This window comes from Arthrobacter sp. H-02-3 (assembly GCF_003097355.1).
GTDB lineage: Bacteria > Actinomycetota > Actinomycetes > Actinomycetales > Micrococcaceae > Arthrobacter > Arthrobacter humicola.
On the sequence record NZ_PYUI01000002.1, the window covers coordinates 1 to 56761 of the forward strand.

General features: G+C 67.5%; 56 protein-coding genes (1 of these 56 cut by a window edge). 29 read left to right on the plus strand and 27 right to left on the minus strand.

Annotation, left to right across the window (positions count from 1 at the left end; all coding sequences use genetic code 11):
• Positions 1 to 158: 158 nt before the first annotated feature.
• The 4 genes from C9424_RS02395 (at position 159) to C9424_RS02410 (ending at position 5212) form a co-directional block, all read left to right on the plus strand.
• Positions 159 to 962, plus strand: a complete 804-nt coding sequence (locus C9424_RS02395) for a creatininase (protein ID WP_116765360.1) — start codon at positions 159 to 161, stop codon at positions 960 to 962.
• Between the two features lie 598 nt (positions 963 to 1560).
• Positions 1561 to 2985, plus strand: a complete 1425-nt coding sequence (locus tag C9424_RS02400; RefSeq protein WP_202615747.1) for an MFS transporter — start codon at positions 1561 to 1563, stop codon at positions 2983 to 2985.
• A 60-nt stretch (positions 2986 to 3045) separates the two neighbouring features.
• Entirely contained in the window at positions 3046 to 4302 is a 1257-nt protein-coding gene (locus C9424_RS02405) for an aminopeptidase P family protein (protein ID WP_116765361.1), read from the plus strand.
• A 97-nt stretch (positions 4303 to 4399) separates the two neighbouring features.
• Positions 4400 to 5212, plus strand: coding sequence for an IclR family transcriptional regulator (locus C9424_RS02410; protein WP_237563255.1), 813 nt, complete (start codon positions 4400 to 4402; stop codon positions 5210 to 5212).
• Positions 5213 to 5248: 36 nt separating this feature from the next.
• Here C9424_RS02410 and C9424_RS02415 read toward each other — a convergent pair whose 3' ends face one another.
• A complete protein-coding gene (locus C9424_RS02415; RefSeq protein ID WP_116765363.1) occupies positions 5249 to 6790 on the minus strand; it encodes a PucR family transcriptional regulator in 1542 nt (513 codons plus the stop codon).
• A 106-nt stretch (positions 6791 to 6896) separates the two neighbouring features.
• Between C9424_RS02415 and C9424_RS02420 the strand changes: the two genes are divergently transcribed.
• Complete coding sequence (locus C9424_RS02420) at positions 6897 to 8432, plus strand: purine-cytosine permease family protein (RefSeq protein ID WP_116765364.1); 1536 nt, start codon at positions 6897 to 6899, stop codon at positions 8430 to 8432.
• Positions 8433 to 8564: 132 nt separating this feature from the next.
• Here the strand turns inward: C9424_RS02420 and C9424_RS02425 are convergent, their stop codons facing one another.
• The 4 genes from C9424_RS02425 to uriH form a co-directional block, all read right to left on the minus strand.
• Entirely contained in the window at positions 8565 to 9692 is a 1128-nt protein-coding gene (locus C9424_RS02425) for a M20/M25/M40 family metallo-hydrolase (RefSeq protein WP_237563256.1), read from the minus strand.
• Between the two features lie 281 nt (positions 9693 to 9973).
• Positions 9974 to 10930: a ribokinase gene (locus C9424_RS02430; RefSeq protein WP_116765366.1), complete on the minus strand. Its 957-nt coding sequence runs from the start codon at positions 10928 to 10930 to the stop codon at positions 9974 to 9976.
• Positions 10927 to 12351 carry a uridine transporter UriT gene (gene uriT, locus C9424_RS02435; protein WP_116765367.1) on the minus strand — a complete coding sequence of 475 codons (1425 nt, stop codon included), beginning with the start codon at positions 12349 to 12351 and terminating at the stop codon, positions 10927 to 10929. The genes C9424_RS02430 and uriT overlap by 4 nt, the downstream gene beginning before the upstream one ends.
• On the minus strand, positions 12348 to 13370 hold the full coding sequence (gene uriH / locus C9424_RS02440; RefSeq protein WP_116765368.1) for a uridine-preferring nucleoside hydrolase UriH: 1023 nt from the start codon (positions 13368 to 13370) through the stop codon (positions 12348 to 12350). Before uriH ends, uriT begins: the two co-directional genes overlap by 4 nt.
• A 152-nt stretch (positions 13371 to 13522) precedes the next feature.
• Here uriH and C9424_RS02445 point away from each other — a divergent pair, with 152 nt between their 5' ends.
• Complete coding sequence (locus C9424_RS02445; RefSeq protein WP_442862007.1) at positions 13523 to 14572, plus strand: LacI family DNA-binding transcriptional regulator; 1050 nt, start codon at positions 13523 to 13525, stop codon at positions 14570 to 14572.
• Between the two features lie 57 nt (positions 14573 to 14629).
• On the plus strand, positions 14630 to 15829 hold the full coding sequence (locus C9424_RS02450) for a metal-dependent hydrolase family protein (RefSeq protein WP_116765369.1): 1200 nt from the start codon (positions 14630 to 14632) through the stop codon (positions 15827 to 15829).
• 36 nt (positions 15830 to 15865) lie between these two features.
• Here C9424_RS02450 and C9424_RS02455 read toward each other — a convergent pair whose 3' ends face one another.
• From C9424_RS02455 to C9424_RS02480, 7 genes are all read right to left on the minus strand, one after another.
• Positions 15866 to 16357, minus strand: a complete 492-nt coding sequence (locus C9424_RS02455) for a universal stress protein (protein WP_237563258.1) — start codon at positions 16355 to 16357, stop codon at positions 15866 to 15868.
• 82 nt (positions 16358 to 16439) lie between these two features.
• Complete coding sequence (locus C9424_RS02460; RefSeq protein ID WP_116765371.1) at positions 16440 to 16862, minus strand: arsenate-mycothiol transferase ArsC; 423 nt, start codon at positions 16860 to 16862, stop codon at positions 16440 to 16442.
• Between the two features lie 4 nt (positions 16863 to 16866).
• Positions 16867 to 17031: a hypothetical protein gene (locus tag C9424_RS21390; protein ID WP_161958187.1), complete on the minus strand. Its 165-nt coding sequence runs from the start codon at positions 17029 to 17031 to the stop codon at positions 16867 to 16869.
• Positions 17032 to 17041: 10 nt separating this feature from the next.
• Positions 17042 to 18424, minus strand: coding sequence for an FAD-dependent oxidoreductase (locus tag C9424_RS02465; RefSeq protein ID WP_116765372.1), 1383 nt, complete (start codon positions 18422 to 18424; stop codon positions 17042 to 17044).
• Positions 18425 to 18559: 135 nt separating this feature from the next.
• Positions 18560 to 19567: a thioredoxin-disulfide reductase gene (gene trxB, locus C9424_RS02470; protein WP_116765373.1), complete on the minus strand. Its 1008-nt coding sequence runs from the start codon at positions 19565 to 19567 to the stop codon at positions 18560 to 18562.
• Between the two features lie 22 nt (positions 19568 to 19589).
• Positions 19590 to 20009: an arsenate reductase ArsC gene (locus C9424_RS02475; RefSeq protein WP_116765374.1), complete on the minus strand. Its 420-nt coding sequence runs from the start codon at positions 20007 to 20009 to the stop codon at positions 19590 to 19592.
• Between the two features lie 254 nt (positions 20010 to 20263).
• Positions 20264 to 20938, minus strand: a complete 675-nt coding sequence (locus C9424_RS02480; protein ID WP_116765375.1) for an arsenate reductase/protein-tyrosine-phosphatase family protein — start codon at positions 20936 to 20938, stop codon at positions 20264 to 20266.
• Positions 20939 to 20983: 45 nt separating this feature from the next.
• Between C9424_RS02480 and C9424_RS02485 the strand changes: the two genes are divergently transcribed.
• The 4 genes from C9424_RS02485 to C9424_RS02500 all read left to right on the plus strand — a co-directional run bounded on the left by C9424_RS02485 (position 20984) and on the right by C9424_RS02500 (position 23032).
• On the plus strand, positions 20984 to 21724 hold the full coding sequence (locus C9424_RS02485) for an aquaporin (protein WP_116765376.1): 741 nt from the start codon (positions 20984 to 20986) through the stop codon (positions 21722 to 21724).
• A 126-nt stretch (positions 21725 to 21850) separates the two neighbouring features.
• Positions 21851 to 22201, plus strand: a complete 351-nt coding sequence (locus tag C9424_RS02490; RefSeq protein WP_116765377.1) for an ArsR/SmtB family transcription factor — start codon at positions 21851 to 21853, stop codon at positions 22199 to 22201.
• A 35-nt stretch (positions 22202 to 22236) separates the two neighbouring features.
• Positions 22237 to 22722 (plus strand): GNAT family N-acetyltransferase, encoded by a 486-nt coding sequence (locus tag C9424_RS02495; protein WP_116765378.1) that lies wholly within the window; start codon positions 22237 to 22239, stop codon positions 22720 to 22722.
• Between the two features lie 76 nt (positions 22723 to 22798).
• Positions 22799 to 23032 (plus strand): hypothetical protein, encoded by a 234-nt coding sequence (locus tag C9424_RS02500; RefSeq protein WP_116765379.1) that lies wholly within the window; start codon positions 22799 to 22801, stop codon positions 23030 to 23032.
• A gap of 53 nt (positions 23033 to 23085) precedes the next feature.
• Here C9424_RS02500 and arsA read toward each other — a convergent pair whose 3' ends face one another.
• A complete protein-coding gene (gene arsA, locus C9424_RS02505; RefSeq protein ID WP_116765380.1) occupies positions 23086 to 24846 on the minus strand; it encodes an arsenical pump-driving ATPase in 1761 nt (586 codons plus the stop codon).
• 8 nt (positions 24847 to 24854) lie between these two features.
• Entirely contained in the window at positions 24855 to 25250 is a 396-nt protein-coding gene (gene arsD / locus C9424_RS02510; protein ID WP_116765381.1) for an arsenite efflux transporter metallochaperone ArsD, read from the minus strand.
• Between the two features lie 242 nt (positions 25251 to 25492).
• Here arsD and C9424_RS02515 point away from each other — a divergent pair, with 242 nt between their 5' ends.
• From C9424_RS02515 to C9424_RS02560, 10 genes are all read left to right on the plus strand, one after another.
• Entirely contained in the window at positions 25493 to 26287 is a 795-nt protein-coding gene (locus tag C9424_RS02515) for an IclR family transcriptional regulator (RefSeq protein WP_116765382.1), read from the plus strand.
• A 155-nt stretch (positions 26288 to 26442) separates the two neighbouring features.
• Positions 26443 to 27720, plus strand: coding sequence for a cytochrome P450 (locus tag C9424_RS02520; protein ID WP_116765383.1), 1278 nt, complete (start codon positions 26443 to 26445; stop codon positions 27718 to 27720).
• 5 nt (positions 27721 to 27725) lie between these two features.
• Positions 27726 to 28901: a PEP/pyruvate-binding domain-containing protein gene (locus C9424_RS02525; protein WP_116765384.1), complete on the plus strand. Its 1176-nt coding sequence runs from the start codon at positions 27726 to 27728 to the stop codon at positions 28899 to 28901.
• A gap of 67 nt (positions 28902 to 28968) precedes the next feature.
• Positions 28969 to 30855: a PEP-utilizing enzyme gene (locus C9424_RS02530; protein ID WP_116765385.1), complete on the plus strand. Its 1887-nt coding sequence runs from the start codon at positions 28969 to 28971 to the stop codon at positions 30853 to 30855.
• A gap of 22 nt (positions 30856 to 30877) precedes the next feature.
• The gene (locus C9424_RS02535; protein ID WP_091255243.1) at positions 30878 to 31651 is read left to right on the plus strand and encodes an SDR family NAD(P)-dependent oxidoreductase; all 774 of its coding nucleotides are present in this window, start codon (positions 30878 to 30880) and stop codon (positions 31649 to 31651) included.
• A gap of 59 nt (positions 31652 to 31710) precedes the next feature.
• Positions 31711 to 32031, plus strand: coding sequence for a 2Fe-2S iron-sulfur cluster-binding protein (locus C9424_RS02540; protein ID WP_116765386.1), 321 nt, complete (start codon positions 31711 to 31713; stop codon positions 32029 to 32031).
• Between the two features lie 2 nt (positions 32032 to 32033).
• On the plus strand, positions 32034 to 33371 hold the full coding sequence (locus C9424_RS02545; protein WP_116765387.1) for an NAD(P)/FAD-dependent oxidoreductase: 1338 nt from the start codon (positions 32034 to 32036) through the stop codon (positions 33369 to 33371).
• Positions 33372 to 33402: 31 nt separating this feature from the next.
• Positions 33403 to 34188, plus strand: coding sequence for an HD domain-containing protein (locus C9424_RS02550; protein WP_116765388.1), 786 nt, complete (start codon positions 33403 to 33405; stop codon positions 34186 to 34188).
• Positions 34185 to 35795 (plus strand): aldehyde dehydrogenase family protein, encoded by a 1611-nt coding sequence (locus C9424_RS02555; RefSeq protein ID WP_237563259.1) that lies wholly within the window; start codon positions 34185 to 34187, stop codon positions 35793 to 35795. Before C9424_RS02550 ends, C9424_RS02555 begins: the two co-directional genes overlap by 4 nt.
• Before the next feature lie 334 nt (positions 35796 to 36129).
• Complete coding sequence (locus C9424_RS02560) at positions 36130 to 36549, plus strand: DUF7793 family protein (protein ID WP_202615748.1); 420 nt, start codon at positions 36130 to 36132, stop codon at positions 36547 to 36549.
• Positions 36550 to 36614: 65 nt separating this feature from the next.
• On the opposite strand, the gene C9424_RS02565 is transcribed toward C9424_RS02560, so the two are convergent.
• A complete protein-coding gene (locus C9424_RS02565; protein ID WP_116765390.1) occupies positions 36615 to 37508 on the minus strand; it encodes a helix-turn-helix transcriptional regulator in 894 nt (297 codons plus the stop codon).
• A 163-nt stretch (positions 37509 to 37671) separates the two neighbouring features.
• Between C9424_RS02565 and C9424_RS02570 the strand changes: the two genes are divergently transcribed.
• Complete coding sequence (locus C9424_RS02570; RefSeq protein WP_116765391.1) at positions 37672 to 38715, plus strand: NAD(P)-dependent alcohol dehydrogenase; 1044 nt, start codon at positions 37672 to 37674, stop codon at positions 38713 to 38715.
• A gap of 11 nt (positions 38716 to 38726) precedes the next feature.
• Entirely contained in the window at positions 38727 to 39137 is a 411-nt protein-coding gene (locus C9424_RS02575; RefSeq protein WP_116765392.1) for a (R)-mandelonitrile lyase, read from the plus strand.
• A gap of 161 nt (positions 39138 to 39298) precedes the next feature.
• Here the strand turns inward: C9424_RS02575 and C9424_RS21275 are convergent, their stop codons facing one another.
• The gene (locus C9424_RS21275) at positions 39299 to 39874 is read right to left on the minus strand and encodes a hypothetical protein (RefSeq protein WP_133247471.1); all 576 of its coding nucleotides are present in this window, start codon (positions 39872 to 39874) and stop codon (positions 39299 to 39301) included.
• A 79-nt stretch (positions 39875 to 39953) separates the two neighbouring features.
• A complete protein-coding gene (locus C9424_RS02585; RefSeq protein WP_116765394.1) occupies positions 39954 to 40274 on the minus strand; it encodes a GYD domain-containing protein in 321 nt (106 codons plus the stop codon).
• Between the two features lie 246 nt (positions 40275 to 40520).
• Here C9424_RS02585 and C9424_RS02590 point away from each other — a divergent pair, with 246 nt between their 5' ends.
• Positions 40521 to 40835 (plus strand): antibiotic biosynthesis monooxygenase, encoded by a 315-nt coding sequence (locus tag C9424_RS02590; protein WP_237563260.1) that lies wholly within the window; start codon positions 40521 to 40523, stop codon positions 40833 to 40835.
• A 50-nt stretch (positions 40836 to 40885) separates the two neighbouring features.
• Here C9424_RS02590 and C9424_RS02595 read toward each other — a convergent pair whose 3' ends face one another.
• Both C9424_RS02595 and C9424_RS02600 read right to left on the minus strand, forming a co-directional pair.
• Positions 40886 to 41488 carry a DUF6919 domain-containing protein gene (locus C9424_RS02595; RefSeq protein ID WP_116765396.1) on the minus strand — a complete coding sequence of 201 codons (603 nt, stop codon included), beginning with the start codon at positions 41486 to 41488 and terminating at the stop codon, positions 40886 to 40888.
• Positions 41489 to 42016, minus strand: a complete 528-nt coding sequence (locus C9424_RS02600; protein ID WP_116765397.1) for an SRPBCC family protein — start codon at positions 42014 to 42016, stop codon at positions 41489 to 41491. It abuts the gene before it with no gap.
• A 283-nt stretch (positions 42017 to 42299) separates the two neighbouring features.
• Here C9424_RS02600 and C9424_RS02605 point away from each other — a divergent pair, with 283 nt between their 5' ends.
• On the plus strand, positions 42300 to 43283 hold the full coding sequence (locus tag C9424_RS02605) for an ABC transporter substrate-binding protein (protein WP_116765398.1): 984 nt from the start codon (positions 42300 to 42302) through the stop codon (positions 43281 to 43283).
• Between the two features lie 222 nt (positions 43284 to 43505).
• On the opposite strand, the gene C9424_RS02610 is transcribed toward C9424_RS02605, so the two are convergent.
• Genes C9424_RS02610 through C9424_RS02640 form a run of 7 tightly spaced genes read right to left on the minus strand, consistent with a single transcriptional unit; the run spans position 43506 to position 51213 of the window.
• Positions 43506 to 44912, minus strand: coding sequence for an NtaA/DmoA family FMN-dependent monooxygenase (locus tag C9424_RS02610; protein WP_116765399.1), 1407 nt, complete (start codon positions 44910 to 44912; stop codon positions 43506 to 43508).
• A gap of 10 nt (positions 44913 to 44922) precedes the next feature.
• Positions 44923 to 46131 (minus strand): LLM class flavin-dependent oxidoreductase, encoded by a 1209-nt coding sequence (locus C9424_RS02615; RefSeq protein ID WP_116765400.1) that lies wholly within the window; start codon positions 46129 to 46131, stop codon positions 44923 to 44925.
• Entirely contained in the window at positions 46128 to 47024 is an 897-nt protein-coding gene (locus C9424_RS02620; protein ID WP_116765401.1) for a DUF1684 domain-containing protein, read from the minus strand. Before C9424_RS02620 ends, C9424_RS02615 begins: the two co-directional genes overlap by 4 nt.
• Positions 47008 to 48180, minus strand: a complete 1173-nt coding sequence (locus C9424_RS02625; RefSeq protein WP_116765402.1) for an LLM class flavin-dependent oxidoreductase — start codon at positions 48178 to 48180, stop codon at positions 47008 to 47010. Before C9424_RS02625 ends, C9424_RS02620 begins: the two co-directional genes overlap by 17 nt.
• Positions 48177 to 49226, minus strand: coding sequence for an ABC transporter substrate-binding protein (locus C9424_RS02630; protein ID WP_116765403.1), 1050 nt, complete (start codon positions 49224 to 49226; stop codon positions 48177 to 48179). Before C9424_RS02630 ends, C9424_RS02625 begins: the two co-directional genes overlap by 4 nt.
• A gap of 8 nt (positions 49227 to 49234) precedes the next feature.
• A complete protein-coding gene (locus C9424_RS02635) occupies positions 49235 to 50098 on the minus strand; it encodes an amino acid ABC transporter ATP-binding protein (protein ID WP_237563261.1) in 864 nt (287 codons plus the stop codon).
• Entirely contained in the window at positions 50095 to 51213 is a 1119-nt protein-coding gene (locus tag C9424_RS02640; protein ID WP_116765404.1) for an amino acid ABC transporter permease, read from the minus strand. Before C9424_RS02640 ends, C9424_RS02635 begins: the two co-directional genes overlap by 4 nt.
• 243 nt (positions 51214 to 51456) lie before the next feature.
• Here C9424_RS02640 and C9424_RS02645 point away from each other — a divergent pair, with 243 nt between their 5' ends.
• The 3 genes from C9424_RS02645 (at position 51457) to C9424_RS02655 (ending at position 54867) form a co-directional block, all read left to right on the plus strand.
• Positions 51457 to 53472 (plus strand): FAD/NAD(P)-binding protein, encoded by a 2016-nt coding sequence (locus tag C9424_RS02645; protein ID WP_116765405.1) that lies wholly within the window; start codon positions 51457 to 51459, stop codon positions 53470 to 53472.
• A 125-nt stretch (positions 53473 to 53597) separates the two neighbouring features.
• Entirely contained in the window at positions 53598 to 54122 is a 525-nt protein-coding gene (locus C9424_RS02650; RefSeq protein WP_116765635.1) for a GNAT family N-acetyltransferase, read from the plus strand.
• Positions 54123 to 54267: 145 nt separating this feature from the next.
• Positions 54268 to 54867 (plus strand): LacI family DNA-binding transcriptional regulator, encoded by a 600-nt coding sequence (locus tag C9424_RS02655; protein ID WP_116765406.1) that lies wholly within the window; start codon positions 54268 to 54270, stop codon positions 54865 to 54867.
• Between the two features lie 20 nt (positions 54868 to 54887).
• Here C9424_RS02655 and C9424_RS02660 read toward each other — a convergent pair whose 3' ends face one another.
• Complete coding sequence (locus tag C9424_RS02660; RefSeq protein ID WP_116765407.1) at positions 54888 to 55943, minus strand: bile acid:sodium symporter family protein; 1056 nt, start codon at positions 55941 to 55943, stop codon at positions 54888 to 54890.
• 231 nt (positions 55944 to 56174) lie between these two features.
• Here C9424_RS02660 and C9424_RS02665 point away from each other — a divergent pair, with 231 nt between their 5' ends.
• Positions 56175 to 56761, plus strand: partial view of a SulP family inorganic anion transporter gene (locus C9424_RS02665; protein WP_116765408.1) — the start only. The gene runs 937 nt beyond the window's last position; only the first 587 of its 1524 coding nucleotides appear in the window; its start codon is at positions 56175 to 56177; the stop codon falls past the right edge of the window.

Here is a 56761-nt window from a genome sequence, read left to right on the forward strand (position 1 = left end):
GGAGCCGAGAACATCACGAAGTTCCCCTTCGGCCCCGAATACAACATCATCGGCGCCTAACCGCACCACACCCCCTGAAAGGGACCGGCAGCAAAAGCGGCGCCACATCCACCGTGGCGCCGCTTCCCGGCACACCATGAACGAGGAGCACCACCAACATGGACAAGTCAGTATTTCTCGAAGACCTGGACGCCTTCGCATACCGGGGAGCGCTGGCCTCCGGGGACGCGGTCGTCCTCATCCCTGTCGGGTCCCTGGAGCAGCACGGGCCGCACCTGCCGCTGGGAACTGACACCCTTCTGTCGTCACACTTCGCGGAGGGGGTCGCCAGGCGGCTGGATGCACTCGTTGCCCAGCCCATCGCGTACGGGTACAAGTCGCAGCAGAAATCCGGGGGCGGCAACCACCTCTCCGGTACCACCAGCCTGGATGGTGCCACGCTCATCGGGGTGGCGCGCAACCTGGTCAAGTCCTTCCTCAACCAGGGCGTCAGGCACGTGGTCTTCGTCAACGGCCACTTCGAAAACTACCAGTTCCTGTATGAGGGGATCGACCTGGCCCTGGAAGATCTGGGGCTAGGGCCCGGAGCAGAGCAGAGCGTGCTGCTGCTCTCCTACTGGGACTTTGTCAGCCAGGACACGTTGACTGAGGTCTACCCGGACGGATTCCCGGGGTGGGACATCGAACACGGGGGGGTCCTGGAAACATCGCTCATGCTCCACCTCGAACCGGCCCGGGTTGCCATGGACCGCTTGGTGGACGGCCCGGCCGCCGTCCTGCCGCGCTTCGACAGGCTCCCTGTGGTGCCGGAGCGCACGCCGGCCACCGGCTGCCTTTCCTCAGCCGCCGGATCCAGCGCCGCCAAGGGCGAACTGCTGTACGGGCAGGTGGTCGAAGACCTGGCCGCCGACCTCGCCCCCGAGTTGGTCCGCGAACCCGTCGGGGCGGCCGTTTCAGGGTAGCGGGACATCGGCCGCCCGGCCGGGCGCGATCCGATGCAGAATCATGAATGCACCGCAGTGCGACACGTCGCCGCGGTGCTTTCGTGTGTCGGGACGGACTTGGGGAACTTTAGCCGTTCTTCTTCCAGCGCTTCGGCCACTTCAGGTTCAGCAGGAGCAATCCCAGTAGGAGCGAGTCGACTGTCATGATTGCCGCCATGAGGTAGGCCCATCCGGCCATCATGGCGTGGCCTCCGGCCGCCGCCCCGCAGTGTGCATGTGTAACCGGATGCCCATGACGATCTCCTGACGTGGATCCCCCCAGTCACTCGATAGTCCACCCAGTCTGCCACCGCGTCGCCCCGGAGGGAACGGCGTTGCCGCAGGGCTCAAGCTTTTCCCAAGCTGGCACCTGACTTGCGCTTTCAATGCAACTACGTCTCATTGAGCGCAACTGTGATTCGCACTCGGGCAGGGCGCTCAGAGGGGTGGTCAATAAGTCTGTCTTGAATTAATTCACGCGCTCGAAACAAAAACCCATTGACTGTGTCATAGGTCACGCCTAATCTGATGCAACAGCGTTGCACTGATTGCAACTCCAAAACCCTTTGGTGGACACATGAGTAACGAATCTTCCTCCCCCGCCACTCTTGCGGGAGCGACCAGCCCGGAGTCGAATAACGGGCATGGCAGTACTTCCTCCGGACACAACGCGTTGAGCGGCGGAACCGCCCCGGGCGGTCAAGCCGCATCCGGCAACGGTGACGGAGTCAGCCGGGACACCCGACGGCGCGTGGTCGCCGCCAGCTTCATCGGCAACTTCGTCGAATGGTTTGACTACGCCGTCTACGGCTACCTGGCCGCAACCATCGCGGCGGTCTTCTTCCCCGAATCCAGTCCCCAGACCGCGCTCTTGCTGACGTTCGCCCTGTTCGCGATCTCGTTCCTGGTCCGGCCGCTCGGCGGCTTCGTTTGGGGCCATATCGGCGACCGCGTGGGGCGCAAGACAGCGCTTTCGCTGTCAATCCTGATCATGTCCGGAGCGACGTTCTGCATCGCCCTCATCCCGGGGTTCAACTCCATCGGGATCTGGGCCCCGATCCTGCTCCTGGTGGTGCGCGTCGTCCAGGGCTTCTCCGCCTCGGGCGAATACGCCGGCGCATCCGCCTTCCTGGTGGAGTACGCCCCGGCCAACAAGCGCGGCCTGTACGCCGCGGTGGTCCCGGCCAGCACGGCCGCAGGCCTGCTGCTTGGCTCCCTGCTCGCGGGCCTGCTGACCGTCCTGCTCAGCGCCGAGGCCATGCAGAGCTGGGGGTGGCGCCTGCCGTTCCTGCTCGCAGCCCCGATGGGCCTGATCGGACGCTACATCCGCACCAAGCTCGAAGACACCCCGGTGTTCCGCGAACTGGCGGAAGAGGACCACGCCATCAAGGCGCCGGTCTCCAGCCTGTTCCGGAAGCACTGGCGGCTGCTACTCAAGGCGGTCGGAGCCGTGCTGCTCAACGCCGTCGGCTTCTACGTGATCCTCAGCTACATGCCCACATACCTGTCCTCGGAACTGGGCCTCGGCGCAGCCGAATCCTTCCTGGCCACCACCATCGCGCTGGTGACTTACATCGGGTTCATCTTCCTGACCGGAATGCTCTCGGACCGCTACGGCCGGAAGAAGGTCCTCATTTCAGCATCCCTGAGCTTCATGGTGCTGACCGTTCCGGCCTTCGCCCTGCTGGGCACGGGGAACTTCCTGGTGATCGTCCTGGTCCAGATCCTGCTGGGCGGCATGCTCACACTCAATGACGGCACACTCCCGAGCTTCCTGGCCGAAATGTTCCCCACCCGCGTCCGCTACAGCGGCTTCGCCGTCAGCTTCAATCTCTCCAACGCCCTCTTCGGCGGCACCGCACCCTTCATGGCGACCCTCCTGATCGCCGCGACGGCCAACGCCCTGGCTCCGGCCTGGTACCTGGCCGGCGCCGCGGCAGTCTCCCTGATTGCCGTCGTGCTCTCCCGTGAAACCAGCAAGGAACCGCTGCGCCACGAGTAGCCCCGGCCGGCCTCTAAATTTCCCCTCTAAAGAACAGCACTGCAGAAAGGCACCACCATAATGAGCATCACCACGTCCGACAACGCTTCGTCCATCGCCGAGCTGGAGCGTCTGAAAGTTCTGCACAACGGGCAGAAGGAAAAGCTGACCTTCTCCAACGCTGAATTTGAGCGCCGGCTCGGCGGATTGCGCCGGATCATGGCAGAGAAGGACCTGGACGCCGTCGTCCTGACCAGCTACCACTCCATCAAGTACTACTCCGATTTCCTCTTCACGTACTTCGGCCGCTCCTACGCCATGGTGGTCACCAAGGACGACACCGTGACCGTCACGGCCAACATCGACGCCGGCATGCCGTGGCGCCGCAGCTACGGTGACAACGTGGTCTACACGGACTGGCGCCGGGACAACTACATCTTCGCCATTCAGGAGGCCCTGCGCACCCGCGGCATCAACCCCCGCCGGCTCGGCGTCGAAGACGATTCGCTCCCGCTGGACAACCGCAACAAGATCCAGGCGGCCTTCGCCGGGGCCACCCTGGTGGACGTGGCGCAGGCCGCCATGCGCCAGCGGATGATCAAGTCGGCCGAGGAAATCGAGGTCATCAAGCACGGTGCCCGGATCGGCGACCTGGGCGGCGAAGCCATCCGCAACGCCATCACCGCCGGCATCACGGAGTACGAGGTCGCCCTGATCGGCACCGAGGCCATGGTCCACGAAATCGCCCGGACCTTCCCGGATTCGGAAATCCGTGACACCTGGGTATGGTTCCAGTCCGGCATCAACACCGACGGCGCCCACAACTGGGCCACCACCCGGAAGATCCAGGAACACGACATCCTGTCCCTGAACTGCTTCCCGATGACCTCCGGCTACTACACCGCACTGGAGCGCACCCTGTTCTACGGCGAACCCGACGCCCGCTCCCTCGAGCTCTGGAACATCAACGTGGAAGTCCACAAGCGCGGCCTTGAGCTCATCAAGCCGGGAGCTGTCTGCAAGGACATCGCCGCCGAGCTGAACGAGATCTACGTCGGCCACGGCCTGCTGGCCAACCGGACGTTCGGCTACGGCCACTCCTTCGGCGTCCTGAGCCACTACTACGGCCGGGAAGCCGGACTGGAACTCCGCGAGGACATCGACACCGTCCTGGAGCCCGGCATGGTGGTCTCCATGGAGCCCATGATCACCGTCCTGGACGGCCAGCCCGGCGCCGGCGGCTACCGCGAGCACGACATCCTGGTGGTCGGCCAGGACGGAGCCGAGAACATCACGAAGTTCCCCTTCGGCCCCGAATACAACATCATCGGCGCCTAACCGCACCACACCCCCTGAAAGGGACCGGCAGCAAAAGCGGCGCCACATCCACCGTGGCGCCGCTTCCGGGCCCTCATGCGGAATGATGGTAGACACCATGACCCCAGCAGAATCTCCCGAAACCACCGGCAACGGCGACACCAAGGGCACCTCCGTCATAGTCAACGCCATCGCCGTGCTGCGAACATTCACCGCCGACGAGCCACTGCTCGGCGTCACCGAGATCGCCAACCGGGTCGGCCTGCACAAGAGCACCGTTTCCCGGATTCTGGCCACCTTCGAACAGGAACACCTGGTGGAACGGGACCCGGAGAGCCGCCGCTTCCGGCTGGGGCTGGGACTGATCGCCGTCGCCGGACCGCTGCTGGCCGAGCTGGAAGAACGGCGCGTGGCCTACCCGGTCCTGCGCGAACTCACCGAACAGACCGGCGAAACCAGCGCCCTCATGGTGTGGAACGGCGCCGAATCGATGTGCGTGGAACAGATCGCCAGCCACCACCAGATCAAACACACCACCCCGCTGGGTGCCCGGTACACGGACGCCATGAGCGCCTCCGTTCAAGTCTTCCTGTCCGCCGAGCAGTCAGAACGTGTCCGGACGCTGCTGCGCAGCGGAGCGATCAGCTATCCGGGACTCGACGACGCCGGCCTGGACGGCTACCAGATCAAGCTCAACGATGTGACGGGCCGCGGGTGGGCCATCAACTACGGCGAATCATCGATCGACGAAGTGGGCGTCGCGGCCCCCGTCTACGACCACCGCGGTGACATCGTGGCGGCCGTCCTGATCTCGGCACCCCGGTTCCGCGTTTCACGGGAAAGGCTGCAGAGCCTGGGGGAAGCATGCGCCGCCGCGGCCCACAAGGTCACCACACGCCTGGGCGGACGCGCGCCCCAGAGCAAGAACTAACGCGACCGCACAACCGCACCCGCTTCCGCACCAGCCTCAACTGAGCCGGGCCAGCCTGGCCGCCAGATGCAGTGCAGCCAGCCGGCCCGTGGTGCGGGGGTCGCCGCCGCATAGATCGAAGATCCGCCGCAGCCGCTGGTGCATGGACTGCCGCTCCACGTGCAGCTCCCGGGCTGCGTGGGCCGTGTTGCACCCGGAATCCATCCACACCGCCAGTGTGTCGAGAAGTCGCGAATGGCGTTGCGCATCATGATCCAGGAGCGCGCCCAGTTGCTGGCGCACGAAGGTGCGCCGCTGATCGGGATCCAGAGACTGGACGGAGAGACGTTCCACTGCGAATGCCTCCGCGTCGACCACCGGATGGTGCCCGCCGCCGGGACCGGATTTTTCCCGCGAGGCGGCCAATTCCAGGGTGAGCTTGGCTTCGGACAGCGACCAGGGAGCGTCCGAGATTCCGGTCGCCAGTGGTCCCACTGCGGCCTGCATTCCATCTATGGCCGGAAGCTCCAGCAGGGCGGCCAGGAGCCTCTGCCGGCTCTCTTCCGGGGCATCCCCTGCCAGGCCGACTACTGCGAGAAGCTCGGCGTTGTCGACATAGCTCGCATGGAACCGTGCCGCCCGGGCCAGAAGCTGCTCCACCGACGAACGCAACTGTTGCGAGAGATCCGAGCGGACCACCACAGCCGCTAGCGGCGCGGAGGCCGGAATTCCTGCTGCCGAGGCCAGCTGTTGAAGCCTCCACGGCTGGCTGCCGGAATCCACCGCCCGGATCAAGGCAGCTCCTGCAACCTCCCGCAGCCCGGGCGACATCCGCTGCAGCATGGCCAGGGCCAGGATATCCACGGAACGTTTGCCGGCAGTCCGCGCGAGGTTCTCATCCTCGTCCGCCGGAACCCGGAGCACCAGCTGAGCCGCAAGGATTCCGCGCACGGGCACATCGATCCGGATCAGACGAGCATGTTCTTGCGGCGCGGGGATAGAGCCGCCGACTGTGTCGCCGACAACGGTGTTCTCTGGCGCTGCACTGGCCAGGGTCACACCTGTAAGGGAAGCGAGGGCCACCTCGGCGTGCGTGATTCCGGCGAGCACGGCCAGAATCCGGTCCAGGCTGCCGCCATGTGCCAGCTCAACGGCCATCGCGTGACTGGCTTCGTCTGCCCGCCGCAATTGGGACACCGACTCGCTGACCAGGGACGAGTTGATGGCCTGCATAACACTGACAAACGGCACCACCTTGCGGAGCTCGATCAGAGGAAGCCCGGCCGCCTCGGCGGCTGACACCATCAAGGACGGGAGCGAAGGAAGAGCGACGCCGGTTTCGATGGCCAAGGCCGCCACTCCCCGCTCTGCCAGCTGGTGGATGTAAGCGACCCGCCGGTCCTCAGAGGCGAGAGCGAGGGCCTCGCCTCCCGTCAGCAGAAGCTCACCGCCGTCGAGCAGGGGAGCGATGTCCAGAATCTCGCTCGAGTGCACCCATCGGAGCTGGGTCCGGGCAGCTCTGCTGCTGGCCGCCCGGACGACGGGATCGGCGGCCGCCAGCGTCGGGTGGTGCAGGACATCTTGAAGACGTATTGACATGACACTCCGTCGCGTAAAGCAACCATTAACTAGACACATCATATATAGGCGGATGTGGCATGTGCCACATAATGTTGAAGCACCCCAATCGCTCACGGAGGCTCCAATGCGTGAAAAATCCCCCTTGGTTTCGGCCGGCACCGCACCAGCGGCCAGCGAAGACCACGAAGCGTGGCTTCACCCCATCCCCGAATCAGAGCGCACCCGCAAGGTGTCCGGCCAGTTCTGGATCTGGGCCGGCGCCAACCTCGCCCCGATCAACTGGGTGCTCGGTGCGCTCGGCATCCAGCTCGGGCTGGGGTTCGCGGACACCGTCACCGTTCTTGTCCTTGGAAACCTGATCGGCATGCTGCTCTTCGGGTGCTTTGTCCTTCTGGGCCAAAAGACGGGAGCGACCGGCATGGTGCTGGCCCGCGCGGCCTTCGGGCGGCGCGGAAACTACCTGCCGGCGGCCATCCAGGCCCTTCTGGTGATCGGCTGGTGCGCAGTCAACACCTGGATCATCCTGGATCTGGTCATGGCGCTGTTCGGAACCTTGGGCTGGGTTGACCCGGAGGCCCACAACTATGCGTGGAAGATCGGCATCGCCACCTTCATCATGGCGGCCCAGGTGGCCATTGCCTGGTTCGGCTACAAGGCGATCGCCGCGTTCGAGAAATGGACCGTCCCGCCGACCATCATCATCCTGACCGTGATGTCGGCAGTGGCCTGGTTCGGCATGCAGATCAACTGGACCTACGCCGGCCCGGCAGGTCACATCCTGGAAGGCTCCGAACGCATCGCCGCGATGAGCGCCGTCATGACGGCCATCGGCATCGGCTGGGGCATCACCTGGTTCACCTACGCCGCAGATTACTCCCGCTTCGTCAGCACCTCGGTGCCCAAGCGCAAGGTCTACCTCGCCTCGGTGCTGGGCCAGTTCATCCCCGTCGTCTGGCTGGGCATCCTGGGGGCCAGCCTGGCCACCAACACCGGCGAAATCGACCCCGGAAAACTCATCGTGCTGAACTTCGGCGCGCTGGCCCTGCCTGTGCTGCTCATGGTGCTGCACGGCCCCATCGCGACCAACATCCTGAACATCTACACCTTCTCCGTGGCCACTCAGGCACTGGACATCTCCATCAGCAGGCGCAAGTTGAACCTGTTCGTCGGCGTCTTCTCACTTGCCGCCGTAATCTTCTTCATCTTCCAGGAAGATTTTGCCTCCGTACTGGATGCCTGGCTGATCGGGCTGGTCGCCTGGGTGGCCGCCTGGGGCGGAGTCATGCTGGTCCACTACTTCTGGATCGAAAAGCGCTGGCCCGGCAACCCTGACAGGCTCTTCGACGCCGTCGGCACCAAGCGCCTGCCGGGCGTGAATCCGGCCGGCATCGCCTCCCTGCTCATCGGCATCTACGCCACGTGGCTGTTCATGTACGGGCTGGTGCCGGCAATGCAGGGACCCATCGCCGTCGCCCTGGGCGGATGGGACCTGTCCTGGCTCGCCGGGGGACTGGCCAGCGCCGCGTCCTACGCCATCCTTGGCCCGCGGTTCCACCGCAAGTTCCTCGACGTTCCCGCCGTCAGCGAATTGACCATAGAGGTTGTCATGCCCCAGGCGACCGACCTTCCGGTCCCGAACACCACCCGCGCGGCCCTCTAGCGCGACAGGCAGGCGGAGGGAACGCCAGCGCGACCCGGAGCCGAAACCTAAGGAACTTATCGCAGCCAGGAAGCACAGGTCCCCGGCGCGGCCCCTCATCACGAGGTGGCCGTGCCGGGGACCTCTTTGCGCTTACGCGGGCTTGGCCATCGCGTAGGCCGCGGTGGCGTAGGCGAGGGCGCCGGACATGTCCTTGAGCAGGTCCGGGTTGGTGTTCGCGATGGTGTCGCAGGCCTCGTGGTAGCAGGGATCCAGATGCTTGCCGGCCTCGCCGCCGTAGGCCTGGACCTGGGCCTGGGTTTTCTTCTTCTCATCACCGGTGAACAGCCCGCCGCCCGGAATGCCGGCCGTCAGGAAGGCGTCGTAGTCGGAACCGCCATCGAAGGGCGTGGTTTCGGCGGGGAGCGAGTTCTCCTTGAAGAAGCGGAAGAAGATGTCCTCGATCCCCTTGGACCCGGCCGGCCCGGCGTGGCCGAAATCCGTACCGTCGCCGTCGTGCACGGACCGCACACCGTTGGGCGAGGCCACCATGTCCACATTCAGGTATGCCGGGGTCTGGCTGCGCTCCTCCGTGCTCAGCGAATCGACATAGTGCTGGGACCCGTAGAGGCCGTCCTCCTCCCCACCCCAGAACGCAAACCGGACCCTATTGGCCGGCGTAATCCCGGACTCCTTCATCCACCGGGCGGTCTCAAGGACCGCTGCCACCCCGCTGCCGTTATCGTCAATTCCCGGACCGTCCTTCACGGAATCCAGATGCGCGCCCACCACCACGGTGCGCTCGGCGCTGCCCTCCGTGTCGGCCAGGATGTTGAACGACTCCACCTTCGGCTTGCCCCGTCCCTCCCCTTTGAAGCTGAAGGTCTGCCGGACCGGTGAGTACCCGGCAGCCCGCAACTGCTCCTCGATGTAGCGGGCCGATTCCTCATACCCGGAGGTGCCCGAGGCACGGTTGCCGCCATTGGCATCAGCAACCTGCTGCAGGGCCTTCAGGTGGTCCACCATGCCCCGGGACTTGAACGCGGCCAGCACCGTACGCGCGTCCACAGGACTCACCGGATCCAGCGGCGGAACAGCGGGCCGGGAAGGCGCAGCACTGGCGGATTTGGCGGGCTTGCTGCTCGCGCTGCCGGTCGGGGTGCCGGCCGCGGTCTCGGAGGTGCAGGCCGACGTCGAGAGCAGAACCACCGCGAGGACCGAGGGGAGGACGTGTTTGCGCAAAGTGATCATGCCGAGGAGCCCCATCATTAGTCGGTACAAGTTCGCTTGCTTTCCGGCCGAAAAGGTCAAGACGCTCGCCACTGACGCTCCAGTAAGTCGCGGCCGCCATCGCCCGGCAGATACTCCTATCCGATCGAACCATTGTGGGCCTTTCTGGGGTAAGTGCAACAGCGCCCTAGTTTGAAAGGGCTGTGCTGTGCAGGCGCTTGTTGCTCGGCCAAGCGGCCCCGGCCCTGCTTGCGTGCTTAACCAGGGCCGGGCGCCGCAGACATGATCTGCGGCGCCCGGCCCGGTGGCGCTCCCAGCCAGCTGGGCGGCCGCTACGCCAGCATTGCCTCGACGTCCGCCACTTCCGGGTAGGCCGTTTGCGTCCCTTTCCTGGTCGCTGCCAGGGCGGCGGCAACCGAGGCGAAGGCGGCAGCGGCCGGGAGCGATTCCCCGGCAGCGAGGCGTGCCGCGACGGCCCCCGTGAAGGCGTCGCCGGCGCCGGTGGTGTCCGTGGCGTTGACCCTGATGGGTTCAATCCGGGTGACGTGGCCCCCGGCGCCGGCACCCGAGTCCAGGACCACGGAGCCGTCAGCGCCCAAGGTGACCACAACGCGCTGCAGTCCGCGATCGGCAAACCTGCTCCGGACCGGCGCCCACGCCGCCGTGTCCGCGCCGGCGTCGGGCACGGCGGTGCCGCCCAGAAACAGCGACGCCTCGTGCGCATTCACGAGCAGAACGTCGCAGAGGCCGGCGAGACTCGCAGGGATCTCGGCGTAAGGCGACAGGTTGAGCAGGACGGTTGCGCCGGCGTCGTGCCCCAACCGGGCCGCCGCTTCAACGGTGTCGAGGCCAACCTCGAGGCACAGGCACACCACCGATGCGCGTTCGAACACGTCGGCTGAGCCGGCAACATCCTCCGGCGCCAGCGTGCCGTTGGCACCGGCCGAGATGATGATGTTGTTCTCACCGCTCGCGTCCACGGAGATGACGGCGACGCCGGTGGCCGCCTCGGGGGAGCGGCGGACGCGGGAAACATCCACGCCCGCCCCGGCGGTGGAGGCCAGGAGCATGGTGCCGTTGGCGTCGTCGCCGACCGCGCCGATCAGCACGACCCGGCCGCCGAGCTTGCTCGCGGCGACGGCCTGGTTGGCGCTCTTGCCTCCCGGGTTCACCGCAAAACCGTTCCCGTGCACCGTTTCGCCGGGAAGCGGTAGCCGCTCGCAGTAGATGGTCAGGTCCGCGTTCAGCGAGCCGACGACGACGATCGGGGCAGGAGTCGCGATGGTCACTTCGCCTCAGCTTCCACGGGCTTGGGAATCAGCAGTGAAGCAGCAAATGCCGCCACGGTGATGATAAGGCCCACCGCGATCGCGGTCAGGTAGGAAGCCTGGGCGTCGCCCAACGCGGAGGAGGCCACGAGCGCCGCCGGGAGGACCAGGAAGCTCAGGCCCGCACCCAGGTTGAACGCGCCGGCGTTCATGCCGGGGAGGAAGCCGGGGTTGCCTTCGGGGGAGAGGACAACGCCCAGGCCGTTGAGCATGATGTTGACTGTGCCCGCGTACATGATGCCCAGCAACGCTGTTCCGGCAATCATCATCGGCAGGCTGCTGAGGCCGAAGAAGGCAATGATGGCCAGGGCCACGACGCTGCCGACCATGCCGATCCGCAGAACCTTGGTGTAGCCAAGAACCGGGGCCAGCCGGCCGGTGATCGGGCCGACGATCCAGCCCAGCAGGGCATAGGGGGTGAGGATGATCAGCGACATCTCGGTGGGGCCCACGCCGAAGCCGGGGGCCGTGGCCTGCACGTAGGCGGGAACGATCCCGTTGATGACCGCGAAGACGCCGGTCATCGTCAGGGTGGTGGTCAACAAGGGCGCCCAGGTGGAGCGCCGGCGCAGGTGCGCGGTTTCCACCATCGGCTGCGGGGTGCGCTTTTCCACGATCCAGAAACCGCAGAAGGCGATCGCGGCCACGGCGACCAAGGCGATGGCCAGGGTGAGTGTGCCGGCAGAAAATGCGCTGACCAGTTTCGAGGCTTCGTTGAGGGCGGTCAGCAGGGCGCCGACCGCGATCACGATGAAGAACACGCCGGGCCAGTCCATTTTGGTGCCGACTGCCGGCTTGCTTTCGCCGGCCAGGACGGCGACGAGAGCCGCGGCCAGGACTGCCAGGGCGACCATGAGCCAGAATATGCTGCGGAACCCGAAGTGTTCGGCGAAGTAGCCGCCCACAAACGAGTCCACGCCGGCAACCCCGCCGTTGACGGCGGTGATGAGGCCCATCAGGGCGCCGTACTTGCGCGGGTCGCTGACGGCCGAGCGCAGCATGATCAGGCACAGCGGCACGGTGGGGCCGCTGACCCCCTGGACGATGCGGCCGACGAAGAGCCACGTGATGTCCGGGGCCATGGCCGCGATCAGGGAGCCGACGGCCATCATCACCATCATGCCCAGCAGAATTTTCTTGCGTCCCACAATGTCGCTCAGGCGTGGCAGGAAGAGGGAGAACAGTGCTGCGGCGGTGAAGAACCAGGTCTGGGACAGGCCGATCACGGCCTGGTCCGTGTGCAGTTCGGTGCCCATCGTGACCAGGGCGGGGCTGAGCATGGAGGCGTTGAGCTGGAAGGCAACGCAGGCCGTCAGCAGTGCGGCGGTGAGGGCGGTGACGCTTCCGCGCGTGGTCTTGGGTTCGTAGGTCAGGGTGCTCATGAGTTGGCCGCTCCTGCGTCGACGCTGACGGCGGCGGACGGGTCCACGTCGCCGATGCGCACCAGGGCGTCCGTGACGAGGTTCCAGAATTTCCCGTGGTCGAGGTCCACGGCCACGGAGGTGTGGCAGTCCGCCGGCGCCGGGGCCCGGAAATCGGCCACGGTCATGCCGAGCGTCAGCTGGCCCTGCAGTTCGATGTTCACCGGCACTTTGCGGGTGGTCATGACGGTGGGATCGACGACGTAGGCCACCGCGCAGGGGTCGTGGACGGGAGGGTAGTCAAAGCCCTGGGCGTCCTTGTACGTCTTGGTGAAGAACTCCATCAGTTCCAGCACGAACTGGGCGGGCCGGGTGCCCACGGCAGCGATCTTTTCCACGACCTCGGGGGTCGCCAGGGCCTGGTGCGTGAGGTCCAGGCCCACCATGACCACCGGCCAGGGCTCGTTGAAGACGATGTGTGCGGCCTCGGGGTCGATGATGATGTTGAATTCGGACACGGCACTCCAGTTGCCCACGTGGTAGCCGCCGCCCATGAGGACGACTTCCTTCACGCGTTCCACGATGCGCGGTTCCTTGCGGGCCGCCATGGCGATGTTGGTCAGTCCGGCCGTGGGCACCAGGGTCACGGTACCCGGCTCGTGCGCCATGACGGTGTCGATGATGAGGTCGACGGCGTGGCGGGGGTCCAGTTCGATGTTCGATTCTGGCTGGGCGGGGCCGTCCATACCGCTCTCACCGTGGATGTCCGGGGCGGTTTCGATGCTGCGGACCAGCGGCCGATCGCAGCCGGCGGCGAAGGGGACACCGGTGATGCCGGCAATCGTGCCGACCGAGAGGGCGTTGCGGGTGACCCGTTCGAGGGTCTGGTTGCCGACGACCGTTGTGACGGCCAGGAGCTCAATGTCCGGGTTGCCGTGAGCCAGCAGCATGGCCACGGCGTCGTCATGTCCCGGGTCGCAGTCCAGGATGATCTTCCGGCGTTCCGGTTTCAAGGTGATGGGATCCACGTATATCTCCACGTCGTTGGGGGTCCGCCGGGGCGGTGCACTAAAGCGTTCAGTGAGAGTTTGGCACTCTGCCGAGAGATACGTCAAGCGCTTAACGTTCATGACGTCAAGCGCTTGATGTATTGCGGCGCATACATCCGGCCGCTCCCGGATACGATCGAGGTATGGAATCCGGCGATCACGTGCAAGAACTTCGCGGGCGCACCCCGCGCGTCACTGCGGCCATGGTGGCCGCGCGGGCCGGGGTCTCCACCGCAACGGTCTCCCTTGTGGCCAACGGAAAAACCCGGGGGAGGGTGTCGGAGGACAACATTTCGCGGGTCCAGGAAGCCATTGCCGAACTCGGCTATGTGGTGGACAGCATCGGCAGTTCCCTGGCCAAAGGCATCAGTTCGATCGTCATTCTCGTGGCCCCGGACATCTCCAACCCTTTCTTCGCCAAGGTCATTGCCGGCGTCCGCGGCGCCCTGGGCGCCGACTACCAGCTGCTGCTCTCCGTCACGGACGCCGGGGAGTTTCCACGCGTCGACGACGTCCGCCGGCTGCTGGCCCTGCGGCCGGCCGGGCTGCTGGTGGACGCGCCCAGCGCGGCGTTCCTGGACGAGCTGTCCGTCGCGGGACCGCTGGTCCTGCTGGACGCCCCGGGCCTGGAGTCCTTCGCCCCCTCGGTGAACCTCGACGTCGGCCATGGAGCCCGCCTGCTGGCCCGGCACCTGGCGGACGCCGGCCACAAACGGGCGGCGTACGTGGACAGCGTGACCGGCACCGCGACCTTCGAGATCCGCCGGGCGGCGTTCCTGGCCGAGTCCGCCGCACTGGGCATCGCCGTGGCACCGGACCATGTCATCGGCACCACCATTGACGTGGGCGCGGCCGCGTCAGCGTTCGCCGCGGCGTGGCCGGCCTGGCAGCGGGACGGCGTGACCGCCGTCGTCTGCGCCACCGACACCCATGCCTACGGGGTGCTGCAGGAAGCCCGGGTGGCCGGTGTCCGCATTCCGCAGGAACTGGCCGTGGCAGGCTTCGACGACCTGCCGTATTCGGCCACGTCCAGCCCGGGTCTGACCAGCGTCCACCTGCCCGGCGACGCCCTGGGGGCCAAGGCCGGCGAACAGCTCCTCCGGCTCATGGAGGGCAAGGGCCTGGAAGAGCCCCAGCTGATCCTCCAAAGTTCACTGATCGTGCGCGGTTCCACGGAGCCGGCCGGCACCTAGGGCGCCGATCCGACGAGTTGCCGCAACCACCAACGTCCCTCCCGAGGAGTCGTCACCATGACCAACGCACCCTCTCTGACCATCCAGAATGCCCGGATCTTTGACGGACATTCGCCCGAGCTGGCGCGAGGATCCATCGTGTTCCGGGACGGGCTTATTCAGGAGATCGGCGACGTCATCCCCGAAGGTGAGGTGATCGACGCCGGCGGCAGGGTGGTGGTGCCCGGTCTCATCGATGCACATTTTCACGCGTACGCCGTGGGACTGGGCGGCCTTGAGGTTGAGCGCTCGCTCCTGAGCTACGCAGCCTTGGTGGGGGCGCGCCGGTTGGGCGCCGCAGTGCGGCGGGGATTCACTACCGTGCGCGATGTGGCCGGCGGGGACAGGGGGCTGGCCCGCGCCATCCATAGCGGCCTGGTCACGGCGCCGAGGTACTACTACACGGGCCCTGCACTCAGCCAGACCGGCGGCCATGGCGATCCTCGGTCCGCGGACCTGGACGTCTGCTTCGATCACGGTCACATGTGTGCCGTAGTGGACGGAGTGGACAATCTGCGCAAGGCAGTCCGTGAACGGTTCCGCACGGGAAGCCACGCCATCAAGATCATGGCCTCCGGAGGGGTCGTGTCCCTGACGGATCCCATCCGGCTGCCGCAGTATTCAGCGGAAGAAGTCCGGGCGGTGGTGGACGAGGCCACCCGGCGCAAGAGCTACGTGGCAGCCCATGCGTATTCGCCCGAGGCAATCAGGCATGCAGTGGAAAACGGGGTACGTTCCATAGAACACGGGAATCTCCTGGACCGGGACACCGCGCAGCTGATGGCCGAGCACGGTAGCTTCCTCGTGCCGACGCTTGCCGCCTACGATGCCATGAGCAGAAGGGGAGCAGATCTGGGTCTGAACCCCGTATCCCAGGCCAAGAACGCCGAGGTACTTGAGGCCGGGAAGGTCGCTGTGGAACTGGCCCTGCAGGCCGGAGTCAAAGTCGGCTTCGGATCCGACCTGATGGGGGACCTCGAGGACGATCAGCTCGTCGGCATTCGGCTTCAGATCGAGGCGGCAGGCGTCCTGGAGACGCTGAGATCACTGACCTCAGTAAACGCGGAACTCCTTCAGGATCCAAGCATCGGGGGCATCAGCTCCGGGATGGCAGGCGATGCCGTGATCCTGGATGGCGACCCCTTTGCGGACCCGGAAGTTCTCTGGGACCAGAACAGGCCGAGGACTGTCATCCACGATGGTCGCATCATCCGGTGACCCCCGTTTCCCGCTGCGGAACGGACGCGGGCGGGGCTACGCTGTGGTGTCCGGAATGACGAGGACCGGCCACTCCCGGCGGCTGACCAGGGCCGCGGCAACCGATCCTTCGAGGAGCCTGTCCATCCACGCCAAGGCTCCAGGTCGCTCGGCGCCCACGATCAGCAATGATGCGCCGACGTTGTCCGCCAGACGGCCAAGGGCCTTGGCGACGTCTCCGTTGAGGACGCGGAAGGACCACGACTCCCCGGGCTGTCCGAGGACCGCTTCAAGGTTCCGCAGCAGCTGCCCGGACGGAAAATCGGTCTCTTCTTTCACCACCGGGTCGAGTGAATGCGCCGTCCGGATGCCGTCCGGCTCCCATTCCGTCAGGAAACTGGAGGGGTCTACAAAGGCGCAGACAAGGTGCTGTCCCAGCGCGCTCGCGAGATCAGCGGCCGTGCGGACCAGATGCTCCGGAAACATCCACTCGACACAGAGCACGATTGGACCGTCCTGCCAGGCCTCATCCGGCACGGGAATGCACACCCTCAGCGCTTCGCGCGGCGAGGCAGCCGCACACTGCACCCTCCGGGGCCAGTGTGCGGGATAGCGCCGGGACGGGCATGGCCTAGTTCCCAGTGAGCTCCGCATGCAGCTTCCGGACCCGGGCCTTGATGTCGTCCCGGACCAGGCGCATGCGGTCCATGCCCTCGATACCGCGCTCGGCGGGTTCGTCCGTTTCCCAGACCTCGAAACGGGTGCCGTCGCGGGGTTCCAGTTTGGCTTCGGTGCCCAGGACGATCACGGCATCCACGGCCTCCAGGACCGCGTCGGTGACCGGTTTGGGGTGTTCACCCGCGATGTCGATACCAAGTTCGGCCAGGGACTCCGCGGCCTGGGCGTTCAATGACGCACCCGGCTTGGTGCCTGCGGAATGGACGGTGATCCCGTCGCCGGCGAGCTGCTTCATGAGCCCGGCAGCGAGCTGGGACTTGCCGCCGTTCTTGCTGCAGACGAACAGGATGCTGGGCTTTTTCGCGGTCTGGGTCATGTGTCTAATTCTTCCTTGTCTGAGCCGGGTTGTTGAGCAGTGTTGCTGTCAGTGCCTTGACCCGGTCATGGATCTCATCACGGATGATCCGCACGGCCGCGACGGGCAGGCCGGCCGGGTCTGCCAGCCGCGCACTGATCCGTTGCAGGACCTCGGTATTGTCCTGCAACTGAACGAGGTCAGTTCTCGCCGGAGCGGCCGTGGGCCAGCCCGGTGGGGAAACCGACGAGCACAGGCTCAGGGGCTCCGCAGCATCCGCCGGAGGTTTCAGCCACGAACCCCGCAGTGGCCGCCGGGACGTCGCAGCTGGTGCCGATGTCCGAGGAGCAGACGCCGGTCTCGGGGAGTTCGAGCTGGACGGTGTCGGCCGCTTCCCGGTCCCCGGCCAAGGCCGCGGCGACGGAGCGGACCTGCTCGTAGCCGGTGGCGAGCAGGAAGGTCGGGGCGCGGCCGTAGGACTTCATGCCGACGATGTAGAAGTCCTGCTCGGGGTGGGCGAGCATCTTGGCTCCGTGCGGTTCCACGGTGCCGCACGAGTGGAATTCGGGGTCGATCAGCGGGCCGAGGTCACGCGGGGCCTCGACGCCCGGGTCCAGTTCCAGCCGGAGTTCCCGGAGGATGCCCAGGTCGGGGCGGAACCCGGTGGCCGGAACGACGACGTCGGCCTCCAGGGTGCGGCCGTCCGTAGAGGTCAAGGTGACGGTGCCGTCGGACGCTGCAAGGGAGGCGATCCCGAAGCCGGTGTGAAGTTCCACGGCACCGGACTCGACGAGGCTGCGGAGCCGGCTGCCGAGTTGGCCGCGGGCGGCCAGCCCATCGGCGTCGCCACCGCCGTAGACCTTGGCCGCGGAGGCGCCGCGGATCGCCCAGACGATCTTCGTCCCGGGCACCTGGGCTGCGAGCTCGGCGAGGTTGAGGAGGGTGTTGGCTGCCGAGTGCCCAGCTCCGACGACGACGGCCCGGCGCCGGGCGAACGTCTCACGGTCGCGTCCCAAGACGTCCGGCAGGGGTGAGGAGACGTGGTTGGCCACGGCAGCTTCTCCCACGGCGGGCAGGCCCGAGGTTCCGAGCGGGTTCCGGGTGGACCACGTGCCGGAGGCGTCCATGACAGCTGCGGCCTGGTAGTCGCGGACTTCGCCGTCGGCGTGTTCGACCCGGACCACGAAGGGGGCGGTGTCGCGGTTCCGGCTGTGGGTCTTGTCCATGCCCTGCCGGGTCACTGCCACGACGCGGGCGCCGGTGTGGAGTCGGGACGCGATCGCCGGGAGCGCGGCGAGCGGGGTGAGGTACTGGTCGATGAGGTCCCCGCCGGTGGGCAGCGCCGTCGGCTCAGGTGCTTCCCAGCCGGTGCCGGCGAGCAGGCGGACGGCGGCGGCGTCGGTGTTGTACTGCCACGGAGAGAAGAGCCGGATGTGGCGCCACTGCTCGATGGCGGCGCCCGCCGTCGGGCCGGCCTCGAGGATGAGCGGCTGCAGGCCGCGCTCGAGCAGGTGCGCTGCCGCGGCGAGGCCGATGGGCCCGGCTCCGATGACAGCTACGGGAAGCGTAGTGGTTACAACCATGGTGTCCTCTGTTTCATCCGGTGGGGTTGCGGTCCGGCACCCAACTAGCTCTCACTTAAGGCCGTTTTGAGGGCTCAAAACGGCCCCTGCTGCGAGCTAGTTGGGCAGGCCGGGAGGCGGGGTGCTGCGTGCAGTTCAAGAGTGGGTGGGGTCCTCCACCAGGGCGGTGGCGATGCTGTCCGCGTCCTCGAGCGCGGCGAGGTAGCGTTCGGCGTCGAGGGCGGCGGCGCAACCGGTGCCGGCGGCGGTGATGGCCTGGCGGTAGCGGTGGTCGACGGCGTCCCCGCAGGCGAAGACTCCGGTCAGGTTGGTGACTGTGGTCGGGGAGTCGACCTTGATGTAGCCCTCGGCATCGAGGTCCACCTGGCCGGCCAGCAGTTCGGTGCGGGGCACGTGGCCGATCGCGACGAAGATCCCCGTGGCCGCCTGCTCACGTGTCTTCCCGGTGACGGTATCGGTCAGGGTGACGCCGGTGACCTTTCCGTTGCCGTGGATCCCGGTGACCGCGGAGTTCCAGGCGAAATGGATTTTGGGGTTGTCCTTGGCACGCTGGGCCATGATCCTGGAGGCCCGCAGCTCGTTTTTGCGCACGACGACGGTCACGGTCTTGCCGAAGCGGGTCAGGAACGTCGCTTCCTCCATCGCCGAGTCGCCGCCGCCGACCACGATGATGTCCTGGTCACGGAAGAAGAAGCCATCACAGGTAGCGCACCAGGAGACGCCGTGGCCGCTGAACTTCTTCTCCTCCGGCAGGCCGAGCTCCTTGTAGGCGGACCCGGTGGCGAGGATGACCGCGGGCGCTTCATGGGCCTGCCCCGCAGCGGTGACCACGCGCTTGAGGTGACCGGTGAGCCGGACCTCGGTCACGTCGTCGAACACGACCTGCGCGCCGAATTTCTCGGCCTGCTGCTGGAGCCCGTCCATGAGCTCCGGACCCTGGATGCCGGCCGGGAAGCCGGGGAAGTTCTCCACCTCGGTGGTGTTCATGAGGGCACCGCCGGCGGTGACGGCTCCGGCGATGACCAGCGGCTTGAGGCCGGCGCGGGCGGCGTAGATGGCAGCGGTGTAGCCGGCAGGGCCGGATCCGATGATGATCAGCTGTTCTGTACTAACGATGTCGGCGGTGACGACGTCGGCGCTCATGGCGGTCCTCCTTGGGGGCCGGTTACTTGGCGGGGGCGAGGGAGGCGATCAGGTCCTCGATGCGCCCCTTGATCTCGTCGCGGATCGGCCGGACGGCGGCGACGCCCTGGCCGGCCGGGTCTTCGAGCTCCCAGTCCTCGTAGCGCTTGCCGGGGAAGATCGGGCAGGTGTCGCCGCAGCCCATGGTGATCACGACGTCGGATTCCTTTACGGCCTCGGTGGTGAGGACTTTCGGGATTTCGGCGGACATGTCGATGCCAAGTTCCGCCATGGCCTCGACGGCTGCGGGGTTGACCTTGTCCGCCGGGGCGGAACCGGCGGAGCGGACCTCAATCTGGCCCTGGCCGAGGGCGGTGAGGAACGCTGCGGCCATTTGGGAGCGGCCGGCGTTGTGGACGCAGACGAACAGGACGGAGGGCTTCTTGGCGGTTTCGGTGCTCACGGGGTTTCTCCTGGAATCAGTTGGGTGACGGGTGCGTCGCGGTCTGGTTGAGGTCCTGTGCCCGACACGTGCAGCGCTCAGCAGAACATTGATGATGATCGATGCAGAAAGTATCGGACTATAGATTGATGATTGTCAATATTTGCAAAGTCGCCTTCACCGCCCCCGTCGGGCATCCCGGCCGGCGTTCGATGAACCGCCGGGACATGCCCCTTGTCCGCAGCGGGAAGGAGTGGGCGGTCAGGGGCGGGTAATCAGGCGGCGAGCACGCGCGGCGCGAGGTCATTGATCCGGTGGGCGATGTCATTGAAGGCGTTTTCGAAGGCTTCCTCGGTGCCCAGGCGCAGCGGATCCGGCACTGACCAGTGCACGCCGCCCAGTCCGGGCAGCTCCTCATGGGCATTGTCGCAGACGGTCACGACGAAGTCCCCGTCCCCTGCCACCTGCTCCAGGTTGCGCGGAGGAAGGTCGGCGAGGTCCACGCCGTGACGCCGGGCGACTTCGATGGCACCTGGGGCGATGCGGTCCGCGGGATGCGTTCCTGCCGACGCGGACGGGATTTCGCTGACCTGCTGCCACAGTGCGGCGGCCAACTGGGACCGTGCACTGTTTTTCGTGCAGACGAACAGGACGCGGCGGGCCCCGTGTTCCGCGCCGGGCACCAGGCCCTCCAAGGCGCCGGCGGCAAGCCGGGTGTAGCTGCGGCGCCTGTCGGCCTCGGAGCGGTGGCGGGTTGCCAGTCCTGCATCTTCCAGGGCGCGCAGGTGGTGGGACAGCAGATTCGACGGCATCCCCAGCTCTGCCTGCAGTTCCGTGGGGGAGAAGTCACCCAGGGTCAGCAGGTCAACGATGCGCAGCCGCGCGGGATCGGCGAGGGCCGCATGTTTGGCTGCCCTCGCCCGAAGATCCTGGATTTCCTCAATAGTCATTGATTCAATTTTGACTGAGTAAATTCTATCGGTCAAGCTGTTGCCATGACTTCCCACCAACCTCCGCTGTGGCGTCGTGCCGTCGCTGAACTGCTCGGCACCAGCTTGCTCGTGATGATCGTCGTCGGTTCCGGAATCGCCGCGCAGCAACTCTCCCCCGGGGACGTTGGCCTGCAGTTGCTCCAGAACAGCACGGCCACGGTGCTGGGCCTGACGGTGCTGATTCTGGTGCTCGGACCCGTGAGCGGCGCGCATTTCAATCCTGTGGTCTCCCTCGCCGACTGGATCCTGGGTCGACGCAGCGGCGCCGGGCTGACCCTTCCCGAGCTTGGCACTTACGTGGTTGCCCAGACCGTGGGTGCGGTCATGGGCAGCGTGGTCGCGAACGCCATGTTCGAGGTGGGCACGTCCATCTCTGACAAGGAGCGCGCAACCCCAGGGCATCTGTTGGGCGAGGCTATCGCCACCGCCGGTCTGATCCTGCTGATCTTCGCCCTCGCGGCCACCTCGCGCGGCGTACTCGCCGCGCCGGCGGTGGGCGCCTATATTGGGGCCGCGTACTGGTTCACGTCCTCGACGTCGTTCGCGAACCCGGCGGTCACAGTCGGCCGCATCTTCAGCGACACCGTCGCCGGCATCGCACCGGCCTCCGTCCCCGGCTTCGTCGTGGCGCAGCTGGTCGGCACAGCAGTCGGCCTTGGCCTCCTCCTGATCCTGTTCCCCTCCGCGGCCCGCACCGCGGACGACGCCGTTCTCCCGCGCAGTTCCGAAGCGGCCAGATCCTAGCCGTCGCCGCCCCTGGCGGGCCGACCCGTCTGCGTCTCCACCCCAACGCGGCATGCGCCCCAGCCCCTCCCGTCCGGGGGCTCCGCCTAACATTGATGATTGTCAATATCAAGGCATAATGGGTACATGAACTCCCTGCCTATACTCGAGCCGGCCACGGATGAATCCTGCTGCGCCCCGGCAGGAGTGCCTGCCTTGGGTGCCGAGGAGGCGAAGCAGAAAGCCCTGGTCTTCAAGGCGCTGGCCGATCCGAACCGGCTGCGGCTGCTCTCCATCGTCAAGGGTGCCGGAGCCGGGGAAGCCTGCGTCTGCGATCTCACCGAGCCACTGGACCTGGGGCAGCCTACCGTGTCCCACCACCTGAAGATCCTGGTCGACGCCGGCCTGCTGCACCGCGAAAAGCGCGGCACCTGGGCCTACTACTCCCTCGTTCCGGGCGCCATAGAGCAGACGGCCGGCCTCCTGGCCTCCCTGTGAGTCGCACTTCGGAGCCCGACCTCACGGTCCGTCCGATGCAGGAATCAGACTGGCCCGAGGTCCAACGGATCTACGGCGAGGGAATCGCGACCGGGCAGGCAACGTTCGAGTCCGCGGTGCCGGACTGGCCCAGTTTCGATGATTCGCGGCTCACCGACCACCGCCTCGTGGCGCAGGCGGTCGACGGCAGCGTCCTCGGCTGGGCGGCGGTCTCCGCCGTTTCCACCCGTCCCGTGTACTCCGGCGTCGTGGAACACTCCATTTACGTGTCCGAGGCCGCCCGCGGCCAACGGATAGGATCAGTCCTCCTCCGGTCCCTGATCGCCTCGACGGAAGAGCGCGGCATCTGGACCATCCAGGCGAGCATCTTTCCTGAGAACGAACCGAGCTTGAAACTGCACCTCGCGCATGGTTTCAGGGTTGTGGGGCGACGGGAAAAGATTGCCCGGATGGCCCGCGGCCCTGCCGCCGGCCAGTGGCGGGACACGGTCCTGATCGAACGGCGCACACAGGCCCTTTAGTTCTTGCGCTGGGGGCACGACGGGGGCAAAGGTAGTCCCAAGAGCTGACATTGCGGCCGCGACCCAGGAGGACACCATGAATGCCAGGACTCCCACCACCGAGGACCGGCTGCGTGCCATGTTGGAGAACATCAAGGCAGCAACCGCCAACACGCGCCAGGCGATGGACGCCCCCGGCGATGAGGACTGGGTGCAGGACGGCGAGTCGGATGCTGAGTACCTGCGGGCGATCCAGCGTGACACGATTGCCAGGCTGGACGCCACCGCCCAGGACATCGAAGCCCTGCTGGCCGAGCGCCTGGGCGGCTAACCGGGAAGGCAACGGCCCCGCCGCACACGGTGCGGCGGGCCCGATGAGGCGGGTCAGGCAGGCTGGGTGCTGAGAGCGGTCAGCGCCGACAATCTGTCTTCACCCACAGGCTCTCCGGACAGCATGGGAATGAGGGCGACCCGGTCTGTCAACGTGTGCACCTTCGCGATCTGTTCGATCTCGCTCGCGGCGCGGGCCCGCAGGAACGGCGACTGCGGGTGTGCGGCTGCGATCGAGTTGTTGATGACCCAGGCCCACGGATGGATGCCCGCCCTTTCCAGATCATCCTGCAGAACCTCGGCTTCGAGCACAGGTGTCGTCTCAGCCAGGGTGACGAGGACAACCTTGGTCTGTGCCGGATCCTGAAGCCGCATGAGCGGTGTCACGAACCCCATCGTGTCGCCGACCTGGCGGGAGATCTCGCGGTGGTACGACCCCGTGGCGTCCAGGAGCAGCAGTGTGTGGCCGGTCGGCGCCGTGTCGATCACCACGAAGTGGCGGCGGGATTCCTGGACCACCCTGGAGAACTGCCGGAACACGGCCACCTCGTCCGTGCACGGGGACATGAGGTCCTCGGCCAGCGCCGCGCGGCCTTCGTCGTCCAGGCTCCGGCCCTTGGTCTCCATCACGTGGCTTCGATATTCCTGGATGGCCGCATCCGGATCAATGCGGGAGACTTTCAGGCCCGGGGTGGATCCCTGCAACGTTTCGGTCAGATGGGCAGCCGGATCTGTCGTGGTCAGGTGGACCGGGTGTCCCCGTTTCGCGAGGGCGACGGCGATGGCGGCAGCGACAGTGGTCTTCCCGACCCCGCCCTTCCCCATGCACATCACGAGACCGTGGCCGTCGAGCTCCACTTCGTTCACCAGGGCAGCCAGCGGGGCATCTTCGACCTCGGCGTCCGCCGCCGCGCCGGGCGGCATGCCGGCCCCGGCGGCCGCGAACAAGGTCTCGAGGGCCGGAATGCCGACCATGTTGCCCGGCTTCAGATCCAGAACGTCGCGCGGAAGGGCGGCAACCGAGCCGGGCATGGCGGCGACGGCGGCAGCTTCCCGGGCGCGCAGGGCCTGCGCGAGTTCCTCCTCGCCGGCAGCGGGCGGCAGGACGCCGTTGAGGACGACGTAACCCCCGCCGATGCCGATCTCGCCCAGTTCCAGATAGGTTCGTTCGATCTCCGTCAGGGATGATGTCTGCGCGCGGCTGACCAGGACAAGGCGTGTCCGGGCCGGGTCGGTGAGAGCCTGCACGGCCTTGGCGTACACCTGCTTGTGCTTCTCGAGCCCTGAGAGGGGGCCCAGGCACGACGGATCTCCCTTTCCCGTCTCGAGGAAGTCGGTCCATGAACCGGGCAGTTGCAGCAGCCGGATCGTGTGGCCCGTCGGGGCGGTGTCGAAGACGATGTGGTCATACTCCGCGTAGGCCAGGTCGTCGGCGAGCAGGTTGGTGAACTCGTCGAACGAGGCGATCTCCGTGGTGCACGAGCCCGACAGGCCTTCAGCAATGCTGGCCAGTTCGGTCTCCGGCAGGAGGCCGCGCACGGGTGCGATGATCCGCTCACGGTAGGCTTCGGCGGCCTGCTCCGGGTCGATTTCCAGTGCGGAGAGGCCCGGCACCTCCTGGATGGGCGTGACGGTATTTCCGATGGTCACACCAAAGACCTGACCCACATTCGACGCGGGGTCGGTGCTGACCAGAAGCACGTGCCTTCCCGCTCTTGCCAGGGTCAGGGCGGTCGCGCAGGCCACTGAGGTCTTGCCGACGCCGCCCTTTCCCGTGAAAAACACAAACCGGGGCAGGTTCTCAAGGAACTTCACGCCGGAACTTAGCAGCAGCTCGTGGAGCCGCCGCAGCAGCCGCCGGACTTCTTTTCGGTGAGGCCCAACTCCGGGCGCGGGGTCGGCTCTTCTGCCGCTTCGCCGAGTCCGGCGAACGTCAGCAACTGCCCCCTGCTCGGGTAGGCGCCGGTGGCGACGGTGACGCCGTCTACGACAGTGAGCGGCAGGCCCTTGGATCCGACGGTGTGCATGTAGCCGCGGACCGTCTCATCCTTAGCGAAGGCCGGCGGGTCGCTGGCCAGATTGTGCCGCGCAATGTCGGCGCCGAGGCCCTGAAGGTGGCGCACGTTTGCGGTCACGTCCACCAGGGACTGGTCGACGTCGGGGCCGCAGACGCCGGTGTCGCAGCAGAGAGCGGATTCATAGATTCGGATGGCAGGCATGCAGTTCTCCTTGGCTCTTGCGGTGGTTCGATCCAGTGCCGAAACCCTGTGCCGTCCTCATTGAGGCAGCTGTCCCAGGGGATGCGGCTTGCGAACGAGTGCGTCACATTCATCAGTATATTGATATTCATCGATGCATGCTAGCCGGGCGGCGCGGACCGCCTAGCGAACTCCCCGTCATGCAGACTCCGTCTCTCCGTTCTAGACTCGGATCCACGCTCATCCCCGACGAGGAGGTCACGATGGCCGGCGGCAGCCGCGAACCCGGCAGGACGGTGACCTCGAAGGTCCTCTCCATCCTGGAAGCCTTCGAAAAGTCCCGGGGAGCCCTCAGCCTGACGGACATCGCCGAAAAATCCAAGCTCCCGCTGAGTACGGCGCACCGGCTGGTCAACGAGCTCACTGACTGGGGCCTTCTCTCGCGGGAGCCCAACGGCCGCTATCAGCTCGGCATCCGCCTCTGGGAGCTCGCCCAGAACACCGGCCGCCAGCTCCGCGACGCGGCCCGGCCGTACGTTCAGGACCTCTTCTCGCTCACCGGCGAAACCGCGCACCTGGCGGTCCGGGCCGGCCACGAGGTGCTCTACATCGACCGCGTCTACGGCTCCAAGCGGGTGCCGCGGGCCTCCCGCGTCGGCGGCCGCCTGCCCATGCACGCGACCGCCGTCGGCAAAGTCATCCTGGCCTTCGAGGAGGACTGGGTCCGCGACGCCTACCTGAACCGGCAGCTCGAGCGGCATACCGCGCACACCCACGTTGACCCGCAGAAGCTGGCGGCCGAACTCGCCCAGATCCGGGAGCAGGGCTACGCCACCACCCTCGAGGAGGTCCGGCTGGGATCCTGCTCCATCGCCGTCCCGGTCTTCCATACCGGCAGGATCGGCGCCGCGATCGGGCTGGTGCTGCCCACCAACCAGGCCGCCACGATGACCCGCCACCTGCCGGTCCTGAGGGGCATCGCGGCGCAGATCGAGCGCGCCACCGCCCGGATCCCGCTGGAAACGCTGCTGGGCAGCAATGTTGCGGGAACGGACTAGGCCGGGATCCCTGGCGGCAACAGGCCCTGCATCAACTGGCTTCCGCTCAGTGGAAGTGAGCCCTGCCATTCCGGCGTGATCGGGGCCACACTGGTGAATAAGAACCCGCGGCATGCAGTGGCGCTGCCGGCGGGACCGAACACCAAGGAGCCCAGATGTCATCGTCGACTGAAACGGCCGGCCGCTGTCCCTTCGGGCACGGCGCCGAAGCCCCCGCCGGGCACCACGGCTACGAGCCGTTCCAGATGAAGAATCCCTTCCCCGCCTACGCCGAACTCCGGGCCGAGCAGCCCGTCATGTTCGACGAGCGGATCGGCCTCTATGTCGTCTCCCGCTATGACGACATCAAAGCCGTCTTTGAGGACTGGGAGACCTTCTCCAGTGAAAACGCCCAGGCGCCCGTCCGTGAACGCGGCGCCGCGGCCAAGAAGATCATGGACGACGGCGGCTTCACCGCCTACTCGGGCCTCTCCGCCCGCCGCCCGCCGGAGCACACACGCATCCGCGCCGTGGTCCAGAAGGCCTTCACGCCCCGCCGCTACAAGGCCCTGGAGCCCTTCATCCGGCAGAACGTCGTCGAGCTGCTCGAAACGATGCTCGCGCGGCCGGAACACCGCGGCGACATGGTCAAGGACCTCGCCTACGACGTCCCCACCATCACCATCCTGACCCTGATCGGCGCCGACGTCTCCCAGGTGGACACCTTCAAGCGCTGGAGCGATTCCCGTGCCGCCATGACCTGGGGCGACCTCAGCGACGAGGAACAGATTCCGCACGCCCACAACCTCGTGGAGTACTGGCAGGAATGCCTTCGCCTGGTCCGGGTGGCCCACGAGTCCGGCGGCGATAACCTCACCGCGGACCTGGTCAAGGCGCAACAGGAAGGCGCCGAAATCTCCGACCACGAGATCGCCTCGGTCCTTTACAGCCTGCTCTTCGCCGGCCACGAGACCACCACCACCCTGATCTCCAACGCCCTCCGCGAACTCCTGGCCCGCCCCGAGCAGTGGCAGCAGCTTGTGGAGGACCCCAAGAAGATCCCCGCCGCCATCGACGAAGTCCTGCGCTACGCGGGCTCGATCGTCGGCTGGCGCCGCAAGGCCCTCAAGGACACCGAAGTCGGCGGCGTCGCGATCAAGGAAGGCGCCCAGCTGCTGCTCCTGATGGGCTCGGCCAACCGGGACGACACGAAGTTTGACGCCGGCGAGGACTTTGACATCACCCGGCCCAACGCCCGCGAGCACCTGTCCTTCGGGTTCGGCATCCACTACTGCCTGGGCAACATGCTCGCCAAGCTCCAGGCCAAAATCGCCCTTGAGGAAGTGGCCCGGCTCGCCCCGGAGCTGCAGCTGGAGAACCCGGAAGCCATCGCCTTCCGCGAGAACCTCTCCTTCCGCGTCCCCGAGACCGTCCCCGTCAGCTGGAAGGCCTGAGAAATATGCACAGCAACGAATACATCCAGTTCTTCGACGGCGGCATTGAACCGAAGCTCGAAAACCTCGGCGGCAAGGGCGCCTCGCTGGTCACCATGACCTCCGCCGGCATGCCCGTCCCGCCCGGCTTCGTGGTCACCACCGCCCAGTTCGACGCCTTCATGGAGGAAGCCGGCATCACCCGGGACATCCACGAGCTCCTCGCCGGCCTGGACCCCGAGGACATGGCCCAGGTGGACAAGGTCGCCGCCGCCATCCGCGAGGATATCCGCTCCCGCCAGGTGCCGCAGGCCCTGCGCGAACTCACCGTCACCGCGTACGAGTCCCTGATGGCCCGCTTCGAGGCGCCGGTCCCGGTGGCCGTCCGCTCCAGCGCCACCGCGGAGGACCTCCCGGACGCCTCCTTCGCCGGCCAGCAGGACACCTATCTCTGGCTCGACGGCGTCAAGGCGGTCACCGAGCACATCCGCCAGTGCTGGGCCTCGTTGTTCACCTCCCGCGCCATCATTTACCGGCTTAAGAACAACATTCCCAACGAGGGCCTCTCGATGGCCGTGGTGGTGCAGAAGATGGTCAACGCGCGCGTCTCCGGCGTCGCGATCACCATGGACCCCACCAACGGCGACCGCTCCAAGATCACCATCGACTCCTCCTACGGGGTCGGGGAGATGGTGGTTTCGGGCCAGGTCACGCCGGATAACATCATGCTGGACAAGGTCACCCTGGCCGTCGTCTCCGAACATCTCGGCGACAAACATGCCGAACTCGTCCCGGATGCCGCGGCCGGCCGTCTGGTGGAGCGTGAGGTCGATGCCGAACGCCGCGGCCGCCGCAGCCTCACCGATGCCGAGCTCACCGCCGTCGCGCAGATGGCCAAGCGTGCCGAGAAGCACTACAAGTGCCCGCAGGACATCGAATGGGCCCTCGACGCTGATCTGCCGGACGGCGAAAACCTGCTCCTGCTGCAGTCCCGCCCGGAAACTGTGCACTCTTCCAAGCCAGTTGTCCCGTCCTCGGCCGTTGCCGGCGGCTACTTCAGCGGACTCAGCCCCGCACCCGCCGCCTCACCCGCTGCCACGACGCCGCCGGCCGGCAACGCGCCGTCGTCCGCCACGCCGTCGTCGGCTCCAGGATTCAGCCTCGGCAGCATCACCGCTTCGCTGCTCAAGCCCTCCTTCTAGACGTTTTGACCCGCTAGTCCGCTCCGTCACCCAGGCTCAATGCTGAGCCCGTATTGAAAGGACCGCCATGTCCCTGAAGTCCTTCCCCAAGCCCTCCGAGCTTCCGGTTCCCGCCGGCGCCGAGGGCTGGGAAAAGATCTACCCGTACTATCTGGTCTTCCAGGACAAGCTCAAGGAGCAGGAGGACGCCAAGTTCTGGTTCTGCGACAGCCAGCACTGGCCTACCGTGTTCAAGCCCTTCGAGACGATCGGCGGCGAGTTCGCGGTTAAGTGCCTGGGCCAGTACAACGCCCGTCACCTGATGATCCCCAACGCCAACGGCATCGAGTTCCGCATCCACCTGGGCTACCTCTACATGTCGCCCATCCCGGTCCCGGCGGACCAGATCGCCGCCCGCGTGCCCCTGTTCGAGCAGCGCGTGGGCCACTACTTCCAGAACTGGGAGCAGCTCCTCAAGCAGTGGCACGTCAAGGTCAAGGGCACCATCGATGAGATGGAAACCATCTCCTTCCCCAGGCTCCCGGACATGGTCCCCATGGAGGACATCCTCTCCGGCAAGGGCAAAGACGGCTCCGAGAAGCTGCTGGAAAGCTACGACCGGCTGATCCAGTTGGCCTACCAGAACTGGCAGTACCACTTCGAGTTCCTCAACCTCGGCTACATCGCCTACCTGGACTTCTTCAACTTCTGCAAGCAGGTGTTCCCCAACATCCCGGACCAGTCCATCGCCACCATGGTGCAGGGCGTGGACATGGAGCTCTTCCGCCCGGATGACGAGCTCAAGCAGCTCGCCAAGCTCGCCGTCGAACTCGGGCTGCAGTCCCACTTTGGTAACACCGACGACGTCGACGCCACCCTGGGAGCCGTCGCAGCCGCCCCCGGCGGGGACCGCTGGATGGCCCAGTACGAGGGCGCGAAGGACCCGTGGTTCAACTTCACCGTGGGCAACGGCTTCTACGGCCACGACAAGTACTGGAACGAACACCAGGAAATCCCGCTCGGCTACATCGCGGACTACATCCGCCGGGTGGACGACGGCCAGGAAATCATGCGCCCGGTCGAGGCCCTGATCACCGAACGCGACCGCATCATCGAGGAATACCGGGACCTCCTGGAAGGCGAAAACCAGGCCCTCTTCGACGCCAAGCGCGGGCTCGCCGCCACCGCCTACCCGTATGTGGAGAACCACAACTTCTACATCGAGCACTGGACCATGGGCGTCTTCTGGCGCAAGATCCGTGAACTCAGCCGCATGATGCAGGCCGAGGGCTTCTGGACCGAACCGGACGACCTCCTCTATCTGGGCCGCAACGAGGTCCGTGACGCCCTGTTCGACCTCGTCACCGGCTGGGGCGTCGGCGCCAAGCCGATCGGTCCCGACTACTGGCCGGAGGAGATCGAGCGACGCCGCGGAATAGTGGACGCGCTCAAGACCGCCCGCCCGGCCCCGGCGCTGAACACCCCGCCGGAATCCATCACCGAACCCTTCACCCGGATGCTCTGGGGCATCACCACCGAGCAGGTCCAGCAGTGGCTGGGCGCCGGAGAAGCGGTCGAAGGCGGCGGCCTGCGCGGCATGGCGGCCTCGCCCGGCGTCGTGGAAGGCCTGGCCCGCGTTGTCACCGACGCGGACCAGCTCTCCGAGGTGCAGCAGGGAGAAATCCTCGTCGCCACCGTCACCGCGCCGTCCTGGGGCCCGATCTTCGGCAAGATCAAGGCCACCGTCACGGACATCGGCGGCATGATGAGCCACGCGGCCATCGTCTGCCGCGAATACGGCCTCCCGGCCGTGACCGGGACCGGATCGGCGTCCACCACCATCAAGACCGGCCAGCGGCTGCGGGTGGACGGGACCAAGGGCACAGTCCAGATCCTCGACGCGCTGATTCCCGATACCGGGGAACCGGAGCTCCAGGTCGCCGGGCCCGGGGCCCACAGCCATAGCCATGTCTGACCAGCGGATGAATGACTCGAACATGCCTGCTGCGGAATATGACGGTGCGGGCCGGCCTGCCCGCACCGTCCTGATCACCGGCGCCGCCGGCGGCTTGGGCCGGGCGTTCGCGCTCGGCTTCGGCCGCCGCGGCTACCGCGTGGCGGTGGCGGACGTGAACCTTGACGGCGCGGAGGAAACGGCCAAGCTGGTCCTGGACACCGGGGCCGAGGCGGCCGCCTTCCACGCCGACGTCACCAGCCTCGACTCCACGGAGGCCCTCGCGAAAAGCTGCGCGGACTTCGGCAACGGGAGCATCGACGTCGTGCTGAACAACGCCGCCGTGTATGCGGGGGTGACCCGCAGCCCGTTCGAGGACATCGATCCGGCCGAATGGGACCTGGTAATGAACGTGAACCTCAAGGGGCCCTGGCTCGTGACCCGGGCGGCCAGCCCGTACCTGCCCGAGGGCGGCCGCGTCATCAACCTCTCCAGCGCCACGATCTTCAGCGGCTCGGAACAGTGGCTCCACTACGTCGCCTCCAAGGGCGGCGTGGTGGCCCTGACCCGGGTGATGGCCAAGGAACTGGGCCGCCGGGGGATCACGGTCAACGCGATCGCCCCCGGCTTCACCCTCACCGAGGCCAGCTACGGGCTAATGGAGAACGCCGAGAACTACGGGGTGGACCGGGGCGCCATCAAGCGGGCCAGCCAGCCGGAGGACATCGTGGGCGCGGCGCTCTTCCTGGCCGGGCCGGACAGCTCCTACTACACGGGCCAGACCATGGTGGTCGACGGCGGCCGCCAGTTCATCTGACTCTGCCCTTTTTGCCAACTTCCCGACTTCAACCCCAAGTTCATCCCCAAGGAGGACCAATGCCAACGGTTCATTTCACCGACGCCGAGGGCGCCGTCCGCGACGTCCAGGGCAACGCCGGCGACTCCGTCATGGAGACCGCGGTGCGCAACGGCGTCCCCGGCATCGTCGCCGAATGCGGCGGCTCGCTGTCCTGCGCCACCTGCCACGTCTTCGTCCGCGAGGACTGCCTCTCACAGCTCCCGGCGATGGAGGACATGGAGGACGAGATGCTCTACGGCACCGCCGTGGACCGCGAGGACAACTCGCGGCTGTCCTGCCAGCTCCGCCTCACCGATGAGTTCGAACTGTTCGTCACCACCCCGGAAACCCAGGTATAGCCATGGGCACCAACGCGGTTGAGCAGGCCGCCCCCGCGGCGGCAGCTGAGGACGCAACGCCGTCGGGCACCCCGGCCCGCACCGGGTTGCTCATCATCGGTGCGAGCCAGTCCGGCGTCCAGCTCGCGGTATCGCTGCGGGCCCTCGGCTTCGACGAGCACATCACCCTGCTCGGCGACGAGGACCACCGCCCCTACCAGCGCCCGGCCCTGTCCAAGGAGTTCCTGCAGGGCACGGTGGAGAGCGAATCGCTGATCTTCCGGTCCAACGAATACTGGGCCGATCACAACGTGGACCTGATCAAGGGCGAATACATCGTCAAGATCGATAAGGAAGCGGACGGCTCCGGCGTTGCCCATTCCTCCTCGGGCGGGCAGTTCCCCTTCAAACGCCTGGCCCTTACCGTGGGCGCCCGGGCCCGGAAGCTGGAAATCGAGGGCGGGGACCTCGACGGCGTGCTGTACCTGCGCAACGCCGACGACGCCCTGGCCCTCAAGGCCCGGGTAGGGGACGCTCACGATGTCGTGGTGATCGGTGGCGGTTTCATCGGCCTCGAAGCCGCGTCCAGCCTGCAGAAGATGGGCAAGAACGTCACCGTGCTCGAATTCGGCCCGCGACTGGTGGGCCGCGCCGTCGGCGAGGAAACCGCCGAGTACTTCCTGCAGGCACACCGCGCCCGCGGCCTGGACATCCGGCTCGCCACGAGCGCCAAACGCTTCACCGCGAACGACACGCCAGCGGACGGTCACCGGACGGTGTCCGGCGTCGAACTCCAGGACGGCACCGTGCTGCCCGCACAGATCGTGCTGATCGGGATCGGCGTCATCCCCAACACCCAGCTGGCCGAACAGCTCGGCCTGGCCGTGGACAACGGGATCGTCGTGGACCGCTTCGCGCTGGCCTCGGACGGCACCACGGTGGCGATCGGCGACTGCGCCAACATGCCCAATCCGGTGCCCGGCTCGGCGCCGGGGGAGCGGATCCGGCTGGAAAGCGTCAACAACGCGATCGAACACGCCAAGGTGGCGGCCTACTCGCTCACCGGCCGGCGCGAGGAATACGCCGGCATCCCGTGGTTCTGGTCCAATCAGGCCGACCTCAAACTCCAGATCGCCGGCCTCTGCAATGGCTACGACCAGACCGTGCTGCGGCGCGACGCGGAGCGCGGGAAATTCAGCGTCCTCTACTACCGCCAAGGCCGGATCATCGCCGCGGACTGCGTCAATGCGCCGCTGGACTTCATGGCCGTCAAGAACGCCCTGGCCAAGGGCCAGAACATCCCCGCGGAAGCTGCCGCCGATCCGGCCACACCCCTCAAGACGATCACGACGGACAGCTAGCCCTGCGGCTGGCCGCCCCCGAAGGAGCATTATGACCACCCCCAAGACCCCGGTTGCCGACGCCGGCCGCGCAGCCGGGACTGCCGCCGCTGCCGCCGCCCACCGGGCCGACGCCAATCCCGCGGCTGTTGATTCCGCGACTGCGGATTTTGCCGCCGCCTACCCGGTCCGGCCCGTCCCTGCGCCGGGACCGGTGGACACCGCCCCGATCGCCACGACGCCGGCCGCGCTGGAGGAACTCGACCCGCTGTGGCGTGCCGTGGTGCACGAGACCCGCACCCGCGGCAACGACATCCACCTACCGATCTCCCTCGCCTTCGCCGAGCGGCTCTGCCGGGCCTACCCCGATGCCGATGCCGAGCTCGTACGCGTGGCCACGCTGCTGCACGACACCGGCTGGGCCCACGTGGACGAATCGCGGATCATCTCCGAAGGCTTCGCCGGCGACTGGCGCAAGGCCGCGATCCGCTATGAACACGAAAAACAGGGCTGCGACGTCGCCCGACGCGTGCTCCCGGGCCTGGGCTACTCCGCCGAGTTCGTGGAGCGGGTCTGCGACATCATCGACGGCCACGACACCCGCCCCGCGGCCCACTCGCTGGAGGACGCGCTGATGCGCGACGCGGACAGGCTGTGGCGCTTCGACCACGCCGGGATCGCCCTGGCATCCTCCTGGTTCGGGATGGACCCGGCCACCTACACGGACAGGCTGGCCACGGAAATCGTGCCCGAACTCATTACCCAGGCGGCGCACGACATGGCCGTCGCGGACCTGGCCCGCTCCACCGCCCTGCTCAAGACGGCGGTGATCCGATGACCTCCGCCACGCACCACGCCGGCACCCCCGCCGGGACGCCCGTTTCGATGCCCGCCGGGGCTCCGGCGCCGGGCGGGACGGCGCCGGGGGAGGCGACATCGCCGTCGTCCGCCCCCGCACTGGCCGCACGCGCTGCACTGACCCTGCCGCACACCCACGTGGACAGCATCTTCATCGACGGGGCCTGGACGCCGGCCCGGGGCACCGGCCGCAACCCGGTCACCGACCCGGCCACCGGCGAAGTATGGGGCTCCGTCCCGGACGGCACTCCGGAGGACGTGGACGCCGCCGTCGGCTCCGCCCAACGCGCCTTCCAGGGCGAGTGGCCGCGGCTCGCGCCCTCCGAGCGGGCCGCCTATCTGGTGCGCATCGCCGAGGAAGTGGAGAAACGCGCCGACGAGCTCTCGCTCACCAACACCCGGGAGAACGGCTCGCCCGTCTCCGAATCCTCCGGCGCGGCAGCGAACGCCGCGGGCATCTTCCGGTACTTCGCGACCCTCGCCGGCTATCTCGAGCGCGACGACGTGCGCGCATTCCCGCGCGGCGGCGGTGAATCCGTGGTCCGGCGCGATCCCATCGGCGTGTGCGCGCTGATCGCGCCCTGGAACTTCCCCATCAACCTCGTGGTCATCAAGCTGGCCCCCGCGCTGCTGGCAGGCTGCACGGTGGTGATCAAACCGGCGTCGCCCACCCCGTTGTCCCTCCGGGTGATCATCGACGCCGTGGCCGCCGCGGGAGTTCCGGCCGGCGTGGTCAACCTCGTCACCGGCTCCGGCCGGCTGGGCGACGCACTGGTCAAACACCCTGGCGTGGACAAGGTGGCCTTCACGGGCTCCACGCCGGTGGGCCGGAAGATCGCCGCCGCCTGCGGGGAGCTGCTGCGTCCCGTCACCCTGGAACTCGGGGGGAAGTCGAGCGCGATCGTGATGCCGGACGCGGATCTGGACGCCATGTCCAAGGTCCTGATCCGCTCCTCCATGCGCAACACCGGGCAGACCTGCTATATCTCCACCCGGATCCTTGCCCCGGCCAGCCGATACGAGGAAGTGGTGGACATGGTCACCGCCACGATCGCCGCCGGCAAGCAGGGGGATCCGCTGGATCCCGGGACCGTCTTCGGGCCGTGCGCCACGGAATCGCAGTACCGGACCGTGCTGGAGTACGTGGAGTCGGGGCTGGCCGAAGGCGCCCGGGCCACCACCGGAGGCCGGGCGGCGACCCTCGGCGGCGGCCTCGAAGGCGGGTATTTCGTGGAGCCCACCGTGTTTGCCGACGTCACGCCGGACATGCGGATCTCCCGCGAGGAGATCTTCGGCCCGGTGATCTGCATCCTGCAGTACGACGACGCCGACAGCAGTGTCGATGAGGCGGTTGAGCTGGCCAACAACACCGAGTTCGGCCTGGGCGGGCTGGTGTTCGGGACGGATCCGGAGGCTGCGCTGGCCGTCGCGGACCGGATGGACACAGGATCGGTGGGCATCAACTTCTTCGCCTCCAACCATGCCGCACCCTTCGGCGGACGGCACGACTCCGGCCTCGGCACCGAATACGGCATCGAGGGCTTGAACGCCTATCTGAGCTATAAGTCGATCCACCGGAAGGTCTGACGCCCGCGCCCACGGGAGGCTTCCCGGGCCAGCGGAGCCTCAATCCACGGGACATGCCCTCCCCTGACGCCCGGCGATGGACATAAACCCACTGTGTCCATTGCTCATGCCTAGCACGGGGCATGTCCCAAGTTGGCCGCGGGACATGTCCGTTCCGGGTGCGCGGCGAGGAACCTGTTCATTGCGTGGCAAAGCAGGAAGTCTGGGTAGCGCCGGAGGACATGTCCCCTTTAGGCAGGCGCCAGGGCGGCCCCGGCCACGCACCGTTGCGGTCCGCCACGCGCACCGGGCCGCATAGCCTTGGCGCACGAGGGCCGGGCCTAGAATGGTCACGATGATGTCAGGACATATAGCCGCTGCTAATGGGAAGAACGTGCTGAGCGTCAGCGCGGGCATCATCACATCGGTCTGGTTGCCCGGCTCCATTGTTGACGTCCACGACGCCAGGGACGCCATGCGGGCCGTCGAGCAGATCAGCGGGGGAATCCCGATGCCGATGCTCTCTGAAATGACCGACGTGGAGATCAGCGCGGCGGCCAGGTACGAGTTCGCGCAGACTGCGGGTGTTGTGGCGATTGCGGTGCTCGGATCCAGCACCGTGGACCGAGTAGTCGCGGCGGCAATGAGCCGGCACACCCGGTATCCCCACGAGTTCTTCACGTCCCGGGACGACGCCATGGCCTGGCTGAGCAACTTCGCCGCCAGCGTCAGCCGGCCCGACGGATACACGGACGGCATTTCGGCCCTGACGTGACAGCCGCGGCCGGGGCGCGGCTAGCGTTCGTCAGCAGTGTCCGGGCCGCTAAGCCTTGTCCGCACCTACACCTTGTCTACAGCGGCAGCGGCCTCGGCTTCCTTGACCCGCCGGTTGGTCGAGGCCCAGCTGGCCAGGAGCCGCAATGCATCCTCTGACGCCGAGCCTGGCTCGGCCGTGTAGATCAGCAGGGACAGCCCGGCGTCGGCCGAGACATCCATCGCCTCATACATCAGGTGAAGGTCCCCGACCACCGGGTGGTGCAGGTTCTTGACCCCGGTGTAGTGCTCGCGCACATTGTGCGCTGCCCACAGGGTGCGGAATTCCTCGCTCCTGGTCGAGAGCTCGCCGACGAGGTCGGTCAGCCCGCGGTCATAGGGGTCCCGGCCGGCCTCGGTTCGCAGGATAGCCACGGTGTCATTCGCCGCACGCTGCCAGTCCGGGTAGAAGCTGTGCGAGCGGGCGTCCAGGAAGATGAACCGGGCATGGTTGGCCGGGCGGGCGGCGCCCGCATACATCTCCGAATACAGGGCGTAGCCCAGCGGATTGGCCGCGAGGATGTCCATGCGCCCGTTCCGCACAAAGGCCGGCGCGCTGGTGATGGCGTTTAGCGACAGCTGAACGCTCCGCCGCACGGACTCCGCAGGCCGGGGACGACGTCGGGCCCGACTCCCCGGGGCCGCCGCCCGGGCCAGATCGAAGAGGTGGGACCGTTCGGCGTCGTCGAGTTGCAGGGCCCTGGCCACGGCTTCCAGCACACCCTCCGACACCCCGGACAGGTTTCCCCGCTCCAAACGCGTGTAATACTCGACGCTGACGCCGGCCAGCATGGCGACTTCCCCGCGGCGCAGCCCAGGCACCCGGCGTTTGGCCCCGTAGACCGGCAGCCCCGACTGCTCGGGGGAGATTTTCGCCCGGCGCGAGGCAAGGAACTCGCGGACCGCGTCTCGATTATCCATGGCATCAACGTTAGGCGCTACGGCCCCCTAAGGGAGACCCTGCCAGTACCCCTATCAGCAGGGACTCCCTTGGGGGCGCGATCCACGGTTTGATGGATGGTGTTCCGTTGAACAACCCCCAACGACGGAACCACCCCCCAAAGACCAACAAGCAGGAGATTCATTGCTCACCGTCAACGCTTACGCATCACCCTCCGCGACCGAGCCGCTCGTCCCCACCACGATTGAGCGCCGCGATGTGGGCCCGCATGATGTCCTGATCGAGATCAAGTTCGCCGGGATCTGCCATTCGGACATCCACACCGTCCGCGGCGACTGGGGGCCCCAGTCCTACCCGCTGGTCCCGGGCCACGAAATCGCCGGAATTGTCGCCGAGATCGGCTCCGCCGTCACCAAGCACGCTGTCGGAGACCGGGTCGGCGTCGGCTGCATGGTCAATTCCTGCGGCGAGTGCGTCAACTGCCAGGCCGGCGAGGAGCAGTACTGCCTCTCCGGCAACACCGGCACCTATGGCGCGGTCGACCGTGACGGCACCATCACCCAGGGCGGCTACTCCACCCACGTGGTGGTGACCGAGGACTTCGTGGTCACCATCCCCGAGGGCATCGAGCTCGACGTCGCCGCGCCGCTTCTGTGCGCCGGGATCACCACCTACTCGCCGCTGCACCACTGGGGCGCCGGCCCCGGCAAGAAGGTCGCGGTCGTCGGCCTGGGCGGGCTTGGCCACATGGCCGTCAAGATCGCCCACGCCATGGGCGCCGAGGTCACGGTCCTCTCCCAGTCGCTGAAGAAGCAGGAAGACGGGTTGCGCCTGGGCGCCGACCACTACTACGCCACGAGCGACGAGAACACCTTCACCGAGCTCGCCGGCAGCTTCGACCTGATCATCAACACGGTCAGCGCCTCGATCGACATCAGCTCCTACCTGCAGCTTTTGGCCCTCGACGGCGCCCTGGTCAACGTCGGCGCCCCCGCCGAGCCGCTCCCGGTGAACGCATTCGCCCTCATCGGCGGCCGCCGTTCCTTCGCCGGCTCGATGATCGGCGGCATCCGTGAAACCCAGGAGATGCTCAACTTCTGCGCCGAGCACGGCCTGGGTGCCGAGATCGAGGTGATCCCGGCCGGCAAGATCAACGACGCCTACGAGCGCGTCCTCGCCTCGGACGTCCGGTACCGCTTCGTGATCGATACCGCCACCCTGAACTAGAGGAAGTGCCAGTGGAAATCCAAGCCAAGAAGCCGAGCGTCAAGGGTCCGGGGCACATGTTCACCGGCGACGTCTGGTTTGACGTCATCGCGGCCCCGCAGCCCGAGCCGTCCCGCATGCGTGTCAACGCGGTGCACTTTGCCCCGTGCGCCCGCACGGCCTGGCACTCGCACGCCGTCGGGCAGACCCTGCACGTCACCGAAGGCGTCGGCCTGGTCCAGGCCCGCGGCGGCGAAGTGACCGTGATACGGCCCGGCGACACCATCTACACCCCGCCAGGCGAATGGCACTGGCACGGCGCCGCACCGGATCATTTCATGACGCACCTTGCCATGTGGGAAGGCGTCGGTCCCGACAGCGACCAGCCGGAGTCCGAATGGGGCGACCTCGTCACCGACGAGGAATACAACAGCGCCACGTAGCACCCAGTTCCAAACACCGGCACTGCCGTTGCGGGGTCCCTCCACCCACCCGAAGGGCCCCGCAACTGGACGCCCAATCATCGGTGGTTTTGAGCCGGTGGTTTTGAGTAAATGGTTTTGTCGCGGAGGACGTGACGCGGATGGTCCCGGCCGGGATCGGGCTACGATCCCGGGGTGGCCGGGACCATCCAGAAACCTGCCACTTCGCCGGCGCCGGGCCCGGTCGTGCGCCGATAGGCCTGGGCGTAGACCGGCCCCGCGGCTAGGTCCACCTGTGCCTGCGTCGCCTTTCCGCAGTCGAGAGCCAGCTCGAGTTTCCCGCCGTCCCGGAGGCCGTCCTGGGTAATCGAAATGTCGCCGGTGGGCGCGCCGACGCAGGCGGCCGTCACCGTGTACGTCCCCTTCGGTAAAGCCTTGACCGCCTTGCGCACCCCGGCGCCGCCGAGCCCGCCGGCGCCTTCCAGGACGATCCCGTCCGGCCGGGCGCCGAGGACGGCCCCGAGGTCGTGAAGGTTGCGGGTCTCCGCCATGGCGAGTTCCGGACCCACAGGGGACGGCGGCGGAGGCGCCGCGCGGCGCGTCCTGGTGGGCGCCGTCGTCGGACCTCCCACGTCGTCCGAGTACTCACACGCCGCCAGAGCCGTTGCCGCGCCGGCCACAGCCAACAGCAGCGCCACGCCCCGCAGAGAATGTCTTCCCCCGCCGCGCAGCTTGCCCAGTGACCTGCTCAGTGACATGCCCCGAGCCTACTGGACCTGGGACCCGCAACGCCGCGGGCGGGTCCCGGGGTGGCCGCGGCGGGACCGCAGTGCTGATCTACTGCCCAGGCGGCCGGTACGACGGCGTCTTGCTGGCTGCTGCGTCAAGATCCTGCAGCGTCATGAGCGGCTTGAGGGTCAGGCTCACGGCACCGGTGGAATTGATCATGAGCGACAGGGCGGCGGCGCTGGCCTGATCGGGGATGTCGAAGACACCGAGGACGTCGGTGTCCCCGAAGGCGTAGTAGAAGCATTCGAGGGTGCCGCCCACCGACTTGAGGGCTTCCACCACCGCATCACGCCGCTTCGTGCCGCCTTCACGCATGAGGCCCTTAATGCCGTCGCCCACGTAGTTTGCTTCGAACAGATATTTGCTCATGGTTTTCCCTCTCCTGTGATGCCCAGGATCTTGGCCTCCGCAGGTGTGCCCGCTACCCGACGATGGATGGTCCGAGGCTGGCCCCAGAGCGGGGCTCTGCCCACATGCTAGGCCTTCCGCCCCGACCCATACAACGGTTCGGTGACGGGCGGCAGCGACGCCTCGGGCAATCCGGCCCTACCGCCGTGCGGGGGACAGGAACATAATCGCCGTATCAACCCTGTACGGAGCATGGAGGTGGTCGACGTGTCTGTTTACACGCTCGGAATTTGGCTGGTGCATCCCGGCCGCGAGAACGATTTTGTGCAGGCCTGGCGGGATCTGGCCCGGAAAACCAAGGAAGATTTTCCCAACGCCAAAGCCGTGCTCATGCACGACCGTGACGTCAAGAACCGGTTCATCAGCACCGGTCCCTGGGATTCCCTGGAACAGATAGAGCAGTGGCGGGATTCTGCCCTGTTCAAGCAGAGCGTCGAGGCAATGAAGGACATGCTCGAGCACTTCGAGTCCCGCACCCTGGACGAGGCCGCCAGCATCGGCTGGGATGCCACCGACATGTGACCTCCCGCTAGGCAAGATGGTCCCGGCCGCACAGTGCCCGCTCCGGCGGACTAATCTCTTTGCAGCGCCTCAAACACGGCGGGCAGCAGGACATCGTTCCTGCCCCAGACGGGGTCGAAGATTTCCACGTACCAGGCATCCGCCAGGACGAGGGCTAGGGTGTCGTTGGACTCGGCTGCCCAGTCCCTGAGCTGGTCTTCGCCGACAGGCTCTTCGCTGCTGCCCAGTACGGTTACGACGGCGTCGTCCTGAACGGTCACCGGAATGGAGGCACTGCTGGCTTCCCCGGGGGCGTGGACCACTGTCACCAGTTCGGTCCGGGTGGACAACGCCAGCAGCGCCGACGCCGTCTCCGGGCTGCAGAACGCCGTCACGTAGGCCCGTTGCGCGAGTCCTTCGACCTCCACGCCCGGCTGGGATTCCTTGGTGAAGAGTCCGTTCCGGTTGAGCCGGGCGAGCTCGCCGGCAATGGCCGTGGTCTCGTCGTCGAACCCTGGGGAGAAGACCCCCGGCTGGTACTGGCTGTTGCCCTCGAGCCAGCGGGCGGTCAGTTCTCCGGCGGCCGCGATTGAGGTGGCCTGCCGCCATACGTCACGGTCAGCGAGGAGCCGGCCGAAGTTGTCCCGTTCGGTCGTAAACCTGTCCTCTGACATTCAGGCCTCCCTTGCCGTGGGCTGAGCCGTGGACCCATCTGCGGGCTGCCCCTGCGGGGCGTGGTGCTGCAGCAGGATGGACAGCCGTTCGCAGCTGGCACGGAGCGCCTCGAGTTCGCGCCGGCTGTAGTCCTCGATGATCTGATTGATCCGCTCGGCGAGGTGCTCGTCGTCGACCTCGAACGCGTGATTGAGCGTGACCACCGTGAGCCCGTCCGCCTGCCGGATCTCCCAGTCGCCGCCGAGCTGCTGGAGCGGTGCTTCCAGATTCAGTTGCTGGAACTCCGCGCGGTGGCGGGCGGCATCAAAGACGCGCCAGCAGTGGCTTGAACTGAGCGAGCCGTTGGACACCACCGACGTTCGGAGCTCGTGCGTGGTCTCGTCGCCGCTGACGCGCTCCGAATAGACCGTCAGTCCGTCGAGGTACGGCCAGTGCGAGGCGTCCCGCAGCATGCTGAAGACCAGGTCCGCCGGGGCGTTGATGCTGAGCCGGTGCGTGGTCCGGTGCGCAATGCGCGGCGTGCTCACTGACAAGTTCACCCCTCCTGTGTCGCGTTGTCTTTCTGCCGGTCTTCTATGCAGGCTAGGCCAGTTGAGCCCCGCCGTGAACAATTCCGTCCCGCCGCGTCACGAAGTGCAACGTGCGGTAACACTGGGCCCTTCCAGGCCCCGCCAGCGGACTCCGGATGAACGGCTGTTACCGCCTGTATCCCTTGGTTTCACCCGGTTTCACGGCGCTTTGACCGGCTTTCGTAGGCCCCGGATAGTTGCTGGCACCAGCACCACCGACAACTACTCTCAAGGGGAAAACATGTCCAGTCTTGCATTCAAATCGGGTGTCACTGTCGCCCTAGCGGCCAGCACCCTCCTGGGTCTTGCGGCCTGCTCCGATCCCGGTGCCGCAGCTGCCAGCGGCACCACGGCGGCGCCGTCGTCCTCCTCCGGTGTCAAGCAGTTCAACCTCTCGCCGCAGCAGGACCGCATCAAGGTCACAGTGGACGCCGCGGCAGCCAAGCTTGTCCCGGACACCATCAAGAAGGACGGGAAGCTGACCGTGGCCGTGAGCCCGTTCGCGGCGCCGCTGGCCGTCTACGCGACCGACAACAAGACGCCGGTGGGCAACGAGGTGGACATCGCCGTCGCACTGGCCGAGTCCCTGGGGCTGGAGGCGGACATCGTTCCGACCGCGTGGGCCGACTGGCCGCTCGGCGTCGAATCCGGGAAGTATGAGGCCGTGCTCTCCAACGTCACCGTCACGGAGGAGCGCAAGCTCAAGTTCGACTTCGCCAGCTATCGCGAGGACAAACTGGGCTTCTACGCCAAGGCGGACAGTGGCATCACCAAGGTCGAGTCGGCACCGGATGTCGCGGGCAAACGCGTGATCGTCGGCTCCGGCACCAACCAGGAAGCGATCCTCCTGCGCTGGGATGAGGAGAACAAGAAGAACGGCCTCAAGCCCGTGGACTTCCAGTATTACGACGACGACTCCGCCTCCCAGCTGGCCATCCAGTCCGGCCGTGCGGACCTCACCTTTGGTCCCAACGCCACGTCAGCCTACAAGGCCGCCACGGACGCCAAGACCAAGCTGGTGGGCCTGGTGGCCGGCGGCTGGCCGCTGAAGGCCAACATCGCCGTCACCACCAAGAAGGACAACGGCCTTGCCGCTGCGGCCCAGGCCGGACTGAACCACCTCATCCAGGACGGCAGCTACGCCAAGATCCTGGACCGTTGGGGGCTTTCCGACGAGGCCGTAGCGAAGTCGGAGCTGAACCCGCCGGGCCTGCCGAAGAAGTAGCCAGTCAATCGATTGCTCCGTAACCGCCCTTCTGGGGTCTGAAAACGGCGGCTACGGAGCAATCGATGGTGCTGAAGCCAAAGAATCCCCGCCGGGAACGTTTCCGGCGGGGATTCTTTGTGTCTGCCTGTGATTTGCCTGGAACGTCGATTGCTCCGTAACTGCCGTTATGGGTACTGAAAACGGCAGTTACGGAGCACTCGACGGTGGGGGCGCGGGCCCTTAGGCCGTGACCGGGCTGGCCTCGACGGCGGCGTCCGTGCGGACCGGCGTGGCCAGGCCCAGGTTTTCCCGCAGCGTGCCGCCAGCGTACTGCGTCGGGTAGACCCCGCGCTCCTGCAGTTCCGGGACGAGGTGGTTGACGATGTCATCGAGTCCGGTGGGAATGAGCCACGGGGAGATGTTGAAGCCGTCGACGGCGCCGGTCCGGGCGTACTCGGCCAGCCGGTCCGCCACCTCGGTGTAGGAGCCGGTGAAAGTCGAGTCGCCCCGGCTGGTTTTGGCCGACACGAACTGGCGGATGGACAGGCCCTTCTCCTTGGCCTCGGCCCGCCACTGGTCCGCGAGCTGGCGGGCCTTGGCGCCGTGGAAGCCGCTGCCGCGGGTTTCCGAGGTTTCCTCCACCACGGGGTCGATCTCCGGCAGCGGCCCGTCGGGGTCGTAGCCCTGCAGCTCCCGTCCCCAGAACTGCTCGAGGTAGGCGATGGCCTGCTGCGGGCCGATCTGCAGGCTGCGGACCCAGGCTTTCTTCTCGAGGGCTTCCTGGGGCGTGGCGGCGAGAATGAACTCGCTGGCGGGCATGATCTTTACGTCATTGGCGCCCCGGCCGGCCCGGAGTGTGCGCTCCACGATGTCGCGACGGAAGTCCAAGGCGTCTTCGAGCTGCGGGTGCGCGGAGAAGATGACGTCCGCCTGGCGGGCGGCGAAGTCCCGGCCCTCCGGGGAATCCCCGGCCTGGAACAGCACCGGCCGGTATTGGGCGCTGCGCGGCAGCCGCGGGGTGACGTCCACGGAGTAGTGCCGGCCGGTGTGGCGCACGCGCCGGACGGCGCCCTCCGCCGACCAGCGGGCCGAGGAAGCCGAGGCCGCGATGGCGGCGTCGTCCCACGCGTCCCAGATCCGTTTGGCTGTTTCGACGAAGGCCTCGGCGTGCGTGTACCGGTCCGCGTGGTCCAGATAGCCGCCGCGCCGGAAGTTGGCGCCGGTCCAGGCATTGTCCGTGGTCACGATGTTCCAGGCCGCGCGGCCGCCCGAGAGCAGGTCCAGCGTGGAGAGCCGGTGTGCCAGGTCTGCGGGGTCGTTGTACGTGGTGTTCTGGGTTGCGACCAGGCCGATGTTTGTGGTCACGGCGGCGAGGGCGGCCAGGGCCGTCTGCGCGTCGGGCCGGCCGGCGACGTCGAGTGCGTGCGGGCGGCCGAGGTGCTCGCGCAGCCGCAGGCCCTCGCCGAGGAAGAACGCAGCGAACAGGCCGCGCTCGGCGGTCTGGGCGATGCGACGAAACGATTCGAAGTCCGTCTGGGACCCGGATTCGGCTGTTTTCCAGACGGTTCCGGAGTTGACGCCCTGGAAGAAGACACCCAGCTGGATCTGCCCGGACGGGGTGAATTCGGTGGTGGTGCTGTGGCTCATGGTGGGCTCCTTAATTTTCGGCGACGGCGGCGGTCGGTGAGGTGCTGCCCGCGGCGCCCGCCGGGGTGCTGGCGGCGGCGTATCGGCTGGCGGGCCGCGCCAGCCCGAGCTGCTCGCGGAAGGTGGCGTCCGGGGTAGTGGGTGCCAGGAGTCCGCGGCGGCGCAGCTCCGGCAGGACCAGTCGCGAGAGTTCCTCAAGGTCTGTGTCCAGCACGGCGGGGTGCAGGCGGACGCCGTCGGCCCACGCCAGCACCTCAGTGAGCAGCTCGGTCAGCTCGGCGGCCGTTCCGACGAACCGCGCCCGCGGGCTCTCCCACGCGGTGTGGCCGTTCAGTGCGGCAAGCCTGTCCGCGGCGGCCTGGCCACGGGAGTCCAGCACGACGTCGAGTTCGGCGATCAGCGCAGGCTCACTCCCGCCGGCGGCGAGGTGCGCCCGCGTCTCCGCGAGCTCGGCGGCCAGGAGCTCGGGCGCCGGGGCCGAGACGAGGAGCGCATCGGCCGCCCCGGCCGCGACGGCCTCCGGGGTGAGGAGCCCGGCTGGGGCCAGCACGGGCAGCTGGCCCTGAAGCGGCCGCGGAATGATCGACGGACCCTTCACGGAATAGTTGCCGTTGTCGACGTCGATGTAGTGCAGCTTGTCGACGTCGAGGTAGCGCCCGGTGGAGACGTCACGGATCACGGCGTCGTCCTCCCAGGAGTCCCAGAGCCGGCGGCTGACCTCGATCGAATCGGCGGCCTCCCGGGAGAGACCCGCCCCGCGCACCGTGTCCCGTCCGACGGCGGCGGCATCGGCCGCGCTCGGCGACGCCGCCACGAGCCAGCCGGCCCGTCCGCCGGAGACGTAGTCCAGGCTGGCCAGCTGGGTGGCGATGTGGAACGGCTCGGTGTACACAGTGTCCGCTTCCGGGATGAGCGCGAGGGACCGCGTCACGGGACCGGCGAACGCGGCACGCTGCAGGGCGTTGAGCCGGGCGGTATCATCCGGGCCGGGCTGCCCTGGCAGGGCGGAGTCGGGCAGGCCGGGGTCGGAAAGCGTCGCGGCGTGGAACCCGGCAGACTCGGCGGCGAGCACGGCGCCGCGGAGGTGGTCCGGGGACAGTACGGCGCCGGGCACCGTGCGGGAAGCCCGCCACGCGGCCGGGTGGCTGCCGGCGCCGTCGAGCTCCAGCAGCAGGAGGCCGCGGCCCCGCGGCTGGTCATTTGGGGGAAGGGTGCTCATGATGCGTCCTGACGTTCGTAGGGGATCTGTTCGCCGGCTTCAACCGCCACCGGAAGGCGGTTCTCGGCCGGGGGCAGCGGGCACGTGGCGAGGTCGGTGTAGGCGCACGGCAGGTTCACGGCCCGGTTGAAGTCCAGAGAAACTGTCCCGTCGGGGCCCGGCGCCGGCACGGTGAGCGAGCGGTTGGCAGCGTAGGTGGACTTGCCTGACGTCGCGTCCGTGAACAGCACGGACAGTGTGCCCGGGGCGTGGCCGTTGAAGGCGGTGAGGCTTAGGTCCTCACCGTGCAGCCGGAAGCGGATCTCGCCCGGTGCCGCATAGACGTGGCGGATTCCCTCGACCGCCGCGCCCACCGTAGTGGGGCGCGGTTCGGCGAACGGGACGAATATTCCTTGAACGGAATATTCTGCGTCGGGTGCGTAGGCCGGTGTGCCGCGGTAGCCCGTGAGCAGCGGATTGAGGGGATGACGGGGCCGTACGACACAGCGGCCGCCGCGCTTGGCGAGCTCGATCACGGTGTGTCCGGCTCCTGCGTCCTCCACGCGCAGGTTGAGCCCTTCGCGCTCGGAGATCGGGCCGAGGAACACGGTGACGCCAGTCCCTTCCGGGTTCAGTTCCTGCCCGTCGCGGAGGACGCGTTCGCCTGCCCCCAAGACCAGGCGGACGACGTCGTCCTCGACGCTCCACGTGCCGGGCGCGCCGTCCAGGCGGGCGGGCGAGGCGTCGAGCCAGTGCAGGTGGGTGACGGCGAGGAAGCCGTGGGGATCGGCGCGGTGGCGTTCGTATGCGGCGTGCCAGTCAGCCCATGCGGCTTCGAAGCCTCGGTCCGGGGTACCGGCGCCCGGGGTGCCGGTCCCCGGGGAGCGGTGGCTTGTATCAGTGGGTGTAGACATGCGAGCTCCTGTGGGTGTTGTGGTCGGCTGCGACGCGGGCCGCGGCATCGGGTTCGGCACCTGTTGTGCCGGCGGGGCCGGACTCGGGACGCCCCGCGTAGGGGTCCCCGGAGCCCCAGAGTGTGGTGGGCGCGGCGGCACGCACGCCCGGAATGACCTCGAGCGCGAACCGCTCCAGGATCTCCAGCTGCTGGTCGAAGGGCAGCGTGGTGGGCAGGGAGATGGACTGGAGGTCATGGCCGTAGAGCGAGTGGTAGCTGAGGATCTTGTCGATCACCTGCTCCGGGCTGCCCACCAGGGCCGGTCCCTCGGCCACGGCGTGGTCGATGTCGCGGTACGGGGAGTTGTTCCCGGGAACGTTCCGGCCGGTCGTAAGGGCCTCATAGACCGGGCCGAACTGCCGCTTGGCCTCCTGCGTGGTGTCCGCGATGAACACCCCGCCCGCGCCGGAGCCGGAGCCCAGATACTGGTGGCGGGGATCGTGGCCGTGGCGTTCGTATTCCTCGCGATAGTGGTCGATCAGCACCTTGTAGTTTTCGCGCGGCTGGATCGCGTTGGCCGTGAACAGCGGGTCGCCCCACTGCGCCGCCAGGGCCGCAGAGGTCAGGCTGGTGGCCGAACCGTGCCACACCCGCGGCGCGCCGGCGAACGGACGGGGCGTCGTCGTGGTGGGCTCGGTCAGGGCGGGCCGGAAGCGTCCGGACCATGTGACGTTCTCCTCGGTCCACAGCCGGCGCAACAGGCCGTACTTCTCGGCGAGGAGCTCCCACTGATCCGCCAGGTCCAGGCCGAACAACGGGTACTGCAGCACCTCGTTGCCCTTGCCGATCACGAGTTCCAGCCGGCCGCGGCTGAGCTGATCGATCGTGGCATAGTCCTCGGCGACCCGCACGGGATCCAGTACGGAGAGCACGGTCACGCCGCTTTGCAGCCGGATCCCGGAAGTGACTGCGGCGATGGCGGCGAGCACCGTGGTGGGGGAGGAGGAGATGAACTCGCCCGCATGTCGTTCGCCGACCGAGAAGCTGTCGTAGCCGAGTTCCTCGGCCCGGCGCGCCGTTTCCACCACCTGGTTGAGCCGGTCCGCGGTGGAGACGATCTCCCCGGTGACGGGGTTTTTCAGGTGCGGGATGATGTCGAGGACCTGGAACCTCACTGTGTTTTCCCTGTCTCTGTTTTCCCTGCGGGGCCCGTCCCGAAGTTTGCCTCGGTGAAGGTCTTGGACTCGGGAAGGGCTTCCTCGGAGAGTCCCCAGCGGTCCAGGACCTTGGCGTAGGAGCCGTCCTTGATCGCGGAGTTCAGTGCGTCCGTGATGGCCGGGGCCAGGCCGTTGCCCTTGAGCGTGGTGGCCGCGACAAGGGTCTCGGACGGCCAGCCGGCGTTGACCTTGCCCACCACCTTGAGGTCGTCGCGGGTGTTTTCCCGGTAGGTGACGGACGGATAGGGCGCCAGGTTCAGATCCGTGCGTCCGGAGGACAGGGCCAGGATGGTGTCGGCATCGGAGGAGTAGTACTGGAGCACCGCCGGGGCCTTGCCCTTGGCCTCCAGCTCCTTGTTCCAGGCGATCAGGATCTTCTCCTGGTTGGTGCCGGAGCCCACGGAGATCTTGAGGCCGGAGATGTCATCGGAACCCCTGATGTTGTAGGTGGAGCTCTTCTTGGCCTCGAAGCCCATGTACGCGGCGCGGTAGCTGGAGAAGTCGAAGAGCTTCACGCGGGCGGCGTTGATGCCCACATTGGAGAACACGGCCTCGAAGTCGCCGGACTGCGTCTTCAGGGGCCAGTTCTCCCAGGAAGTGACCTGGACATCCAGCTCCAGGCCCAGCTTGTCGGCGACCAGTTGGGCCAGGTCCACCTCCACCCCGATCGGGGTCTTGTCGTCGGTGGCGTGGAAGGACAGCGGGATCGCGCCCGCCGTCGTGGCGACGGTGAGCTTGCCGTCCTTGCCGATCAGCGCGGGGACCTCCGCGGCCGCGGCCGCGTCCTTCCCGACCCGGATACGCTGCTGGTCCGGCGAGGTGTTGTAGACGACGCCGTTGCGCGCCGCCGTCGTCGCGGGCTGCCCGCCTGACGCGGCGGAAGCGCCGGGATCGGAGCAGGAGGTCAGGGCCAGCGTGCCGGACAGGGCTCCGAGGAGGACGACGGCGGGAAGCGCCGCGGGCTTTCGACGGCGGACGGTGCGGAGGGCGGGACGGATTGCCATGGGTTTCCTTAGATGTTGAAAGCGGGCTCGATCACCTTGGAGAAGAAACTCCGGGTGCGGTCTTCCTGCGGGTTGGTGAAAATCTTTTCGGGTGTGTCTTGCTCCACGATCTGGCCCTGGTCCATGAACACGACCGTGTCGGCAACGTCGCGGGCGAAGCCCATCTCATGCGTGACGATGATCAGCGTGGTGCCGGAGTTGGCGAGCTCGCGAATGACGTCCAGCACCTCGTTGACCAGTTCCGGGTCCAGCGCCGAGGTGGGCTCGTCGAAGAGCAGGATCTTCGGGTCCAGGGCCAGCGCCCGGGCGATCGCGACGCGCTGCTGCTGGCCGCCGGACAGCTGGCGGGGGTAGGCGCCGGCGCGGTCCTTCAACCCCACCCGGTCCAGCAGTTCCAGCCCCCGTTCGAGGGCCTCGGCTTTGGAGAGCCGGGGTTTGCCGGCACGGGGTGCGACGACGGGCGCCTCGGTGACGTTCTCCAGCGCGGTCAGGTGCGGGAACAGGTTGAAGTTCTGGAACACCATGCCGATTTCGGTGCGCTGCCTGAGGATCTCCTTCTCGCGGAGCTCGTGCAGCTTGCGGCCCCGGACCTCGTAGCCCACCAGGGTGCCGTCGATGGCGATGAACCCGGCGTCGACCTTTTCCAGGTGGTTGATGGTGCGCAGGAGGGTGGACTTGCCGGACCCGGAGGGTCCGACGATTACGGCGACTCCGCCGGGCTCGACCGTCAGCGAGATGCCCTTGAGGACTTCCGTGGCGCCGAAGGACTTGCGGACCTTCGTGATCTCAACGAGGCCCCGGGTGGATTCCCGGGCTGCGGTGGTTTCCAGGGCTTCGTGGGCTCCGGCGGCCGGAAGGACCGAGGTGCTCATCGGGTGCCTCTTTCCTGGGTAGTTTCCCTTGTTGCGGGTGCATGGGTGGCGAGGAACTTGCGGGCCTTCTGCAGCGGGGTCAGGGGCAGTGTGCGGACGGCGCCCTTGGAGTAGTGGCGCTCGATGTAGTACTGGAAGACGCTCAGGACCGAGGTGATGACGATGTACCAGAGCGTGGCAACGAGCAGCAGCGGCAGGACCTGCTGGGTCCGGTTGTAGATGACCTGGACCGTGTAGAAGAGCTCGGAGTAGGCCAGGACGTAGACGATCGAGGTGCCCTTGACCAGGCCGATGACCTCGTTGAATGCGGTGGGTAGGATGGCGCGCATGGCCTGGGGCAGGACGATCCTGGTGGAGCGCCGCCAGGCCGGAATGCCCAGCGCGGCGGCCGCCTCCAACTGGCCCTGGTCCACGGAGAGGATGCCGCCGCGGATGATCTCGGCCGAATAGGCGGCCTGGTTCAGGGTGAGGCCGAGGACGGCCGCGGCGAACTGGCTGATCAGGGTGGTGGTCTGCGCCTCGAAGAAGCGCACGTCCGTGAAGGGGAGCCCTAAGCTGATTTTCTCGTAGAGGTAGCCCAGGTTGTACCAGAGCAGCATCTGCACCAGCAGCGGCGTCGAGCGGAAAATCCAGGAGAACGTCCAGGACACGGAGACCAGCAACGGGGACGCGGAGAGCCGCATCAGGGCCAGGATGAAGCCCAGGATGAAGCCGAGCGCGCCCGAGATCGCGGTCAGCTTGAGGGTCTCCAGCAGGCCGTTCACGATCGACTGCGCGGTGAACCATTGCGCCACCACGCCCCACTCCCAGCGGGGATTCGTGGCCAGGGACCAGGCGATGCCGGCGACCCCGAAGGCGACGACGGCCGTGCCGACCCAGCGCCACGGGTGCCGGGCCGGGACCAGCCGGTAGTCGGCGTAATCGGTGGCGGCCTTGCGGGCCGTTGACCCAGTGCCGGGCTGATCGGCGGGTGTCGGGGCGGCGGGTTCCGGGACGTCGTGTTCCAGGACGGCGGGTCCGGAGGATCCGGCGGGTGTGGTGTCGGGTGTGGTTCCGGCGCCGGGGGACGCCGGCTCCGGGGCGGACTGCGCCACCGGGGTTGCTGTTGAACTCATGCGCCACCTCGCTTCTTCCAGTTGGTGTGGGGGTTCGGTTGGCTGCCAATCTAGGGCCGCGCGAAAACGGCGGGCAAGGCGCCAAGTTGCATGCGTTCACGCGGGTTCGCACGGCGTCACACGACGAATTATTGCCTCGATTTGCGCCGCGTTACGCGGGGTGAACGGCCGTGACCGGCGCCTCGACCGGCCCCGCTTCGGGTGCCTAGCATGAGGGCTCCAAACCAGACCCAGGAGGCCCTCATGCCAGCGAATTCCCCGTCCGTGGTCCTCATCGGCGGCGGCCCACGCACGGCCGGGTTGCTGGAACGCCTGGCCGCCAACCGGCAGGAACTCTTCGCCGGCCCGCTTCACGTCCAGGTTGTGGAACCCCACACGCCGGGGTCCGGCCGGATCTGGCGCTACGAGCAGGACGCCGGGCTGATGCTCAATTCCACCGCGGCAGACGTCACGATGTTCACGGACGCCTCGGTCCAGTGCGAGGGACCGGCCCTCGATGGTCCTGGACTGGCCGAATGGGCCGGCGGGGTCCTGGACGGCTCGATCGCGGACGTGCCGGAGGTCCCGCAAAAACTCCGGGCCCAGCTCGGTACCCTCACCGGCGCCACCTTCCCCACCCGGCAGCTGCAGAGCGTCTACCTCGAATGGTTCTTCCGCCGCGCCGTTGCTGCCCTCGGACCGGAGACCACCGTGACGGTGCACCGGGACACGGCGTCCGCCGTCGAACCCTTACAGGGGGACCCGGAACGGGTCGACCCGGGACAGTTGGACCCGGAGCAGAGCGACCCTGGCGTGGACGGGTACAGCGTCCGGCTGGCCGGCGGCGCGGCGCTGCACGCCGACGTCGTGGTGGCCTCCCTGGGGCACACCGATTCGCTCCCGGACCGCGAGTCTGCCGCCTGGGCCGGCTTTGCCGCCCGGCACGGCGCGTTCCACGCGGCGCCCAGCTACACCACCGACGTCGATTACTCACCGATCGCCCCCGGCCAGGACGTGATTGTCTCCGGCATGGGCCTGGCGTTCGTGGACCTGCTGGTGCTGCTCATGGAGGGCCGCGGCGGCCGCTTCGAGGAACTGCCCGACGGCGGCCTGCGCTACCTGCCCTCCGGTGGCGAGCCGCGGTTGTGGGCCGGATCCCGCCGCGGCGTGCCCTACCACTCCAAAATCACCTCCACCCTGCGCGGTGACGCTGCGGGAGAGCCCAAGTTCTTCACCGCCGGGGCCGTCGAGGCGCTGCTGGAGGCATCCGGCGAGCTGGACTTCCGCGCCCAGCTCTGGCCTTTGATCGCCAAGGACGCCGGCTATGCGTACTACCGCGAGCTATTCACCGGTTACCCCGAGCGGGTCCGGACCGGCTGGGCGGAATTCGCCGAGCGCTTCTCCGCCGCGGACTGGTACAGCCGGGAGCGCCACCGGCTCGTTGTCGAATCAGTCCCGGACGCGGGGCTCCACCTGGACCTTGAGCGGCTGGACCGTCCCTTCGAGGGCCGCGGTTTTGCTGGTCTTGCGGAAGTCCAGGCCGCGGTGGCCGCCCACATCGGCCGCGATCTTGAGCTGCGGACCGGGCCGGACCATTCGGAGACGTTGGCCCTGTTCATCTCCCTGCTCAAGTCCTATATGGACCTTGGCCGTCTGGTTCCGTCCGAGCGGTTGAACGCGCGGTCGCAGCGCGAGGTCCAGGGCTGGTGGCACGGCTTCTTCAGCTTCGTCGATTCCGGGCCACCGCCGCGCAGGCTCCGGGAGATGCTGGCGATCCACCGGGCCGGACTGCTGCAGTTCCTGGGCCCTGGGCTGGAAATCGAGGCGGCGGAGTACTCGGGCCGGTTCGTTGCCACCTCGGCGCAGTCCAGGATCACGGTGTCGGCGGCGGCCCTGATCGAGGCCCGGCTTCCGGAGCCGTCGGTGGTCCGCTCCGCAAATCCGCTGCTGCGCCAGCTGCACACCTCCGGGCTCGGCACCGAACAGCAGCTCCTGACCGCGGACGGAACCCACGCGACGGGACGTCTGCTGGTGTCCGCCCACAACGAGCTCATCAGCCCGGTCGGGGAGCGGCGCGAGAGGCTGTTCGGCGTCGGGCCCGGCACCTCCGGCTGGGGCGCGGGCGCCTTCGCGCGGCCCAAGAGCAACGCCGCGCCGTTCCGCGAAAACGACGCCCTGGCCCGGCGCATCCTGAACCTCCTGGCCGGTCATACGGGCAACCACGGCAGCAACCACCACGCGGTGCCGCAGGCCGCCGCCCGCGGAAAGGACCGGCCATGACCCTGTCACCACTGGACCACTCACCCTTGCGCGACTTGCCGGCCGACAACGCGGACACCCCGCCGGACCCGCCGGAGGAGACTCCGCCGTCGAACAAGTCAGCGCTGACAGTCCTGAACCTGCCCATGAGCGATCCCCGGGTCCGACCCCTCCTGGACGAACTCGCGGTCGAATACGACACCCGTTACGGCAACCTCTTCGGCGAGGGAGCCGCCGCGGAGGAACTGAACCGCTACCCGGCCGAGGAATTCGCCGCGCCCGGCGGGGCCCTTCTGATTGTGCGCGAGAACGGCGAATCCGTGGCCGGCGGCGCCTTCCGCCGGCACGACCCGAAGACGGCAGAATTCAAGCGGATCTGGACGCATTCGGCACATCGCCGCCGGGGACTTGCCCGCTTCGTCCTCGCCGAGCTGGAGGCGTTGGCCGCCCGCCGTGGCTACCGCAGGGTCTACCTGACCACCGGCCCCCGTCAGCCCGAGGCGAAACACCTCTACCTGAATACCGGCTACGAGGCTCAGTTCGACCTCTCCGCCGATCCCGAAACCATCGGGCCGCTCGCATTCACCAAGGACCTCCCCAACCGAAACCCCAGGGTGAACCCCAACGTGGAGTCACTTAGTGCCCGTCCAAGGCCTCGGGATGGGCACTAAGTGACTGCGCGTTGCTTGCTCGTGGCGCAGCCTGCCATGGGCCGGGCAGCGTTGCTTCGGGCTAGAGTTCCACATGGGGTCTACCCCTAGGACGAAGCATTCAGGAGCCGCCACGAAACGGCGGAGAAGCAGCCGGGAGTCATCAGTGCGGCATGGATCCAAGCCCACCATCCGCGACGTCGCAGAGACGGCCGGGGTCTCCGTCACCACCGTCTCCTACGTGCTGTCCGGCCGGTCCGGCGGCACCACCCGGATCAGCGAGGCCACCCAGGACCGGGTGCATGCCGCGGTCCGCGAACTTGGCTACGTGGCCAACCGGGGCGCCCGCGGCATGCGGCGGGGCCGGACGGAGCTGGTGGCCGTGGCCGTAGCGGACCTCGAGGACCCCCGGGACCGCGCCCTCGCCACGCTGCTGGCCGCCATCCTGCCGGAGCACGGCTACCAGGCGGTCGTCCTGCTGGGCGGGGGCTGGCGGCAGTTCATGCTCGCCGGCGGCGCCGACGGTGTGATCCGCACGGGCGCCTCCGAGACCGCCGAAGACTCCGCAGCCATGGTGGAACTCGCCGCCCGCGGCGTGGCCCAGGTGCTCATCACCGACGACGCCGGCGATGGCACCCTAGACGCCAACCGAGACGGCATCCCGGATGTTCAGGCGGGATACGACGTCGTGTCCGCGGGAACTGAGAGCACGGAGGCCCTGGCTGAGCGCGCCGTCACTGCGCTGCTCGGCCGGCTGCGGAGCTAGCAGTACAGCCAGCCCCGCCTTTAGGCGTTCAGCGCGGCGGCTTCCGGCGCGGTGGTCTCCGGTGCTGCGGCGTCCCGGATGGGGCGCCGGGCCAGCCACGCCGCCACGATGGCGCCGGAGATGTTGTGCCACAGGGAGAAGACAGCGGACGGCAGTGCGGCCAGCGGGCTAAAGTGCGCCGTGGCGAGGGTGGCGGCCAGGCCGGAGTTCTGCATCCCGACCTCAAAGGCGAGGGCCCTGCGCGCCCGGTCGTCAAGGCGCCCCACCTTGCCGGCCAGGTACCCCAGGCCGAGCCCGAAGCCGTTGTGCAGAACCACAGCTAGGAACACGATGCCGCCCGCGGCGACGATCTTGCTGGCGCTTCCGGCCACCACGATCGCCACGATCAGCGAAATCACGACGGCGGACGCCCACGGCAGTGCCGGCAGAACCTTGGCCACGACCTTCTTGAGGAAGAGGCGGGCCAGCAGGCCTGCGACAACGGGAAGGAGGACGGTCTTGAGGATGTCCTGGACCATGCCGCCGGCGTCGATGCTCAGGTACGAGCCGGCCAGGAACAAGACCAGCAGCGGCGTGACGATCGGGGCAATCAGGGTGGACACGGACGCGACGGCCACGGACAGGGCCACATCGCCCTTGGCGAGGAACGCCATCACATTGGAGGCAGTGCCCGACGGCGCGCAGCCCACCAGGATCAGGCCCACAGCCAGCTCCGGTTCGAGGTGCAGGGCGACGGCGATCAGCCAGCCGGCGCCCGGCATGATGACATAGTGGGCCACGATTCCCAGGGCCACCGCCCAGGGACGCTTGGCCACCGAGGCGAAATCGGGCGGGGTCAGGGTCAGGCCCATGCAGAACATGATGATGCCCAGCAGGAACGGCACACTGGGCGCCAGGGGTTTGAAGGCTCCGGGGAGCAGGAAGCCGGCAACGCCGGCCACCACGACGAGGATGGGGAAGATCGTCACCGCGATGCGCGCGATCTTTGCCTCGGCCGCGAGGGCGGGATTGAGGGGGACGTCGGCGGCGGTGCCCGCGTCCCGGGAGGAATTCGGAGTTTTAGTTGCCTCAAGCATCCAAGCATGGTGCCACCGCCGTCCGCGGACTGGCTACTTCGTGACCACCTGGTGGACAAATATGTCAGATTTATCGCCATTCCGCCCCCGGCGGGGCTACTTGGGTAGGGTTTCGTGAGTGGGTGAGCCCAGGACGGCGAACTCCCCACTCCCTCCGGCGCGGCGCGGCGCCCCACAATCATTGAAATCCGAAGGCTGACTGTGCCTTCTTGACCACGAACGGAGCCAGCAATGGCCGTCAACACTGCCGCAGATGCCCCGGCCTTCACGCCCGAGCAGCTGCAATCCGTCCGGGGCGCCTTGAGGTCCCCGCGACGGCTCAAAACCGAAGTGCTCGGCGGCCTTGTGGTGGCCCTGGCCCTCATCCCGGAGGCGATCGCCTTCTCGATCATCGCCGGAGTGGACCCGCGGATCGGACTCTTCGCCTCCTTCACCATGGCCGTCACCATCTCCTTCGTCGGCGGGCGCCCCGCGATGATCTCGGCGGCCACCGGCGCCGTCGCCCTGGTGATCGCCCCGCTCGTGAAGTCCCACGGGCTGGACTACCTTGTCGCCGCGGTGATCCTGGCCGGCCTTTTCCAGATCATCCTTGGCCTGTCCGGGGTGGCAAAGCTGATGCGCTTCATCCCGCGCTCCGTGATGGTGGGCTTCGTCAACGCCCTGGCGATCCTGATCTTCCTCTCCCAGGTGCCCGAGCTGATCGGCGTCCCGTGGCTGGTCTATCCGCTCACCGCGGCAGGCCTGCTGATCGTCTTCGGCCTGCCCAGGCTGACCAAAGCCGTTCCGGCGCCTCTGGTGGCCATCGTGGTCCTGACACT

Coding starts and splice junctions, on each gene's coding strand:
- C9424_RS02525 (WP_116765384.1), top strand. CDS start 27,726: ATGCACAGCAACGAATACATCCAGTTCTTCGACGGCGGCATTGAACCG.
- C9424_RS02640 (WP_116765404.1), bottom strand. CDS start 51,213: ATGAGTTCAACAGCAACCCCGGTGGCGCAGTCCGCCCCGGAGCCGGCG.
- arsD (WP_116765381.1), bottom strand. CDS start 25,250: ATGCCTGCCATCCGAATCTATGAATCCGCTCTCTGCTGCGACACCGGC.
- C9424_RS02495 (WP_116765378.1), top strand. CDS start 22,237: ATGCAGGAATCAGACTGGCCCGAGGTCCAACGGATCTACGGCGAGGGA.
- C9424_RS02560 (WP_202615748.1), top strand. CDS start 36,130: ATGATGTCAGGACATATAGCCGCTGCTAATGGGAAGAACGTGCTGAGC.
- trxB (WP_116765373.1), bottom strand. CDS start 19,567: ATGAGCGCCGACGTCGTCACCGCCGACATCGTTAGTACAGAACAGCTG.
- C9424_RS02540 (WP_116765386.1), top strand. CDS start 31,711: ATGCCAACGGTTCATTTCACCGACGCCGAGGGCGCCGTCCGCGACGTC.
- C9424_RS02660 (WP_116765407.1), bottom strand. CDS start 55,943: ATGCTTGAGGCAACTAAAACTCCGAATTCCTCCCGGGACGCGGGCACC.
- C9424_RS02415 (WP_116765363.1), bottom strand. CDS start 6,790: ATGTCAATACGTCTTCAAGATGTCCTGCACCACCCGACGCTGGCGGCC.
- C9424_RS02465 (WP_116765372.1), bottom strand. CDS start 18,424: ATGGTTGTAACCACTACGCTTCCCGTAGCTGTCATCGGAGCCGGGCCC.
- C9424_RS02610 (WP_116765399.1), bottom strand. CDS start 44,912: ATGAGCCACAGCACCACCACCGAATTCACCCCGTCCGGGCAGATCCAG.
- C9424_RS02420 (WP_116765364.1), top strand. CDS start 6,897: ATGCGTGAAAAATCCCCCTTGGTTTCGGCCGGCACCGCACCAGCGGCC.
- C9424_RS02630 (WP_116765403.1), bottom strand. CDS start 49,226: ATGGCAATCCGTCCCGCCCTCCGCACCGTCCGCCGTCGAAAGCCCGCG.
- C9424_RS02605 (WP_116765398.1), top strand. CDS start 42,300: ATGTCCAGTCTTGCATTCAAATCGGGTGTCACTGTCGCCCTAGCGGCC.
- C9424_RS02545 (WP_116765387.1), top strand. CDS start 32,034: ATGGGCACCAACGCGGTTGAGCAGGCCGCCCCCGCGGCGGCAGCTGAG.
- C9424_RS02395 (WP_116765360.1), top strand. CDS start 159: ATGGACAAGTCAGTATTTCTCGAAGACCTGGACGCCTTCGCATACCGG.
- C9424_RS02620 (WP_116765401.1), bottom strand. CDS start 47,024: ATGTCTACACCCACTGATACAAGCCACCGCTCCCCGGGGACCGGCACC.
- C9424_RS02410 (WP_237563255.1), top strand. CDS start 4,400: ATGACCCCAGCAGAATCTCCCGAAACCACCGGCAACGGCGACACCAAG.
- C9424_RS21275 (WP_133247471.1), bottom strand. CDS start 39,874: ATGTCACTGAGCAGGTCACTGGGCAAGCTGCGCGGCGGGGGAAGACAT.
- C9424_RS02445 (WP_442862007.1), top strand. CDS start 13,523: ATGGAATCCGGCGATCACGTGCAAGAACTTCGCGGGCGCACCCCGCGC.
- C9424_RS02555 (WP_237563259.1), top strand. CDS start 34,185: ATGACCTCCGCCACGCACCACGCCGGCACCCCCGCCGGGACGCCCGTT.
- C9424_RS02585 (WP_116765394.1), bottom strand. CDS start 40,274: ATGAGCAAATATCTGTTCGAAGCAAACTACGTGGGCGACGGCATTAAG.
- C9424_RS02565 (WP_116765390.1), bottom strand. CDS start 37,508: ATGGATAATCGAGACGCGGTCCGCGAGTTCCTTGCCTCGCGCCGGGCG.
- C9424_RS02550 (WP_116765388.1), top strand. CDS start 33,403: ATGACCACCCCCAAGACCCCGGTTGCCGACGCCGGCCGCGCAGCCGGG.
- C9424_RS02635 (WP_237563261.1), bottom strand. CDS start 50,098: ATGAGCACCTCGGTCCTTCCGGCCGCCGGAGCCCACGAAGCCCTGGAA.
- C9424_RS02400 (WP_202615747.1), top strand. CDS start 1,561: ATGAGTAACGAATCTTCCTCCCCCGCCACTCTTGCGGGAGCGACCAGC.
- C9424_RS02520 (WP_116765383.1), top strand. CDS start 26,443: ATGTCATCGTCGACTGAAACGGCCGGCCGCTGTCCCTTCGGGCACGGC.
- C9424_RS02460 (WP_116765371.1), bottom strand. CDS start 16,862: ATGACCCAGACCGCGAAAAAGCCCAGCATCCTGTTCGTCTGCAGCAAG.
- uriT (WP_116765367.1), bottom strand. CDS start 12,351: ATGAGCACCCTGACCTACGAACCCAAGACCACGCGCGGAAGCGTCACC.
- C9424_RS02650 (WP_116765635.1), top strand. CDS start 53,598: ATGAGCGATCCCCGGGTCCGACCCCTCCTGGACGAACTCGCGGTCGAA.
- C9424_RS02490 (WP_116765377.1), top strand. CDS start 21,851: ATGAACTCCCTGCCTATACTCGAGCCGGCCACGGATGAATCCTGCTGC.
- C9424_RS02645 (WP_116765405.1), top strand. CDS start 51,457: ATGCCAGCGAATTCCCCGTCCGTGGTCCTCATCGGCGGCGGCCCACGC.
- C9424_RS02480 (WP_116765375.1), bottom strand. CDS start 20,938: ATGACTATTGAGGAAATCCAGGATCTTCGGGCGAGGGCAGCCAAACAT.
- C9424_RS02485 (WP_116765376.1), top strand. CDS start 20,984: ATGACTTCCCACCAACCTCCGCTGTGGCGTCGTGCCGTCGCTGAACTG.
- C9424_RS02450 (WP_116765369.1), top strand. CDS start 14,630: ATGACCAACGCACCCTCTCTGACCATCCAGAATGCCCGGATCTTTGAC.
- C9424_RS02530 (WP_116765385.1), top strand. CDS start 28,969: ATGTCCCTGAAGTCCTTCCCCAAGCCCTCCGAGCTTCCGGTTCCCGCC.
- C9424_RS02595 (WP_116765396.1), bottom strand. CDS start 41,488: ATGTCAGAGGACAGGTTTACGACCGAACGGGACAACTTCGGCCGGCTC.
- C9424_RS02500 (WP_116765379.1), top strand. CDS start 22,799: ATGAATGCCAGGACTCCCACCACCGAGGACCGGCTGCGTGCCATGTTG.
- C9424_RS02405 (WP_116765361.1), top strand. CDS start 3,046: ATGAGCATCACCACGTCCGACAACGCTTCGTCCATCGCCGAGCTGGAG.
- C9424_RS02515 (WP_116765382.1), top strand. CDS start 25,493: ATGGCCGGCGGCAGCCGCGAACCCGGCAGGACGGTGACCTCGAAGGTC.
- C9424_RS02535 (WP_091255243.1), top strand. CDS start 30,878: ATGCCTGCTGCGGAATATGACGGTGCGGGCCGGCCTGCCCGCACCGTC.
- C9424_RS02615 (WP_116765400.1), bottom strand. CDS start 46,131: ATGAGCACCCTTCCCCCAAATGACCAGCCGCGGGGCCGCGGCCTCCTG.